Annotated in this window: 59 protein-coding genes and 1 tRNA gene (2 of these 60 only partly in view); 24 read left to right on the top strand and 36 right to left on the bottom strand. The window is 61.3% G+C overall.

The features are described from left to right. Both ACMGFL_RS13065 and ACMGFL_RS13060 read right to left on the bottom strand, forming a co-directional pair. Positions 1-414 carry the start of a hypothetical protein gene (locus ACMGFL_RS13065; protein ID WP_436935974.1) on the bottom strand. The gene continues 774 nt to the left of window position 1, outside the view, so the window shows 414 of its 1188 coding nt (coding positions 1-414); the start codon lies at positions 412-414; the stop codon falls past the left edge of the window. A gap of 135 nt (positions 415-549) precedes the next feature. Further along, positions 550-978 carry an SRPBCC family protein gene (locus ACMGFL_RS13060; protein WP_436935973.1) on the bottom strand — a complete coding sequence of 143 codons (429 nt, stop codon included), beginning with the start codon at positions 976-978 and terminating at the stop codon, positions 550-552. Positions 979-1091: 113 nt separating this feature from the next. Between ACMGFL_RS13060 and ACMGFL_RS13055 the strand changes: the two genes are divergently transcribed. After that, entirely contained in the window at positions 1092-1730 is a 639-nt protein-coding gene (locus tag ACMGFL_RS13055) for a helix-turn-helix domain-containing protein (RefSeq protein ID WP_436935972.1), read from the top strand. Between the two features lie 29 nt (positions 1731-1759). On the opposite strand, the gene ACMGFL_RS13050 is transcribed toward ACMGFL_RS13055, so the two are convergent. From ACMGFL_RS13050 to ACMGFL_RS13030, 5 genes are all read right to left on the bottom strand, one after another. After that, on the bottom strand, positions 1760-2440 hold the full coding sequence (locus ACMGFL_RS13050; protein ID WP_436935971.1) for a hypothetical protein: 681 nt from the start codon (positions 2438-2440) through the stop codon (positions 1760-1762). A 21-nt stretch (positions 2441-2461) separates the two neighbouring features. Continuing rightward, positions 2462-4189 carry a cytochrome c oxidase subunit I gene (locus ACMGFL_RS13045; protein ID WP_436935970.1) on the bottom strand — a complete coding sequence of 576 codons (1728 nt, stop codon included), beginning with the start codon at positions 4187-4189 and terminating at the stop codon, positions 2462-2464. A 4-nt stretch (positions 4190-4193) separates the two neighbouring features. After that, on the bottom strand, positions 4194-4733 hold the full coding sequence (locus ACMGFL_RS13040; protein ID WP_436935969.1) for a cupredoxin domain-containing protein: 540 nt from the start codon (positions 4731-4733) through the stop codon (positions 4194-4196). Positions 4734-4738: 5 nt separating this feature from the next. After that, positions 4739-4891, bottom strand: coding sequence for a hypothetical protein (locus ACMGFL_RS13035; RefSeq protein WP_436935968.1), 153 nt, complete (start codon positions 4889-4891; stop codon positions 4739-4741). 128 nt (positions 4892-5019) lie between these two features. Beyond that, positions 5020-6390, bottom strand: a complete 1371-nt coding sequence (locus tag ACMGFL_RS13030; protein WP_436935967.1) for a heme o synthase — start codon at positions 6388-6390, stop codon at positions 5020-5022. Positions 6391-6578: 188 nt separating this feature from the next. Between ACMGFL_RS13030 and nirK the strand changes: the two genes are divergently transcribed. Both nirK and ACMGFL_RS13020 read left to right on the top strand, forming a co-directional pair. Then, the gene (nirK, locus tag ACMGFL_RS13025; protein WP_436935966.1) at positions 6579-7676 is read left to right on the top strand and encodes a copper-containing nitrite reductase; all 1098 of its coding nucleotides are present in this window, start codon (positions 6579-6581) and stop codon (positions 7674-7676) included. A gap of 111 nt (positions 7677-7787) precedes the next feature. Then, the gene (locus tag ACMGFL_RS13020; protein ID WP_436935965.1) at positions 7788-10238 is read left to right on the top strand and encodes a heavy metal translocating P-type ATPase; all 2451 of its coding nucleotides are present in this window, start codon (positions 7788-7790) and stop codon (positions 10236-10238) included. Positions 10239-10250: 12 nt separating this feature from the next. Here ACMGFL_RS13020 and ACMGFL_RS13015 read toward each other — a convergent pair whose 3' ends face one another. Continuing rightward, on the bottom strand, positions 10251-10745 hold the full coding sequence (locus ACMGFL_RS13015) for a dihydrofolate reductase (RefSeq protein WP_436935964.1): 495 nt from the start codon (positions 10743-10745) through the stop codon (positions 10251-10253). A 59-nt stretch (positions 10746-10804) separates the two neighbouring features. Between ACMGFL_RS13015 and ACMGFL_RS13010 the strand changes: the two genes are divergently transcribed. Next, on the top strand, positions 10805-12790 hold the full coding sequence (locus ACMGFL_RS13010) for a hydantoinase/oxoprolinase family protein (RefSeq protein WP_436935963.1): 1986 nt from the start codon (positions 10805-10807) through the stop codon (positions 12788-12790). After that, positions 12787-14361 (top strand): hydantoinase B/oxoprolinase family protein, encoded by a 1575-nt coding sequence (locus tag ACMGFL_RS13005; RefSeq protein WP_436935962.1) that lies wholly within the window; start codon positions 12787-12789, stop codon positions 14359-14361. Before ACMGFL_RS13010 ends, ACMGFL_RS13005 begins: the two co-directional genes overlap by 4 nt. A gap of 36 nt (positions 14362-14397) precedes the next feature. Here ACMGFL_RS13005 and ACMGFL_RS13000 read toward each other — a convergent pair whose 3' ends face one another. Together ACMGFL_RS13000 and thiC are read right to left on the bottom strand one after the other, a co-directional pair. Beyond that, positions 14398-14538, bottom strand: a complete 141-nt coding sequence (locus ACMGFL_RS13000) for a rubrerythrin-like domain-containing protein (RefSeq protein ID WP_436935961.1) — start codon at positions 14536-14538, stop codon at positions 14398-14400. A 93-nt stretch (positions 14539-14631) separates the two neighbouring features. Then, a complete protein-coding gene (gene thiC, locus ACMGFL_RS12995; protein ID WP_436935960.1) occupies positions 14632-16068 on the bottom strand; it encodes a phosphomethylpyrimidine synthase ThiC in 1437 nt (478 codons plus the stop codon). A gap of 172 nt (positions 16069-16240) precedes the next feature. Here thiC and ACMGFL_RS12990 point away from each other — a divergent pair. After that, positions 16241-16325 (top strand) — tRNA-Ser (locus ACMGFL_RS12990). A gap of 326 nt (positions 16326-16651) precedes the next feature. Here the strand turns inward: ACMGFL_RS12990 and ACMGFL_RS12985 are convergent. The 3 genes from ACMGFL_RS12985 to ggt all read right to left on the bottom strand — a co-directional run bounded on the left by ACMGFL_RS12985 (position 16652) and on the right by ggt (position 20930). Beyond that, a complete protein-coding gene (locus ACMGFL_RS12985; RefSeq protein WP_436935959.1) occupies positions 16652-18523 on the bottom strand; it encodes a DUF2070 family protein in 1872 nt (623 codons plus the stop codon). A gap of 155 nt (positions 18524-18678) precedes the next feature. Further along, entirely contained in the window at positions 18679-19233 is a 555-nt protein-coding gene (locus ACMGFL_RS12980; protein WP_436935958.1) for a GMP synthase subunit A, read from the bottom strand. Positions 19234-19310: 77 nt separating this feature from the next. Further along, positions 19311-20930, bottom strand: coding sequence for a gamma-glutamyltransferase (ggt, locus tag ACMGFL_RS12975; protein WP_436935957.1), 1620 nt, complete (start codon positions 20928-20930; stop codon positions 19311-19313). Positions 20931-21120: 190 nt separating this feature from the next. Here ggt and ACMGFL_RS12970 point away from each other — a divergent pair, with 190 nt between their 5' ends. After that, positions 21121-22191, top strand: a complete 1071-nt coding sequence (locus tag ACMGFL_RS12970) for a sensor histidine kinase (RefSeq protein WP_436935956.1) — start codon at positions 21121-21123, stop codon at positions 22189-22191. A gap of 4 nt (positions 22192-22195) precedes the next feature. Here ACMGFL_RS12970 and ACMGFL_RS12965 read toward each other — a convergent pair whose 3' ends face one another. After that, complete coding sequence (locus ACMGFL_RS12965; RefSeq protein ID WP_436935955.1) at positions 22196-22639, bottom strand: VOC family protein; 444 nt, start codon at positions 22637-22639, stop codon at positions 22196-22198. A gap of 60 nt (positions 22640-22699) precedes the next feature. Beyond that, entirely contained in the window at positions 22700-23305 is a 606-nt protein-coding gene (locus ACMGFL_RS12960) for a DUF7097 family protein (RefSeq protein WP_436935954.1), read from the bottom strand. A gap of 72 nt (positions 23306-23377) precedes the next feature. On the opposite strand from ACMGFL_RS12960, the gene ACMGFL_RS12955 reads away from it, so the two are divergent. Further along, entirely contained in the window at positions 23378-24454 is a 1077-nt protein-coding gene (locus ACMGFL_RS12955) for an ATP-binding protein (RefSeq protein WP_436935953.1), read from the top strand. 94 nt (positions 24455-24548) lie between these two features. Beyond that, positions 24549-24974: a DUF192 domain-containing protein gene (locus tag ACMGFL_RS12950; protein WP_436935952.1), complete on the top strand. Its 426-nt coding sequence runs from the start codon at positions 24549-24551 to the stop codon at positions 24972-24974. Position 24975: 1 nt separating this feature from the next. Here the strand turns inward: ACMGFL_RS12950 and ACMGFL_RS12945 are convergent, their stop codons facing one another. Both ACMGFL_RS12945 and ACMGFL_RS12940 read right to left on the bottom strand, forming a co-directional pair. Continuing rightward, positions 24976-25482 carry a PIN domain-containing protein gene (locus ACMGFL_RS12945; RefSeq protein WP_436935951.1) on the bottom strand — a complete coding sequence of 169 codons (507 nt, stop codon included), beginning with the start codon at positions 25480-25482 and terminating at the stop codon, positions 24976-24978. 2 nt (positions 25483-25484) lie between these two features. Beyond that, positions 25485-25787 carry a DUF6290 family protein gene (locus ACMGFL_RS12940; protein WP_436935950.1) on the bottom strand — a complete coding sequence of 101 codons (303 nt, stop codon included), beginning with the start codon at positions 25785-25787 and terminating at the stop codon, positions 25485-25487. A 116-nt stretch (positions 25788-25903) separates the two neighbouring features. Here ACMGFL_RS12940 and ACMGFL_RS12935 point away from each other — a divergent pair, with 116 nt between their 5' ends. Together ACMGFL_RS12935 and ACMGFL_RS12930 are read left to right on the top strand one after the other, a co-directional pair. Next, entirely contained in the window at positions 25904-26557 is a 654-nt protein-coding gene (locus ACMGFL_RS12935; protein ID WP_436935949.1) for a CPBP family intramembrane glutamic endopeptidase, read from the top strand. A 64-nt stretch (positions 26558-26621) separates the two neighbouring features. After that, positions 26622-27620 (top strand): NOG1 family protein, encoded by a 999-nt coding sequence (locus tag ACMGFL_RS12930; protein WP_436935948.1) that lies wholly within the window; start codon positions 26622-26624, stop codon positions 27618-27620. Between the two features lie 7 nt (positions 27621-27627). Here ACMGFL_RS12930 and ACMGFL_RS12925 read toward each other — a convergent pair whose 3' ends face one another. From ACMGFL_RS12925 to ACMGFL_RS12915, 3 genes are all read right to left on the bottom strand, one after another. Continuing rightward, on the bottom strand, positions 27628-28920 hold the full coding sequence (locus ACMGFL_RS12925; protein WP_436936454.1) for a TIGR00341 family protein: 1293 nt from the start codon (positions 28918-28920) through the stop codon (positions 27628-27630). A 222-nt stretch (positions 28921-29142) separates the two neighbouring features. Next, positions 29143-29433, bottom strand: a complete 291-nt coding sequence (locus tag ACMGFL_RS12920) for a DUF424 domain-containing protein (RefSeq protein ID WP_436936453.1) — start codon at positions 29431-29433, stop codon at positions 29143-29145. Positions 29434-29441: 8 nt separating this feature from the next. Then, positions 29442-30275 (bottom strand): tetratricopeptide repeat protein, encoded by an 834-nt coding sequence (locus ACMGFL_RS12915; protein ID WP_436935947.1) that lies wholly within the window; start codon positions 30273-30275, stop codon positions 29442-29444. Between the two features lie 52 nt (positions 30276-30327). Here ACMGFL_RS12915 and thpR point away from each other — a divergent pair, with 52 nt between their 5' ends. Continuing rightward, a complete protein-coding gene (thpR, locus tag ACMGFL_RS12910; protein WP_436935946.1) occupies positions 30328-30879 on the top strand; it encodes an RNA 2',3'-cyclic phosphodiesterase in 552 nt (183 codons plus the stop codon). Positions 30880-30909: 30 nt separating this feature from the next. Here thpR and ACMGFL_RS12905 read toward each other — a convergent pair whose 3' ends face one another. Then, positions 30910-31416: a hypothetical protein gene (locus ACMGFL_RS12905; protein WP_436935945.1), complete on the bottom strand. Its 507-nt coding sequence runs from the start codon at positions 31414-31416 to the stop codon at positions 30910-30912. 134 nt (positions 31417-31550) lie between these two features. Between ACMGFL_RS12905 and heR the strand changes: the two genes are divergently transcribed. The 5 genes from heR (at position 31551) to ACMGFL_RS12880 (ending at position 34629) form a co-directional block, all read left to right on the top strand. Beyond that, positions 31551-32378: a heliorhodopsin HeR gene (heR, locus tag ACMGFL_RS12900; RefSeq protein ID WP_436935944.1), complete on the top strand. Its 828-nt coding sequence runs from the start codon at positions 31551-31553 to the stop codon at positions 32376-32378. 131 nt (positions 32379-32509) lie between these two features. Beyond that, positions 32510-32662, top strand: coding sequence for a 50S ribosomal protein L39e (locus ACMGFL_RS12895; protein WP_436935943.1), 153 nt, complete (start codon positions 32510-32512; stop codon positions 32660-32662). Continuing rightward, positions 32659-32937 (top strand): 50S ribosomal protein L31e, encoded by a 279-nt coding sequence (locus tag ACMGFL_RS12890; protein ID WP_436935942.1) that lies wholly within the window; start codon positions 32659-32661, stop codon positions 32935-32937. The genes ACMGFL_RS12895 and ACMGFL_RS12890 overlap by 4 nt, the downstream gene beginning before the upstream one ends. Before the next feature lie 2 nt (positions 32938-32939). Then, complete coding sequence (locus ACMGFL_RS12885) at positions 32940-33608, top strand: translation initiation factor IF-6 (RefSeq protein ID WP_436935941.1); 669 nt, start codon at positions 32940-32942, stop codon at positions 33606-33608. Between the two features lie 73 nt (positions 33609-33681). Next, positions 33682-34629: a phytoene/squalene synthase family protein gene (locus tag ACMGFL_RS12880; protein WP_436935940.1), complete on the top strand. Its 948-nt coding sequence runs from the start codon at positions 33682-33684 to the stop codon at positions 34627-34629. Positions 34630-34670: 41 nt separating this feature from the next. Here ACMGFL_RS12880 and cruF read toward each other — a convergent pair whose 3' ends face one another. From cruF to ACMGFL_RS12855, 5 genes are all read right to left on the bottom strand, one after another. Further along, the gene (cruF, locus tag ACMGFL_RS12875; protein ID WP_436935939.1) at positions 34671-35549 is read right to left on the bottom strand and encodes a bisanhydrobacterioruberin hydratase; all 879 of its coding nucleotides are present in this window, start codon (positions 35547-35549) and stop codon (positions 34671-34673) included. Positions 35550-35597: 48 nt separating this feature from the next. Further along, on the bottom strand, positions 35598-36482 hold the full coding sequence (locus tag ACMGFL_RS12870; protein WP_436935938.1) for a prenyltransferase: 885 nt from the start codon (positions 36480-36482) through the stop codon (positions 35598-35600). Positions 36483-36557: 75 nt separating this feature from the next. Beyond that, positions 36558-38054: a bifunctional phytoene desaturase/3,4-desaturase gene (gene crtID / locus ACMGFL_RS12865; RefSeq protein WP_436935937.1), complete on the bottom strand. Its 1497-nt coding sequence runs from the start codon at positions 38052-38054 to the stop codon at positions 36558-36560. A gap of 78 nt (positions 38055-38132) precedes the next feature. Next, positions 38133-38285, bottom strand: coding sequence for a DUF7837 family putative zinc-binding protein (locus ACMGFL_RS12860; RefSeq protein ID WP_436935936.1), 153 nt, complete (start codon positions 38283-38285; stop codon positions 38133-38135). Between the two features lie 99 nt (positions 38286-38384). After that, the gene (locus tag ACMGFL_RS12855; protein WP_436935935.1) at positions 38385-38756 is read right to left on the bottom strand and encodes a cupin domain-containing protein; all 372 of its coding nucleotides are present in this window, start codon (positions 38754-38756) and stop codon (positions 38385-38387) included. A 115-nt stretch (positions 38757-38871) separates the two neighbouring features. Here ACMGFL_RS12855 and ACMGFL_RS12850 point away from each other — a divergent pair, with 115 nt between their 5' ends. The 5 genes from ACMGFL_RS12850 (at position 38872) to ACMGFL_RS12830 (ending at position 43355) form a co-directional block, all read left to right on the top strand. Then, entirely contained in the window at positions 38872-40023 is a 1152-nt protein-coding gene (locus ACMGFL_RS12850; protein ID WP_436935934.1) for an MBL fold metallo-hydrolase, read from the top strand. Positions 40024-40072: 49 nt separating this feature from the next. Continuing rightward, entirely contained in the window at positions 40073-40963 is an 891-nt protein-coding gene (locus ACMGFL_RS12845; RefSeq protein ID WP_436935933.1) for a 1,4-dihydroxy-2-naphthoyl-CoA synthase, read from the top strand. A 59-nt stretch (positions 40964-41022) separates the two neighbouring features. Next, a complete protein-coding gene (locus tag ACMGFL_RS12840; RefSeq protein ID WP_436935932.1) occupies positions 41023-41559 on the top strand; it encodes a hypothetical protein in 537 nt (178 codons plus the stop codon). Further along, positions 41559-42566 (top strand): tyrosine-type recombinase/integrase, encoded by a 1008-nt coding sequence (locus tag ACMGFL_RS12835; RefSeq protein WP_436935931.1) that lies wholly within the window; start codon positions 41559-41561, stop codon positions 42564-42566. Before ACMGFL_RS12840 ends, ACMGFL_RS12835 begins: the two co-directional genes overlap by 1 nt. 471 nt (positions 42567-43037) lie before the next feature. Next, positions 43038-43355 (top strand): hypothetical protein, encoded by a 318-nt coding sequence (locus ACMGFL_RS12830; protein ID WP_436935930.1) that lies wholly within the window; start codon positions 43038-43040, stop codon positions 43353-43355. Positions 43356-43469: 114 nt separating this feature from the next. Here ACMGFL_RS12830 and ACMGFL_RS12825 read toward each other — a convergent pair whose 3' ends face one another. Both ACMGFL_RS12825 and ACMGFL_RS12820 read right to left on the bottom strand, forming a co-directional pair. Then, positions 43470-44219 carry a hypothetical protein gene (locus ACMGFL_RS12825; protein ID WP_436935929.1) on the bottom strand — a complete coding sequence of 250 codons (750 nt, stop codon included), beginning with the start codon at positions 44217-44219 and terminating at the stop codon, positions 43470-43472. 1103 nt (positions 44220-45322) lie between these two features. Continuing rightward, positions 45323-45553 (bottom strand): hypothetical protein, encoded by a 231-nt coding sequence (locus ACMGFL_RS12820; protein WP_436935928.1) that lies wholly within the window; start codon positions 45551-45553, stop codon positions 45323-45325. 210 nt (positions 45554-45763) lie between these two features. Between ACMGFL_RS12820 and ACMGFL_RS12815 the strand changes: the two genes are divergently transcribed. After that, a complete protein-coding gene (locus ACMGFL_RS12815; RefSeq protein WP_436935927.1) occupies positions 45764-46276 on the top strand; it encodes a hypothetical protein in 513 nt (170 codons plus the stop codon). Positions 46277-46312: 36 nt separating this feature from the next. Here ACMGFL_RS12815 and ACMGFL_RS12810 read toward each other — a convergent pair whose 3' ends face one another. The 5 genes from ACMGFL_RS12810 to ACMGFL_RS12790 form a co-directional block, all read right to left on the bottom strand. Further along, complete coding sequence (locus tag ACMGFL_RS12810; protein WP_436935926.1) at positions 46313-46534, bottom strand: HalOD1 output domain-containing protein; 222 nt, start codon at positions 46532-46534, stop codon at positions 46313-46315. Positions 46535-46804: 270 nt separating this feature from the next. After that, positions 46805-47242 carry a hypothetical protein gene (locus ACMGFL_RS12805; protein WP_436935925.1) on the bottom strand — a complete coding sequence of 146 codons (438 nt, stop codon included), beginning with the start codon at positions 47240-47242 and terminating at the stop codon, positions 46805-46807. A 434-nt stretch (positions 47243-47676) separates the two neighbouring features. Then, complete coding sequence (locus ACMGFL_RS12800; RefSeq protein WP_436935924.1) at positions 47677-48279, bottom strand: winged helix-turn-helix transcriptional regulator; 603 nt, start codon at positions 48277-48279, stop codon at positions 47677-47679. 165 nt (positions 48280-48444) lie between these two features. Continuing rightward, positions 48445-51555 carry a PAS domain S-box protein gene (locus ACMGFL_RS12795; protein WP_436935923.1) on the bottom strand — a complete coding sequence of 1037 codons (3111 nt, stop codon included), beginning with the start codon at positions 51553-51555 and terminating at the stop codon, positions 48445-48447. A 354-nt stretch (positions 51556-51909) separates the two neighbouring features. Beyond that, positions 51910-53040, bottom strand: coding sequence for an SPFH domain-containing protein (locus ACMGFL_RS12790; RefSeq protein WP_436935922.1), 1131 nt, complete (start codon positions 53038-53040; stop codon positions 51910-51912). Between the two features lie 159 nt (positions 53041-53199). On the opposite strand from ACMGFL_RS12790, the gene ACMGFL_RS12785 reads away from it, so the two are divergent. After that, positions 53200-54375 (top strand): ABC transporter substrate-binding protein, encoded by a 1176-nt coding sequence (locus ACMGFL_RS12785; protein ID WP_436935921.1) that lies wholly within the window; start codon positions 53200-53202, stop codon positions 54373-54375. Positions 54376-54378: 3 nt separating this feature from the next. On the opposite strand, the gene ACMGFL_RS12780 is transcribed toward ACMGFL_RS12785, so the two are convergent. The 3 genes from ACMGFL_RS12780 to ACMGFL_RS12770 all read right to left on the bottom strand — a co-directional run. Further along, the gene (locus ACMGFL_RS12780; RefSeq protein ID WP_436935920.1) at positions 54379-54609 is read right to left on the bottom strand and encodes a DUF8106 domain-containing protein; all 231 of its coding nucleotides are present in this window, start codon (positions 54607-54609) and stop codon (positions 54379-54381) included. 81 nt (positions 54610-54690) lie between these two features. Further along, positions 54691-55083, bottom strand: a complete 393-nt coding sequence (locus tag ACMGFL_RS12775) for a universal stress protein (RefSeq protein WP_436935919.1) — start codon at positions 55081-55083, stop codon at positions 54691-54693. A 164-nt stretch (positions 55084-55247) separates the two neighbouring features. Beyond that, a protein-coding gene (locus ACMGFL_RS12770; RefSeq protein ID WP_436935918.1) for an eIF2B alpha/beta/delta subunit family protein crosses the window boundary here: on the bottom strand, positions 55248-55878 show its 3' portion. Its footprint extends 620 nt past the window's final position; 631 of the gene's 1251 nt are visible here — the last part of the coding sequence; the start codon falls outside the window, past its right edge; the stop codon is at positions 55248-55250.

Here is a 55878-nt window from a genome sequence, read left to right as displayed (position 1 = left end):
GTGCTCGCCGGTTCCGGTCTCGGTGCCCGTCAGGTTTCCCCGGACTGACAGGGCCAGTCCGCCGACGAAGACGACGACGCCGCCGAACCAGAGGAGTGCGCCCGCGTTCGTGAGCGGTCCCGTCGCGCCCTCTGTTATCGACGCGGCAGCGAGCGCGACTGTCCCGCCGACCGACAGGGGAAACTGGACCATCGGGAGCCACGGCGGTTCGAGGTCGCGGTCGAAGTACGTCGGGACGAGCGCGTACCCTTTGCCGAAGATCATGTGAAAGACGAATCCAAAGAGGCCAACCACGATCTGACTGTTCCGCGAGATGTCGGCAATCGTTCCGACCCCCCACAGCAGCGCGAAGGCGACGCTCACGACCGTGAACCGCTTCGACCAGCGCGAGACCTGCGCTGCTGCCGTACTCATCTGTCGGCGCTTGCTGTTTGTCTCATTAGTCGATCCACTCGGTCCGTCTCATCGGTCGATCCGTCCGGTTTGTCTCATCAGTCGATCCACTCGGTCCGTCTCGTCAATCAGCATTTGTCCGAAGACGTTCGCCACTCACTCGGTGGCGTTCGCTTCGGCGGCGACCTCCTCCAGATAGTCGAACTGCCGCGTCAACTCCTTCTTTCGCTGTCGTGCGATGATCGTCGCATCGAGAATCGGACCGACGATGCTCGCGTCGAGTTCGAACTCGGTCGTGGCCGTGACTGTCGTCGTCTCCTCGCCTTCTTCGAGCGTGTACCGCGTCTCCATCGACTCGAAGATCCCGTCGATCTGCTCGTAGGCGAGGTCCGCGTCCCGGTCGACGAGTTGCAGGTCGAGGCTGATCGACAACAGTCCGACGTTGTTCTCGATCGTGAACTGGTCGCTGTCCACGGTGACAGTGTCGAACCCCGCGCTCTTCATGAACGGTTCGAGGTCGTGCATCGCCTCGTGCAGCGGTGCCGTCGGCCCGGGGATCGCCCGACTGATCGAGACACTCTCCATACCTAGACGTGTGTGTTTGCCTGTTTCAACATTTGGGCCAGTCCCGATAACCGAACACGACACCGAATATGTTCGCATCAGTGCTTTTCCGACCGGGGCCGATCAGCTAGTGTATGCCGGAGACGCGACTCGAACTGACGATCCCCGGGGACGTCTGGATCGGGGACCTGTCGCGACAGTATCCCGACGCAACCTTTCGGATCCTCGCGGCGGTCTCCGACGAGCGTTCTGGGGTCGGTCTCGCCGAGATCGAAAGCGAAGATCTATCCGAACTCCTCCAGGAGATGGCTGGCTACGAGGACGTGAGCAAAGTGCAGGTGCTGAACGAGCCAGAAGACCGGGGACTCGTCCAGTTCGAGACGACGCTTCCTCTACTCTTGCTTCCGGCGCGTGACTCTGGGGTTCCACTGGAGATGCCCTTCGAGCTTTCGGATGGCGCTGCAGTCTGGGAACTGACCGCACCGAGCGACAGCATCTCCCAGTTAGGCGAACAACTCAGACAGTTCGACATCTCCTTTACGATCGATTATCTGCAACAGCACGTCGGCGAGGAACATCTGCTGACCGATTCGCAGGCGGAGATCGTCCAGACCGCAATCGAGCAGGGGTACTACGACACCCCCCGGACCTGCTCGCTAACCGAACTCGCAGCGGAAGTCGGGCGTGCGAAATCGACCGTCAGCGAAACGCTCCACCGCGCCGAGGGGAAGATCATCAAGCAGTTTTTCGAGAGTCCGCAGTCGGGCCGATAGACCGGCCGCTGTTCACACCCGGCGCGTACCTATCCCGGAACGATTCTGACGAACCGTCGAACCCGGTCGCCGTTTTCGTCCTGGAGCGACACCCGGTACTCTCTACCCGTCCGTGTCTCGACGAGCACGTCCTGCTCGAACTCGAAGGTGTAGGGTGGTTCGTCGACGGTCACGATAGTCTCGCCGCCGGACGTGACGACCACCCTGTCGAATCCGCTTGGGTCCGTTATCTCGCAGGTGACGACTGTCTCGCCCACCTCACACGAGAGGTCACCGGTGACGTCGGTGCCGCCGTCGCTGGAGAGGGAGAATTCGAGCAACATGAACCCGGGCGTGACCGTCCCGAGAACCACCACTAGCGCGAAGAAGATGGTGAGATTGATCGTCCCGGAGTTACGCGAGAACGCGCGCGTGACGGGATGATCGGCCGTTCGTCGGAGTCGGATCGTCAGCGGGACGACGACGAAGTGGGTGAACGGTCCCCAGGCGACGACCAGCATCCCGTAGGCCATCACGTAGTGCAGGAACGTCCACCCGGGCTGGACCGAGAGCAGGACCGACCCGCCCATCCAGGCGAAAAAGCCCAGGAAGACGAGTGCAGCACTTTTCAGCCAGCGCCAGACGGGCGTGTTCGCGTAGTAGACGCTCAACAGGTCCCGCCAGTACTGTCGACCAACGCGACCGAGCGTCGAGAGTGGATTCGATGACATTAGTTTGCTGAATGCTGCGACTCAGACACCGATCTCCCACAGTTGCGTGAGCAGGAACCAGTTCAACACGTAGAGCGCGACGAACGTCGCCATGAAGACCAGACAGAGGACGAAGGTGCCGCGCATCTCCACGGCGTGTACCGACTCGCCGCCGTCGGTTCGGAGGCCGCCGCTCGGGAGCATCCCGCCGTCGTCGCCAGCGTCGAGTCGGCTCCCGCCGAGCAGCGACCCGACGGCGACGACCACGAAGAAGACCCCCGCGAGGATGGCGAGCACGGCGAAGATGCCGAATGGGATGAACAGCGGTTCGGCAGCCGAGAGGCTGAAGTTCGCACCGGGGATGTTCGAGACGACTTCGGAGGTCCGGCGCGGCACACCATAGAGGATGCCGACGTACATCATCATCAGGGTCACGAGGCCCATCGCCCCGGCGTAGAAGTAGGGGACGAGCGTCGCTAGCGTCCCCGAGATGAAGTCCCGGCGGAACATCGTCTTGATGAGGAAAAAGACCAGTCCCATGAACGCGAGCGTCGTCCCGACGGCGACGGTGCCGTGGAAGTGCCCGACCGTCGCGAAGGTGTTGTGCCAGGTCATGTTGAGCTGGAGCTGTCCCATCAACACGCCCGTGATGCCCCCGACGAAGCCAAAGAGGATAATGCTGAATATCGTCGCCGAGAACGCGGGGTTCTTCCAGGGCGCGGAGGTGAGCCAGCCGAAGAGGCCGCCGCCCTGGCCGCGCTGTCGCCGCCCCGCTTCGAGTCCCGCCGGGATGGCGAAGGCGTGGATCATGCTCGCGAAGGCCGCCCCGTAGAACGCATACGAGGTGTTGAAGATTCGCCAGCCGACCGACGCGCCCGGATCGACCATCAGGTGGTGGGCCGCACCGAGGTTGATGAAGAAGATGTAGAGGATAAACGCCGACCGCGACACCTTCTCCGAGACGACCTTCGCGCCGCCCACGAAGTGCGTCAGGAAGTACCACACGGTGATCATCGCGAGCAGGTTTATCTGCTGTGAACCGTGGCCGATGATCCAGTACAGTTGCCGGTAGATCCCGGCGTCGATCGTCTCGATGAACCCTTCCGTCCAGGCGAGGGCGTATCCGAAGGCCGCAAGCCCGCCAAGAATCGCCTGCACGGCGATGACGCCGGTGGCGAAGGCCCCGAAGGTGATAAGCGGCAGCGTCGTGTTCGTGGCCTCCCGCTTTTCGAGCCACAGGGACACGAAAAACGGCAGCGCAGCGACCGTCGCGCCGAGCAGGAAGACGATCGCAAAGGCATAGAACGCACTCGGAATGTCGAGCGGGACGTACGCGGTCAACAGGGGTGCCACCTCGGTTCCCGACACTGTCCAGATGGACCAGTTGACCCCGAGCGCGCCGACCAGCATGACCACCCAGCCTCCGGTCGCGAGTCGCTTCAGTGGGAGCCGCCGACCGAGCACCATCGGCCCGCCTACGTAGAGGATGGCAATCTCCATGAAGACCATCCAGAAGATGAGCAGGTTCCACGCGTGCATGCTGAGATGCTTGTAGTAGTTTTGCTCGCCGATCAGCCCGACCACTTCCCACCGCGTGAGCGCAACCGAGAACGCGAACAGGCCACCGACCACGAGCGCGACGACTGCCGTCAGGCCGTAGAGCTTGACGTGGCGTTCGACCGACCGATGGATGTCGAGGCCGGTCACCGAACACTCCCGGAAGCCGTCGTCGTCGTAGTCGTTGTCGAAGAGGCGTGTGATTGCGTTCATCGTATCACTCCACGAAGAATTTCCCGTGCATGCCGTTGTGGCCGTTGCCACAGAACTCGTTGCAGATGACGTGATACGTGCCGGGTTCGTCGAACGTCATCGGAACGATCCACTCGGTGTCGGGGAATATCTGCAGGTTGATCTGCTTGCTGAGGTTCCCCTCCGGCCGAACCGAAAAGCCGTGTTGTACGTCGTAGGAGCCGAGGTGGAACTCGTACTCTGTGCCCGCTTCGAGCACCGCCGGTAGACCATCCCAGTTGAAGCGGATGCCGCCGATGTACACCTGGTCGTCCGGCGGGATGAGGTATCCCTCCTCGGTCTGCTCCGCTCGCTCCTTGTACGCCTGCACTTTCTCCAGATACTCCTGCGGTTCGACCTCGTAGGTCTCCCCGATCGGGTTCTGCTCACCAAATCGGGTGAAGCCGCTCATCCAGCCGAAGATGGCAAGTGACCACGCCCCGGCGATGCCGAGCCAGATCGTCTCGCGGCGGTTTACTGGTTGGTCCCACCAGTTTCCTTCCGGCGGTTCTGTTGGGTCGGACATCTGGATCACCTCGGCCCCGCTGGGAGCGTCAACGCGTCGAACAGCCCCCAGCCGACATACACGACGATGAAAAAGACCATCGCCAACGCCGCGATGAGCCAGATGCGGTCGTACAGCCGTTGCATAACGGGAACGTCGTCTGTCGAATGCGAACTCATGGCGCGCTCACAGTGACAGGTTCTCCGACTGCCTCCCTCAGAATTGTCGCGCACATGTTCGCATCCATATAAACTCCCCCAGAAGGACGGGACGGTCGTTCCCGTGGGGCACCCCGACGTGTTCCCGTTCACAGTACCATCGTTTCGACGAGAATGGACAGAAGGACGGTTCCCAGAAACGCGTTCGAGGCGTGAAAGCTCCGGTAGGTGACAGCCTCGGTGTCGATCCGATACTGCTGGACGACAGTCCAGAGAAAGGCACCACCGACGAGTGTCGCTGCGCCGATGTAGAGTCGACCGAAGCCGACGACAGCCCCGAGCACGGCGGTGGCGACGAGCGTCGTCCCCAGCCAGTAGCAAATCCGCCGTCTCGTCGCGGCGACGCCGTTCACGACCGGTAACATCGGATAGCCCCCGGCGGCGTACTCCTCCCGGTAGACGATGGCGAGATTGTAGAAGTGCGCTGGCGTCCAGCAGAACACGACGGCGGCGAGCACCAGCGCCGGAAGACCGACCCGTCCGGTCACGGCGGCCCAGCCGATGACTGCAGGCAGCGCCCCCGCGCCGCCACCGATGACCGTGTTGTATGTCGTCGTGGGCTTGAGCAAAACAGTGTAGACGACCGCGTAGTAGACTGCGGCGACGAGCGTCAACAGCGCCGCGAGTGTGTTCACGAACAGGAGCAGCGTCCCCATCGACCCGACGAGCAGCGCCGCGCCGAACGTCAGCGCTCGCGCTGGCTCGACCGTCTGGGTGGCGACGGGCCGGTCAGCCGTTCGCTCCATCTGACTGTCGCGCTCGCGCTCGTAGACGTGATTGAACGTCGCGCTCGCGCCGATGGCGAGGACACCGCCCGCAAGCGTCGCCACGACTGTCACGCCCGACAGCGCCGCACCCGTCGTCGTGGCCAGCCCCATCCCGCCGAGTGCGAGCAGGCAGAGCAACCACATCAAGCGTGGCTTCGTGAGCGAGACGTAGGCTGTCACCCGGGCGCGAAGCCGCCCGACTTTTGACGAATCGCTCTCCTGTGGTCTGTTGGTCCCTGCTGGTGTCGCGTCAGTTTGCTGTCTGCCGTCACTGGTCGGTTGTTCGTTTGCCGCCGTGGGCGATAGCTCGTCGGCGTTCGCGTTCTCCGTGGCGTACTCGCATTCGAGGTGGCGAACGAGCGTGAGCAAGAGCACGCCGAAGACGACGACGCCGCCGGGCAGATGGAGTCGCTGGACGAACGCCGCATTTCCTCCAAAGCCTGCCATCCCGACCAACGCCTGCGAGAGATACAATAGTGTTGCCGCTCCCAGCCCCGCCTGGACGAACGCGTCTCTCTGGGTCCGGAGTGCCTGTATTGTGACGCCGACGACCACTCCCCCGACGACCACCGCGACGGCGTAATGGCCCAGCGCGAACGACGCCGCTCCCGTCGCCGCCGTCGTCGCGCCGAGGCCAAAGAGGAGATACGTCCCGACGACGCCCGCGACCAGCGAGTGGGTGAACCGACTCATCTCGTGGACGTACTGACGCCGCGTGCCCGATACTTTCGCCGAAGATATTCGGCCCCGCTGAACTGCTGTCCAGCCCCGAACTCCTATATAAATATTCCGCTGAACATGTTCAACCAGTTTTCTTATGCTTCGGGAAGGCACTCGCCGGTCTATATATGTCTATCACAAACTCACGCCTGTGAAAGCAAATGACTGACTCCAACACTCGACGACGGACGGTCCTCAAAGGGGCAGCAGCGAGTAGCGTGGCCGCACTGGCGGGATGTCTCGGCGGCGGTTCCAGCAACGACGGGCAGGAGAGTCCCGCACCGACTCAGACCCAGCAGGCACAGGACGGACTCGACGAGGCGAAGGAGGTCGACACCGACCGCATCGCCGCAGACCCGACGGACATCCCGGACCCGGTCGACTGGGACGAACCGAAACACCACGACATCGAACTGGTGACAACCGAGGAGACTGCGGAGATCGAACCCGGCGTCACGTTCGACTACATGACCTTCGGCGGGCAGGTTCCGGGTCCGATGATCCGCGTCCGCCGCGGCGACACGATCAATCTCACCCTCACGAACGAGGAGGGCAACTCCAAGCCGCACAACATCGACTTCCACGCGGTGTACGGGCCGGGCGGCGGCGCGGAGGACACGATGGTCGCTCCGGGCGAGAGCGCAACCATCGAGTTCCGGGCGATGTACCCCGGCGTCCACATCTATCACTGTGCGGTGCCGAACCTGGACCAGCACATCAGCGCCGGGATGTTCGGGTCCATCCTAGTCGAACCCGAGGAGGGACTGCCGGAGGTCGACCGCGAACTCTACTTCGGCCAGCACGAGATATACACGAAGGGCGAACCGGGCGAGCAGGGCCACCACGCCTTCGACTACGAGGCGATGGCGAACGAGGAGCCGACCTACGTGGTCGCCAACGGTGAGGCCTACGGGTTCACCCCCGACGGGCCGTACGACCCCATCAATATCCAACAGAGCGAGCGCGTTCGGGTCTTCTTCACGAACGGCGGCCCGAACCTCACGTGCTCCTGGCACGCCATCGGCAACAACTGGACGAAACTCTACCGCGACGGAGACGTGGTCTCCCCGCCCGCGCGGTACGTCGAGACCACGCCGGTCGCACCCGGGACGGTCACCGCCGCGGAGATGGACACGCCGGTTCCCGGCCCGATCAAACTGGTCGACCACGCACTCAGCCGAGTCGCCCGCCGTGGCCGGATGGCGGTGCTCAACGTCCAGGGCGAACCGAACACCGACGTCTTCAACCCGGACCCGTAGCTGAGACGACCCGCCTCCTGTTGCTTTCGGCGATTGTGAGATACCACTCGGAGACGTTCACGAACATGTTCGCGGGCACGGTTTCGGGTCGCGGGCGCAAACGATCGACTGATGAGCACGTGCCATCTCTGTGACCTCCCGACGCCTGACCCGCCAGTCACAGACGAGAGCGTCGCGGGCATCTTCTGCTGTCGGGGCTGTCTGGAGGTGGCGCGGACGCTCGACGACACCGACGAGGTCGATTCGCTCGACCCCGACCGCTCGATCGATCGGGAAATTCCCGACGGTGCGGCAGAGACGTACGTCGCCGTCGAGGGGATGCACTGTACGACCTGCGAGACGTTCCTGGGCATTCGCGGCGAGGAAGTCGCGGGCGTCAACGCCGTCGAGGCAAACTACGCGATGGAGACTGCCCGCGTCGTCTACGACCCCGACGCGATTTCCGAGACTGCACTCCCCGAGGCACTCTCCGGCCGGGGCTACGAGGTTCGGCTCCGCGATGTCGATGCAACGACGGGGCTGGACAGCGATGGCCGGTCACAAGCGGACAGGACCGTCGAGCGTCTGGTCGTCGGCGGCTTCTTTTCGATGCTCGTGATGCCGTGGTACTTCTTCTATCTCTATCCCGGTTACGTCGGTCTCGACACGGGACTGCTCGACGCCAGTTCGACGAGTTCTGTTGGGTTCTACCTCCCGATGGCGGTCGTCGGCGTCTTTGCGGCCGTCGTCGTCTTCTACGCGGGGTATCCCGTTCTCCGGGGTGCGTGGGTGAGCGTCAGGACGCGCCAGCCGAACATGGATCTGCTCATCACGGTCGCGGCGCTCGCAGCCTACGGGTACAGCACAGTCGCGCTCGCGACGGGAAGCACCCACCTCTACTACGACGTGAGCGTCGCTGTCATCATGGTCGTCACGCTCGGGCGCTACTACGAGGGACAGATCCGCTCGCAGGCGACCGAACGGCTCTCAGCGATCACCGCCGCGAGCGTCAGCGAAGCCACCGTCGAAACCGAGAACGGCCACGAGACGGTCGCAGTCGGGAATCTTCAGCCCGGCGACAGGGTGGTCGTCTCGCCCGGCGAGCGCGTCCCGCTCGACGGAACCGTCGTGGATGGCGTCGCGGCCGTGGACGAGTCCGTGCTCACCGGCGAGTCGCTGCCAGTGACGAAAGCACCCGGTGACGAGGTCGTCGGCGGGTCGGTCGTGACCGACGACGCGCTGGTCGTGGCGGTCGGTCCTGAAGCCGAGAGTACCGCAGACCGGATCGCGACTGCGCTGTGGGAGATCCAGACCAGTTCCGCCGGAATCCAGCGACTCGCTGACGGGCTGGCAACCGTGTTCGTCCCGCTCGTGTTGACACTCGGGGTCCTCGTGGCCCTGTGGCAGTTCGTCGCCGGGGCCGCGGTCGGTACCGCACTGCTCGCGGGACTCGTGGTGCTGGTCGTGTCCTGTCCCTGTTCGCTCGGGCTGGCGACGCCGCTTGCCATCTCAGCGGGGTTGCGCGACGCGCTCGCTCGCGGCGTCGTCGTCGCGAACGAGTCCGTCTTCGAGGTTGCTCCAGAGGCAGACGTGGTCGTCTTCGACAAGACGGGCACGCTCACGACCGGCGAGATGGCACTCGAGGACGTGACCGGCCACGACGACACGCTCGAACTCGCCGCCGCGGTCGAACGACTCGCCAGCCACCCGGTCGCGGACGCGGTCGTCGACGCCGCAATCGACGGACCCGACGGGACGGAACTCACCACGGACGGCGGCGTGAGAAGCGACGGATGCGCCACGCAGGCGTCGGACGACGCCCCGACGGAGTCACCTGCTTCGCGACACCTGCCCACTGTCCAGGACTTCACGAGACATCCCGGACAGGGCGTTTCGGGGACCATCGAGGGCACTCGAGTCGTCGTCGGGACGCCGCAACTGGTCACCGAACACTTCGGCGACCTTCCGGAACCGCTCGCACGGCGAGCCGAAACCGTCGACGAGCGCGGGGGGTTGCCGGTCGTCGTCGGGTGGGAGGGCAAAGCCCGGGGCGTGATCACAGTTGCCGACACCGAGCGCGCGGAGTGGGAGACGGCAATCGAGGCCTTCGCGGATCGGGAGGTGGCGGTGCTCACTGGCGACGAGAGCGCGAGCGCCGACCGGTTTCGCGACCACGAGGCGGTCGATTCGGTGTTCGCTGGCGTCCCGCCCGAGGGCAAGGTGGAGACGGTTCGTCGACTCGCTGACTCGGGGACGACCGTGATGGTCGGTGACGGAACCAACGATGCGCCCGCGCTGGCGGCGGCTGATCTCGGCATCGCGATGGGCGATTGCACCGCTCGCGCCGCCGACGCCGCCGACGTCGTCATCACCGACGCCGACCTGACCGCCGTCCCGGACGTGTTCGATCTGGCCGCGAACACGCGACGGCGGATCCGCGAGAACGTCGGCTGGGCGTTTTGCTACAACGGCGTCGCGGTGCCGCTTGCCGTGGCTGGCCTGATCAACCCCCTCTTTGCGGCACTCGCGATGGCCGCGAGCAGTCTCATCGTCGTCACGAACTCGCGACGAGCAGTTCTGTAGAGCCGTCTCGACTCACTCCGCTCTGACCCACTCCTGGAGCGTGTACTCGTCGTACTCCGTTTCCGATTCGAGCGTCCACTCGGATTCGTCGAACTCGGGGTAGTGGGCGTCCCCCTCGTACTCGCCGGGGACGCGCGAGAGGACCATCCGGTCGAGATGGGGTTGAAACAGGTCGTAGACGACGCTGCCGCCGATGACGTAGCCCCGGTCTGCGTCGAGCGATTCGAGAATTTCGATGGCCTCCTCGACGCTTCCGGCCCGATACGCGGTCGGTTCCTCGAATGCAGCCTTCGAGCGACTGAGGACGATCTGAACCCGGCCCGGCAGGTCGTCGCGCATCGACTCGAACGTGCGTCGACCGAGTAGCACCGGGTCGTCGGCGATGCGCGCGCGATACTGCCGTCTGTCCGCGGGGATGCTGGGCCATGGGAGTTCTCCGTCCTCGCCGATGACCCAGTTGTCAGCGACTGCCGCGACGGAGACGAGTTCGACCGACCGGTCGTTCATTCTGTTCTGTCTATTCGTGCACCGACGGCTTTTATTTTCCTCCTGCGCGTTCGGTCGGTATGGAGACGGGCGAGGTTCGGATCGGCGTCGACGTCGGGGGCACGTTCACCGACGTCGTGTTGCTCGCGGGCGAGACGTTGACGACGGCGAAGGTGTCGACGACCGACGACCAGAGCGTCGGCGTCATCGAGGGGATCGAGACCGCCTGTGACCACGCTGGCGTCGACCCGGACAACGTCGACGAGTTCAGACACGCGATGACCGTCGCAACCAACGCCCTGCTCGAAGAAACTGGGGCGACGACTGCGCTCGTCACGACCGCAGGCTTCGAGGACGTTCTCGAAATCGGCCGACAGGACCGACCGAACCTGTACGACCCCTCGGTTCGGGGTCCCGACCCGCTGGTTCCGAGCGAGCGCCGCTACGGGGTCGAGGAACGGGCGACGCCCGAGGGCGTCGAACGGGCCGTCGACACCGACGAGATACGGGCGCTCGCAGAGCGTCTCGACGACGACATCGAGGCGGTCGCGGTGTCGCTGTTGCACGCCTACGCCGTGCCCGACACCGAAAAACAGGTGGCTGCCACCCTCCGCGCGGAACTCGACGCGACGGTGGTCGCCTCCCACGAGACACTCCCGACGTTTCGGGAGTACGAGCGTACGGCGACGACGGTTGCAGAGGCGTTCGTGACCCCGCTGATCGGGCGCTATCTCGGCCGACTGTCAGACCGCGCGAGCGAGCGCGGGTTGCCCGAACCGCGCGTGATGCAGTCGAACGGCGGGATCACGGACGTGAGCGTCCTCCGCGATGGCGCAGTCGAGACGGCACTGTCCGGCCCCGCCGCGGGCGTCGTCGGGGCCGCGCTGTTCGAGGACGACCACGAGGGCGTCATTTCCTTCGACATGGGCGGCACCTCCTCCGACGTGGGACTCGTCCGGGACGGCGAGGTGGAACGAACCACCACCGCCTCGGTCGGAGGGCACCCGGTTCACGTCCCGATGGTCGACATCGAGACGGTCGGTGCTGGCGGCGGGTCCATCACGTGGGTCGACGCTGGCGGCGCACTCAGAGTCGGTCCCGAATCCGCTGGCGCACAACCGGGACCGGTCTGCTACGGTCGAGGCGGAACCCGGCCGACGGTCACCGACGCGAACCTCGTCGCGGGCTATCTCGGTGCGGAACTCGGCAACAGCCTCGAACTCGACGCCGAGGCGGCACACGACGCGCTCTCCGACCTCGCGGCCGAGGCAGACCTCGACGATGCGACGGCGGCGGCACGCGGCGTCATCGACGTCGCGAACGAGCGGATGGCACGAGCGATCCGAACAGTGACGGTCGAACGCGGACACGACCCCCGGGAGTTTGCGCTCGTCGCCTTCGGCGGCGCTGGTCCGATGCACGCCGCCTCGCTGGCCGACAGCCTCGACATCGACACCATCCTCGTTCCGCGCGCGAACGGCGTCCTCTCGGCGCTTGGATTGCTCACTGCTGACGAGCGACACGACGCGGTGCAGACCCACCGCGCCCTCCTGTCGACGCTCGCCACCGAGACAGTCATGCGGCGCTACGACACCCTCTCCGAGCGAGTTCTCGAGGACCTGACGACTCCAGACCGGGCGAGGATTTCCAGAGAGGCGGCGCTTCGTTATCGGGGACAGAGCCACGAACTGACTGTCGCGGCCCCCGACCCCTTCGAGCGCGGTGCCGTCGCCGAACGGTTCCACGCCGCACACGAACGCGAACGCGGCTACCGACTCGACGATCCGGTCGAACTCGTCACACTCCGCGTCACTGCGACCGTTCCCGGGCGCGATCCGACTCTTTCCCACGAAGGAACTACTTCCGATCCGGTCGAGCACCGCGAGGCGTACTTCGACGGGGCGTTTCGCGACACGCCGGTGTACGACCGCGACCGACTTCCGGTCGGGGCGGAGTTTGTCGGGCCAGTGGTCTTCGAGGGCGGGGAGAGTACGGTGGTGGTTCCGCCAGCGTGGCGCGTCGATGTCGACGACCAGGGGACGCTTCGCGTGGAGGTGGACCGATGACTGAGGACGCACAACCGACCGATACGGACGGCGAGTTCGACGCCGTCGAACTGGAGATCATCCGCAACCAACTCGAAAGCGTCGCAGAGGAGATGGGGCAGGTGCTGATCCGGGGCGCGTACTCGCCGAACATCACGGAGCGCCGTGACTGCTCGACGGCGCTCTTTGATGCCCGTGGTCGCATGGTCGCACAGGCCGAACACATCCCGGTGCATCTCGGCGCGATGCCCGAGGCTGTCGATGCGGTTCTGGCGTGTGACCCTCACCCCGGCGATGTGTTTATTCTCAACGACCCGTTCCGCGGTGGGACGCACCTCCCCGACATCACGCTCGTGGCGCCAGTCGCTATCGACGGTGACATCGCTGGCTACGCCGTCTCCCGCGCACATCACGCCGATGTCGGGGGGATGGCACCGGGAAGCATGCCCGCGGGAGCGACCGAAATCCAGCAGGAGGGCGTCCGGATCCCGCCGACTCGACTCGTCTCCGAGGGGGAGTCGGTCGAGGACGTGGAGTCGCTGATCCTCGCGAACGTTCGCAACCGGGCCGAACGAGAGGCTGATCTGCGCGCCCAGCGCGGCGCAAACGAACGGGGACGGCGGCGTCTCGACGAACTGCACGACGAGCACGGCGACCGCTTGTTCGACGCGTTCGACGCCGTCATCGAGTACTCGCGAGAGCGCTTTCGCGCACAGATCGAATCGATCCCGGATGGCGAGTACCACGCGCGGGACGTACTGGAAGGCGACGGCGTCACAGACGAGGATATCCCAATCGAGACGACAGTCAGCATCGACGGCGGCGAGATTACCGTCGACTTCTCGGGGACCGCACCACAGGTTTCGGGCAACGTCAACGCCCCACTTGCCGTCGCAAAGAGCGCGGTGTACTTCGTCTTGCGCTGTGTCACCGACCCCGATATCCCGCCAAACGAGGGCTGTTATCAGCCAGTGACAGTGCATGCCCCCGAGGGATCGCTGTTGAATCCGCGGCCGCCCGCTGCCGTCGTCGGCGGTAATGTCGAGACGAGTCAACGGGTCACCGATGTCGTCTTCGGGGCACTCTCCGATGCCGCGCCTGAGCGCGTTCCGGCACAGGGACAGGGGACGATGAACAACCTCGTCATCGGATCGGACGCGTTCACGTACTACGAGACCATCGGCGGCGGCGCTGGCGCGAATCCTGACTCGGACGGCCGGTCGGCAGCGCAGGTCGGGATGACCAACACCCGAAACACCCCCGTCGAAGCGCTCGAACGCGAGTACCCACTCCGCGTTGAGGCGTACTCGATCCGACGCGGAAGTGGCGGTGACGGCCGCTTCCGCGGTGGCGACGGGCTCGTTCGCTCCATAACGCTCGAAACCGACGCGACCGTCTCGCTGTTGACCGAACGCCGTCGTCATCCGCCCAGCGGCGTCGCTGGCGGGTCGGACGGAACGGTCGGGGAGAACTGGATCGACGACGAATCTGTTCCTTCGAAGGTAACAAGGGCTGTGACCGCCAGGACGACGGTGACTATCGAAACGCCCGGTGGCGGGGGCTACGGTGAACCGAACGAGGACGAAGAGTGACGGCGTTTCTCGCTCGAACGACTGCCGCGTCCGTACTCACAGGTCACGCGAGCGACTGAGGTTGATGAGTTCGCTCCCACACTCATCACAGACTGCCGTCTCGGGGTCCTCGATCCGACCACCGCATTCTGGACATTCGTACAATTCTACGCCTGTCTCGTTGTTGTTTGGTCTCACAGTATCCAATTGCGAAGGATACAGATAAGCTTGCGCCTAAAACACATTAAATGATATAGTTTCAAGGATACCGCAGGGACCGCACAGCTCGGTTCAGTCGTCGCTGTTCGCGTGTTCCGCGTCCGGGTCGGTCCGTGCAGGCTGGTCCGGATCGGAATCGTGCGTTCCGACCGGCGGTCGGTTCACCTCGGCTGCCGCCGTGGTTTCGATATCGGTTTCGTCTGCGATCTCGTTCATCTCGCCGCCGTCGCGCGCGTCCTGGTCGATGCGCATCGAACAGAATTCCGCACCGCACATCGAACAGAAGCGCGCTTCTTTGTAGTTGTCTCCGGGAAGCGTCTGGTCGTGGTACTCCCGTGCCCGTTCGGGGTCGAGCGCGAGTTCGAACTGCTCTGTCCAGTCGAAGGCGTATCGCGCTTCCGAGAGCGCGTTGTCCCAGTTGCGTGCGCCCTCGCGGCCGTTTCCGACGTCGGCGGCGTGGGCGGCGATTCGGTAGGCGGCAAGCCCATCTCGAACGTCCTCGCGCTCGGGCAACCCGAGATGTTCTTTCGGGGTCACGTAACACAGCATGGCCGCCCCGGCCTGTGCCGCAAGCGCCGCCCCGATTGCCGAGGTGATGTGGTCGTACCCCGGCGCGATGTCGGTCACGAGCGGTCCCAGCACGTAGAACGGTGCGCCGTCACAGACATCCTGCTGTCGGCGGACGTTCTCGGCAACCTTGTCCATCGGAACGTGGCCGGGGCCTTCGACCATCACCTGCACGCCCTGACGTTGCCCGACGTCGGTCAATTCCCCAAGTGTGTCCAGTTCCGCGTACTGGGCTTCGTCGCAGGCGTCGGCCAGCGACCCCGGACGCAGCGAATCGCCCAGCGAGACGGTGACGTCGTGTTCGGCGAATATCTCACAGATCCGGTCGAACTCGGTGTACAGCGGATTCTGCTCGCCGTGTTCTTCCATCCACTGCGCGAGGATCGATCCGCCCCGGGAGACGATGCCCGTCTTCCGGCCATCGGTCAGCGGGAGGTGTTCGAGCAGGATGCCCGCGTGGATGGTCATGTAGTCGACGCCCTGCTCGGCTTGCTTTTCGATCACATCGAGCAACAGTTCCGGGGTAAGATCCGCGACAGCATCGACTTGCTTGCGCGCCTCGTAGATTGGCACCGTTCCGACCGGAACCGGAGAGTGGTTAATGTTGGCCTGTCGGATCTCGTCTAGGTCGCCGCCACCTGTCGACAGGTCCATCACTGTGTCAGCGCCGTAGTGAACCGCAGTGTGGAGTTTCTCCAGTTCCTCGTCGATGTCACTCGTCGTCTCGCTCGCTCCGATGTTGGCGTTGACCTTCGTCGAGAACTCCCGGCCGATGATCATCTGGTCGAGCCGGTCGTGACTGTGATTCGCCGGGATCACTGCTTGTCCCGCTGCGACCTGCTCGCGGACGAAGTCGGGATCGACGTTCTCGCGCTCTGCCACGCGCTCCATCGCCTCCGTCACCTGTCCGTCGCGTGCTCGTTGTAGTTGTGTTTCCGACATAATAACTAGGTTGTATAACTAGATTATAAACGTTCCGTCCCGGACAGTGCGTGCGCAGTTTGGACTGGCGGTGGGACGCTCTGACGCCGGCTCTCGGGGCAACGTTTCAGCGCACGCTCGGTGGGTTGCGATCCGAAACGGATAAACGCGGCACCGCGGTACGCACGTATGAGCCGAGGTAGCCTAGCCTGGCCAAGGCGCCTGCCTCGAGAGCAGGTGTCCGAGAGGACTCGTGAGTTCAAATCTCACCCTCGGCGCTTCTCACGAACAGATCGGGAGCGACCGCTGTGCGTGTCGCTCCACTCGTGAGTGAGAACGCCATCGAGATTTGAATGAGAGGAGTCGCAGCCGAGAGCGAAGCGAGCGGATCGTCTTGACGTAGTTCAAATCTCACCCTCGGCGCTTCTGCCCGAACGAGAGTGAGGGCTGTACGTAGAACGTGAATTTGAACGAGACAAGACGCACGCTCGATCAACGGGAGAGACCGTCTCCGCGTAGTTCAAATCTCACCCTCGGCACTTCTGCCCGAACGAGAGTGAGGGCTGTACTCTCTTTCTTGAGAGTCTGAGGAATCGACGCAGATTCAGATGAGCTGTGCCGCGATGATGAACACGAGGACACTCACCAGCAGGACGGCGAGCGTGAAGGTGAGCGCCAGCGCGGTTCCCATCGAGACCAGGGCGTTGGCGTGACTCGCGAGCGTCTCAGTTCGGTCGTTTCCGAACACGGTCACTTCGGTCAGCGTCGACCCGCTGCCGACGTCGACCGGTTCGAGGTCGTCGATCGCTTCGTCGACGAGTTCTCTGATGAGGTCGATGCACTCGTGGGCCGGTATCGCCTCGCCGACCTTGTTCTCGGCATCCACCGTGTTGACGACGTGGGTGTCCGTCGTCATCACTTCGACCAGGTCGACGCGCTCGACGGCTTCGATGATTCGCTCGCGCAGGCCACCCTGGAGGTTGTTGCCGTCGATGAGGATGTACGCGGTGCGGTGGTCGCCGCTCTCGAACACCGCGACGCGAATGCCGAGCGAGCCAAAGCCCTCTTCGATCCCCCAGGGCGTCTCGTCTTCGGCGATACCTAAGGAGAGTTGCTGTTGGTCGGCTTCGGCCAGTCTCGTCCCGAGTTTGCCCGCCCCTTCGATGAGGTCGAACGAGGCCTGGCTTCCGGGTTCGACCAGCCCGATCTCTGCCCTGTCGTACCCGTTGTTGCAGTTGTGCGCGTCGGCCACGAGCACGTCTTCGAGCCCGGCACTGCTCGCTTCCGACCGCGCCGAGAGTCCGACCGAGTACTCGATGTCGTCCGCGCTGTGGGGCGCGTAGGAGTTGACGACCAGCCCCGTCTCGCCGAAGGCAATTCCCGTGAGCGTCGCAGAGCCTTCCAGTTCGCGGATCCCCCGCGTTGCTGTATCAGCGTAGGTTATCTGCTCTTGGACGCTGTTGACGGCGTCACAGATGACGTCGGTCTGTCGCTCGGTGACCGGATTGAAATCGTGACTCGCCGTCGCGTGGGGCGTGAACGCGAGCCCTTCTGTCTGTTCGGCCAGCCGTTCCGGCAGTGCGCCGCCGCCGATTTCACCCATCGGACCAGGGTGAACCATCGGCAGCACGAACTGTGCCTTCTCGGCTCCGTCCTGTGTCTGAAAGGAGACGACGTCGATCGGAACGAGCGCGTCTTCGCCGAGTTTCTCGAAGAACTGTTCGAGCTTCGCCGTATCCTCGGTGAGATGTCCGATGAACCCCCCGATAAAGCTCAACAGCGAGACGCCCATCCCTCGCCGCCAGGGCTGGTCGATACTGCGGATGAACGCGAGCACAGCCACCGCATGGATCACACAGAGGATAGCGAGCAACACGAAGTCAAAGGGGAAGATGCTGTTTCTGAGTTCCGGCGCGGCCGTCTCCGGCCGGGCCAGATACGTCTGGATGAGCGGGCCACCGACTTCCAGATAGTACAGCGTCCCGCTGTAGACAAACAGCATGAACGCCGTCGCCACCGTCTGGACGCTGGCGGGGATGATCGCTCGAACGAGCGACTGCTGTGAGACGGCGAGCAGGACCAGCAACCTGAAGCCGAAAATCGTCGCGAGCGCGATGAGCAACGCGTCGAAGATCAACTGCTGGGTCAGTCCGAACAGAAGCCCCACGATGTTCGCGCCGACCAGCAAGACGATGATGAATATCTCACAGGAGAGCGCGAGCAGTGAGGACCGGTCGCGGGTGAACTGCCCGCCGAGGCGCTGGTCGAGATAGGGGGTGAGAAAGGCGGCAGCGACAGTTGGAATACCGATGTAGAACACGCCCCGATACAGGTCGTCCAGCAGGAACGACGAGTCGAACACGAAGATGCCAGCAAACGCCGCAAATACCAGTGACAGCGTATCGCTCGCGTACCAGCGCGGGGTCACGAAGATGAACCGTGAGAGCCCTGCAAGGGTGCTCCGAGTTGCTGTCATCTATCAAAAGAATACAGTGACCGATATTAAAGATACCCGATCCTCCTTCCCGTCCACGTCTATCGATTCGAATCCAGATCGGAGATATTCGTCTCTCAGTTTGGGTCCGAGACTGGGCATCGCGTTGATCGTTTGATCGTTGAAAGAAGCCGAATTCAGTGCGCGTTGCAGTATTCGATGAAGTTCTCGAACACTTCCTCACCCTCCTCCGTGTGGGCGACTTCGGGGTGCCACTGAACGCCGAACAGGGCACGGTCAGTGTCGCTCATCGCCTCGACGCCACAGACGTCGCTGCGCGCCGTTCGGGTAAAGCCCGAGGGGACTTCCTTGACTTCGTCGGCGTGGCTGGCCCACACGCGGGTTTCGGGTGCGAGCGACCCCACGAGTGGGTCTGTCTCGTCAGTTATCTGGACGGTAACGTCGGCATATCCGCCGTACTCGCCCGGGCCGACTCGCCCGTCGAGTTCCGCTGCGATGATCTGCATCCCGAGACAGATCCCGAAGACGGGGATGTCCAGATCGAGATACGCGGGGCAGTTGCCGATATCCGAAATGTCCGGGCCCCCGGAGAGGACGAGTCCGTCGGCGTCGATGTCGCCAGGCGGCGTCTCGTTGTCGATCAGTTCGACGTCCACGCCCATGTCCCGCAGCGCCCGCTGCTCCAGATGGGTGAACTGGCCGTGGTTGTCCACCACGTCGATGTGTGTCATTAGCCGCTGTATGCGATCCGGAGGTAAATGCTCCCCGTTCTTCGGCAACTGGTCGTGCTCGACGACTCACTCGGTGGTCAGTAGCCCGAGACCTGTCCATCCTTCCGGGGTTCGGTCGCCCCCGAGAGCGTTCCGCCGTCGTTTCGGACTGCCTGCGCGCCGCCGAACTGCGGTGGCGGGTCGATCCGGATGTCGTGGCCCCGGCGCGCGAGTTTCGAGGCGATTCCGTCGGGCATCCGCTCTTCGACTGCGAGCATGCCGCTCTCCCGGTATCGCCACCGCGGTGCGTCGAGCGCGGCCTGTAGCGGCATGTCGTAATCGACGAGATTCGAGATGACTTGCACGTGGCCCTGTGGCTGCATGTACCCGCCCATGACGCCGAAGGCCATCCAGTCGTCCGGGCCGAAGCGCGCAAGCGCCGGGACGAGCGTGTGGAAGGGGCGCTTTTCCGGTTCCAGCCGGTTTGGTCGGTCCGGGTCGAGCGAGAACGACGAGCCGCGACTCTGGAGAGCAATCCCGGTGTCGCCAGCCACGACCCCGCTCCCGAAGCCGGTAAACCGGGAGTTGATAAAGGAGACGAGATTCCCCGCGTCGTCGGCGACTGTCAACAGCACGGTGTCCGCGTCTTCGCCGACCGCTCCCGGCGTCCCGACGGAGACGTCCTGCAGCGGTTCCTCGCCGACCAATTCGGCGCGCTCGCGTGCGTACGGTTTCGTGTGGAGCTTCCTGACCGGTTCTGCTTCGGGGTCGGTGATGTAGTAGTGCCCGTCGACGAAGGCGAGTTTCATCGCCTCAGCGAAGGCGTGGACGCGCTCGGGCGAGTCGTATGGATGCGACCCGGCGTCGATCGCTTCGGCGATGTTGAGTGCTTCGAGAGCGATCTGCCCCTGATTGTTCGGACCGAGCTCGAATATCTTACAGCCGTTGTACGTCGTCGAGAGCGGGTCGACCCACTCGACTTCGAGCTTTTGCAGGTCGTCGACCGTCAGAAATCCGCCCTGCTCTTGCACTTCGGTTGCGATTGCTTCGGCGATGTCGCCCTCGTAGACCACGTCAGCGCCGTCCTCGGCGATGCGGGTGAGCGATTCTCCGAGTTGGGGGAGTCGAACCGTCTCACCGACGCGGGGTGAACGTCCGTCGAACAGGTACGCCTCACGAGCGTTGTCATCGGTGAACAGATCCTCCCCGTGTGTCCACTGGTCAGCGACGACTTCCGTGACGGGATAGCCCTCGGTGGCGTACTCGATTGCCGGTTCGAGCACCGCCGCGAGCGTGAGTCGGCCATGTTTCTCGACGGTCGCTTCCCAGCCTCGCGCGGTACCCGGGACGGTCACGGTGTGCGGGCCTGCTTCCGGCATCGAGACGTCCTCGGGCGCGGCGTCTCGTTCACTCGCGACTGCGTCTCTGACGCGCTCTCTCGTCGCGCCCTTCGGCGAGTGGCCCGTCGCACGCATCGCTCCGACGTCGCCATCTGCTGTCCGATAGCAGGCGAAGGCGTCGCCGCCGATTCCGGTGCTCGTCGGTTCGACGACGTTGAGTGCGGCGGCGGTTGCAACGGCAGCGTCGAAGGCGTTGCCGCCCGCCCGCAGGATAGAAACGCCCGCCTGCGCGGCGAGTGGTTGACTCGTCGCGACAGCGCCGTTCGGCGCGTACACAGTCGACCGGCGTGAACTGAATCTGTCGAGGTCTGGGTCCATAGCCCCCCTTGGATGGACTTGCTCAAACAATTTGCCCCACGTGACAACCTGACGAAAATGTGCTCAGCGTTCACTCTATTCTTCGTAACTATCTCTCGTGTGGCGATTACGCTATGTTTTCTCCGATATCAGATCCGATACTTCGGCCACAACCTCTAAATCAACGATGGGATCAGTATTAGCTGTGGAGATGAGTCTGCGACGGTCTACCTGGAACTCGCTCTCGAAGCGAACGTTGGGTGAGGGATATCTGCTGGTTCTTATCGTCACCATGTTTGTAATTCTTGCAGGGCTGGTTACGCTGGAGGGGCCGTCTTTTGCACTGTGGACACTCCCCGGATTTCTCGCCATTATGGTCCTCTGTGCGGTCGTCTATTTGCTTCGAAGGAGCGAACTCGACAGCAATCAGGTCTGGCGGATCGCTCAGTACGGGGCGGTCGGAACTGGTCTCGTAACGCTCGTTCTCGTTGGTGGACACCTCACGGCTGAACTGTTTCTCCCGTCGCCGGAACTGACCGTCGCGCTGATCGTGATTATTGCTGCAACGACCGGCGCGGGTGCGCTCGTCGGCCTGACCTACGAACTCCACCGGACGACCGAGCGACTCCGCCTCCGCAAGTCAGTGCTCTACCGGGTGCTTCAGCACAACCTCCGAAACGATATGACTGTCGTGCTTGCGCATCTCGACAACGTGCGCGACAGCGTCGACGACCCACAGCGAGCGGAACTCGACAAGGCCGAACAGAAGATACAGGCGCTCGTCGACCTCACCGAGAAGGTCCGTCGGATCAACATCGCCGCGGAGGCGCGCGATTCACAGGCGACGCCGACCGATCTCGTCCCGGTGATCGAAGAACGGATCGAACTGCTCCGCTCGCGGTATCCGGACATCGACGTCACCGTCTCGCTCCCCGACGCCGCGTGGGTGTACGCCGACAGGCAGTTCGGCATCGTCATCGACAACATCGTCGAGAGCGCGCTCATGTACAGCAGAGCGTCGCCGACGCTCCGCGTCGAGGTGACTGCCGAGGACGACACCGTCTGTGTCTGTGTCGTCGATCAGAACCAGACGATTCCGAACGCCGACCTCTCTGCGCTCGAACAGCGAACTGAGGACGTGTTCAACCACGGCTACGGCGTCGAACTCTGGCTTGTGTACTGGCTGACCGAACAGAATGGTGGAACGGTATCGATCGAAGACGATCACGAGACGCGCGCACTCGAAATCGACTTGGACCGTGCGGAGTCGGTCCCCAGATAGCGGTTCACGCACGGGGGTCGAACGGTGCGTTGGTCCCGTCCCACTCGTGGATGTCGTTTTCCGCTCTGGTGTCGAGATACACTTCGAGACCGTTCCCGCTCGGGTCGTCGAAGTACAGCGCCTTGCTGATCCCGTGGTCGACTGGCGAGACAGCCACGTCTCGATCCTGCAGTCGGTCGTAGGTTCGCTCCAGCGCCATCTCGTCTGGAACCTCGAAGGCGGCGTGATAGAGGCCCACACCCGGGCCCGGGTCGGGCGCCGAATCGGGGACGGCCTGCAGCGCAACGTCGTGGTGGTGGTCGCCGTAGGTCAGAAAGGCAAAGGACCCAATCCGCTCCTCGACGGCGAGTCCGAGCACGTCCGTGTAGAACGCAATCGACCGGTCGAGACCCTTGACTTTCAGGTGGACGTGCCCGAGATCAGTCGGATGATTCGTCTCCTGAGACATACCGTTGATCGGTGCTGCCAGCAAAAGGATGTTCGTATCTCACAGACGGTGTTTGCGTTCTCAGCGGTCAGCGCTCCGCTGTGACGCCGACTCGAAGCCCAGTTCCCGCTGTTCCTGGGACCGACGCTGCTCGCGTTCGGCGATTGCCTCCGCATCTGGCGTGGCGTCGTCGTCGATCCGTGCCCACGAATCGTGGACCTTCGCGTGACACCACCGACAGAGATAGACGGTTATCTCGTGGTCGGTGTCGCCCGACCCCTGCGATGATCTGTCCGCATACGAGAGATGGTGCTCCTCTAACAGCGGGCGTGTCTCCTCGTGTGCCAGTCGTACCTCTTCGAGGCCACAGCGCCGACACGCTCGTTCGCGGTTCCGACACCGAAAGTGCGGACAGTCGGCCCACTCCCACGGCCCGGTCGGCCCCGTCTCGTCCGGGTCGCCCGCGACCGGACAGCGAAACTCCTCGGCGCGGCGCTCGTTCGCGAACTGTGGGTCGCGGTCGCTGTGTTCGACCGCGAAGCGACAGCGGCCGTCGTCGGTGAGAAAGTCACACGTCTCGACGACGCTGTATGGGTCCTCGACGCCGACCGAACGCGGGGTGTCTGTCCCCGAACTCGTGGATCTGTCCCCATCTGATCCCGAGCCTGACCCGTCCGACTCGTCCATACGTCCTCTTCGCCCGGACTGACCTTCAGTCTGGCCCCACCTTCAAATACGAGGGCGTGTCCATCCCGGGCCATGACCTTCGTCATCGGTCGTGCGACCGACGACGACCGCCCGACGGGACTGCTCGGGACCTACCGCGCGCTCGACGGCAGCGAGGGCGCACCGCTACGGGTCGACCTCGACGGTCCGCACGCGGTCTGTGTGGTCGGAAAGCGCGGCTACGGCAAGTCCTACACGATCGGCGTCATCGCCGAGGAACTCGCCCGAACCGACGGCGTCGCGCCCGTCGTCGTCGACCCGATGGGTATCTTCGACACGCTCACCGAACCCGCCGAGGGTGATCCCGTTCCCGCTGACGTGATCGACGACCCCTGGGTCACTCCCGACACGCTCGACCCGCGGTCGTGGTGTGACCTGCTCGGACTCTCTCCCGAAAGCGGGCCCGGGAGTCTGCTCTGGCAGGCCACAGCGGAGGCCTCGACGCTGTCGACCATGCGCGCACACGTCGAGGCTGCCGACGCACCCGAAACACACAGTCGTGGCGCGCTCAATCACATCCAACTGGCCGACTCGTGGAACGTATTTGACAAGGATGGACTCGACGCTTCGGCGCTCGCGACCGACCGCATCACTGTTCTCGACCTGTCTGGCCTCGACAGCGCGCCGATGAACGCTGTCTGCAGAGCCGTCGGGGAGACGCTGTACCGCGCTCGTGTGACCGGAGCAGTCGACCGCCTGCCGTGGCTGCTCGTCGACGAAGCGCACACGTTTTTCGCTGGCGTTGCCCAGCACGCGCTCGAACGGATCCTGACTCGCGGGCGCGCCCCGGGTGTCAGTCTCGTCGTGGCCACGCAACAACCCAGTGCGATCCCTCCGGTCGGAGTCGCCCAGTCGGACATTCTCGTCTCGCATCGCCTGACCGCACGCGCCGACATCACGGCGCTTCGCGAGGCCCGACCGACCTACGCACGCCGTTCACTCGACGAACGGATGCCGGAGCGTCCGGGGGCTGCATCGGTCGTCGACGACGCGACCGAGACGGTTCACGCCGTGCAGATCCGCACCAGGGACACTCCTCACGGTGGCGGGAGTCCGAGCGTGAGCGTCGACAGGTGTGCGGACTCCTCGGCTGGAGACGAACGAATCTGACCGAACATCGGCGCGGCGTTCCGTTGGAGCGCTGACGACTTCGGCAGCGCCGTCTGGCAAACAGACTTTTGCCGATGCTCTGCGAGATGGAGGTATGGCAGAGTTGCGCATCGTTCACGAGCAAGACGACACGATCGGGGACTCGACGCCGAACCGTGAGATACTCGCACGAAACGTCGACGTGGCCGAATCGTCTCTCTCACAGGCCAAGGGGCTGATGGGTCGGTCGTCGCTTCCCGACGACTACGCGCTGGTGCTCGAGGTCGGTGGCGGGGATAGCTGGCTCCCCTTCACGGGTGGCCCGTCCCGACAGATCGTTCACATGCTGTTCGTTCGCGTTCCGATCGACGTCATCTGGCTTGCCGACGACGAGGTGACAAAGACCGCCCGCATGCATCCCTGGCGGAGCATCGCCGTCGGCAAAGCGGACCGCATTCTCGAACTCCCGGCTGGCGCTGCCGAGAACGTCTCTCGCGGTGACCGGGTTCGACTCGACGACGCCGACGAGACGGACGAATAACTCACCCGTCGACTTCGCCGACCGCTCGCTCGCGGAGTCGACCGGTCATCTGCAGGCCGTGGTGGTCGGTTCGGCGGATCACGCGCTTTGCCTGTGTCGTCGGGAAGTACTTGTCCTCCATCGACGCCCGAACGACGACCCCGAACGTGCCCGTGACAGTCGCGCCAAGCCCGTCAGCGACCGCTCGAAGCCGCCGGTCGTCTGAGACGAAGGCCACCTGTTTCTCTCGGTCGCGAGCGGCCAGCAGTCCCGCGACGAGGGAGCTGTCGCTCGTCCCCGATTCCCCGAGCAACTGCTCGGCCTGTTCGACGAACTCGTCGGTATCCGGGTCGGTCTCGACTGGCTTTTCGTCGAGAAACCGGTCGAGGTTCGTCGCGGCTGGCTCGACTGTGATTTCGTCAGCGACTGCCGATGGAACCACCAGATCACCATCGAACGCTTCGAGCAACCCGAGTTCGCCCACCTGTCCGAGGTTGTACAGCACCGTCGCGTCGACGTAGCTGTCCATCGTCACAGCTCCCGCGCCCGGTCGGCGTCGAAGGTGAGGTCCGATTCGGAAAGCTGCGTCGTCAGCCCCCGCTCGCCCGCGAGTTCGAGCCACTCGGCGATGGAGACGCCCGCAAGCCGTGCGGCCTCGTTGACCGACACGTCCCCGCTCTGATATCGCTCGACGGCGTGGCGGGTCCGGAGCGTCTCGACGCCCTCGCTGAGCGCCTGCCGCATCGTCGTACTCCTGTCCTGTTCGAGCAACTCCGCGACGTGGTCGAGTTGCGCTTTCTCCTCCTCGGCTAACCGAACGCTCACTGTCGGCATATACGTTGCATTCAAATGCATACGCCTTAATCGTCGGGGGTATGGCTCACTCGTATCGACAGCGGTGATCAGATTCAAACCTGCCACACACGTACTGACAGCTATCCCCTGACTGTATGCTGCCTCGTATTCATTCATACCTCGGCTGGCGTACGCTCGCCAGGTCACGATTTGCGCTCGTCGCGCTTGCGACCATCCCGGTCGTCGCGGTCGGATGGACGGCGTGGCCGCCGCCGTATCAACTCGACGAGCGCGTGCTCCGGGACGCGACACTGTATCTACTCGTTCCGGGCGTGTTGCTAGTGCTTGCACCGCGCAGAGTCGGCTTCACTGTCGACCGGGACACCCTCTGGGCGACCGCTCTTCTCACGCTCGTAGTAGCTCCGCTGTACGTCGTCGCGGCCTCGATCCCCTCGGTGCGAGCGATCTATCCGCTCTGGGACACCTCACTTGCAGTGCCTGACTTTCTGGTGCACACCCTCGGAATCGTCGCCGTCGTCACCGCCGTCGAGACGTACTTTCGGGGGGTGCTCTGTGTCGGCGTTCGACAGTTCGGCCCGGCCAGTGTGCTCGTTCACCTCCCGCTGTACGTGTACGTCCACCTCCCACACGGTCTCCTCGAAACGGCCGTCTCGGCACTCACAGGGCTGTTTTTCGGCACCGTCGCGTACCGGACGAACTCGGTCGTGCCGACGATAACGGCACACGCCGTCGGCCTGGCGACGCTCGACCTGTTCGTGTTGCTCCCGCCCGTCGTTCCGTGGCTGTGAGACGCGTTCACCAGCCTGAGCGCCAACGGACGGCCTTTTAGGGGCTGACCGTCTACGACCGCTAATGAGCCATCCGTTCGAGGAGTTGCCGAACACGCCGTTCGGTGACGAACTCATCGACCAGGCGTTCTCGCGGGCGGCCCGCGCCGGACGCGCCAAGTCCGGGATCGACGCCCAGCAGTCGATGCTTTTGACCGCGGCAAACATCATCTCCGACAACCTCGAAAACGTCGTGACTGGCTGGCCGGATTTCGACGCCCTCGACCCGTTCTATCGTGACCTCGCTGACGCCATCGTCAGCGTCGACGAGATGCGAAAGCACCTCAACGAGATTAGCTGGGCGAGCGAGAAGGCCACCGACATCCGCCACGAGTACGAGGGGCGACTGTACGACAGCGACACCGATACCGCGCGAAAGCTCCGCAAGCAGGCGTTTGCCCGCCTCGCTGATGTCGTCGAGGAGGTCGAATCGGACCTCGAAGCGGTCATGGACGCCCGCCAGGAACTCCGGGACCTGCCCGATATCCGCCCGGACGAACCCACAATCGTCGTCGCTGGCTACCCCAACGTCGGCAAGTCCTCATTCGTCAACAGCGTCACTCGCGCGACGAACGAGGAAGCCTCATATCCGTTCACCACGACCGGGATACAGATCGGTCACATAACCCACGAACACATCCGCTATCAACTGGTCGATACGCCGGGGCTACTCGACCGCCCGCCGGAAGACCGCTCTGAGATCGAAGCACAGGCCGTCAGCGCACTCACTCACGCCGCCGATGCGGTGCTTGTCGTGCTCGACCCGACCGGTGAGTGTGGCTATCCGCTCGATGTACAGCGCGAACTCCGCGACGACATCGAAGGCCGGTTCGACGCTCCTGTCATCACCGTCTACAACAAACTGGACCGCTTCGCAGAGACTCCGTCGGTCGACCGCTCGGACGTCGACGCCGACGCTGACTTCCTGATGAGCGTCGTCGAGGGCGAACATGTCGACGAAGTCTTGCAGGCCGCCATCGACGCCGTTGGCTACGAGCCGGAACTTCCGATCGACGATAGATAATGTCCGGTCAACTCCGCTCGGTCTGGACGTACTCGACGCGCGTTTCTACGTCGGCACCGATCCGATCGCTGACGTTTTGACGTATTTCGGTCGCCAGCCCGGAGACTGTCTCGCCGGGCGGAACGCCGACTGTGACGACGACCAGTTCCGGATCCTGGAACGGCGTCGCCCCCGGATAGTCGACGGTCACACCGAGCAACCGCAGGTCGTGTTCTTCCTCGAAGTCCTCGATGGTCGCGGCGGCCTCCTCCTGAATGCGTTCCTCGGTTGTCGCGCGCTGGAACGAATCCAGCGTGACGCCGCCGAGAAACGCCGACAGAACGGCAATCGAGACGATGAGGATGCCGACGCGCTTTATCGTCGCACGGCGAGCATCATCTTCCCGGAACCAGTGTTCTGGCCGGTAGCCGCTGTACCACAGGGCGATCAGCGCCGACAGATTGATCGAGAGGACGTTCACGAGCAGCAACACCGCGGAGCCGAAACTCACGAATGGCTGGCCCCACGCGAGACCGATCCCAACCGTCGCCGCTGGCGGGATGAGCGCAACGGCGATCATGACGCCCACGAGCGCGGCCGAGACGCCGGTCATGAGGCTGACGATGCCAGCGACACCTGCGCCGACGGCGATGATGAGCGAGAGAAAATCAGGCGAGACGCGCTCGCGTATCTCGGGTATCGTCGTGACATCGGCGAGTGGTGGCACGAGATGGATATGTCTGACGACAAATGCAAAGAGAAATGCAGCCCCGACAGCCAGCAACAGACCGAGCACCTGGAGTCGGACCCCCCGACGGAACATCTCCCGTTCGTTGACCACCGTTCCGACGCTCGCGGCCATCGCCGGACCCACAAGCGGCGCGATGACCATCGACCCGACGACGACCGCTGGCGAATCGAGGAGCAGACCGGCGGTGGCGACCACCGCGCTCACGACAGTCATGATCACGTAGGTTCGCGTCGAAGGGGCAAGATCGGCGGCGGCCGCGGTCAGTTCGTCGCGGGCGATTCGGTCCTCGTCTCGCTCTTCGGCGTAGCGGTCCTCGAGTGCTTCGAACCGCCGAGAGATGACGGTGTTCGCTTCGAGGACGACAGTGAAGGTGTCGTCGTCCAGTCCGACTTCTCGCAGGCGGTCGAGGGTCGGTTCGACCGCGTTCGTCGGGAGCGGGACGTACACGACCGCCGATGTCTCGCGATTGCTCGTCTCGTCGGTGACGACGTAGTCTATCTCCTCGTCGTCGAGTGCGCTGAGAATCGTCTCTCGCTTTCCCGAGGGAATGGTGATCTGGACGAGGCGCACGTCTGTGCCCTCGCCGCGAACGGTCAAATAGACCGGGGATTTGCGTGATGTCCGAAAACGAGTTACTGGATGGTCAGCGACTTCGTCGTGTCGACGGTGCTCTCCCCGTCGGACGCAGCGAGTGAGACAACGTACGCACCGCTGATGTCCGGGCGATTGGTCGTGGTTAGTTTGAGTATTGTGCCAGCGAGCGAAACAACGCAGCACTAGCCGGGTCTTCGTTCACAGCCAGAGCAACTGGGCGTGGCGTGTCCCGTCGAATTCGAGGACGTTCTCCTCGTCGACGAAGCCGTGTTCGATGGCGATGCCGACGGCTCGGGTGCCGACGATGTTGGCGACGCTGCAGCGTGCGAGACTCTCGACGACGCCCGCCTCGTCGACCTCCTCGCCGTCGTAGAAGTCGGCGTCGACCGACAGCGACACTTCGCCGTCCTCGAACTGCTCACCGACGACGTCGGCGTCACAGACCGAGACGAGCCGTCCCTTGTCGGTTTCGCGTTCGTTGAGCAACAGCGCGGGCATCACTCTCTGAGTCGGTCGTCGTCAGCCAGACCGGGTCCATCGGCGGCCCCCTGCTGGCTGTCGACGAGTTCCTGCTCGTTCTCCGAGCGGAGCTGTTCGGCCTCCTCGGCGACCTCCTCGGCGCGTTCGTCTTCACCGAGCTGTTCGAGCGCGATGGCCTTCTCTTCGAGCAGGTCGGCACTCCGATAGCCGAGTCGGATGGCGTTGTCGAATGCGTTGACGGCGTCCTCGGGGAGGCCGCGTTCGTTGAGGAAAAAGCCCCGGTTGTACCACGCCTGGCCGAAGCGCGGGTCGAGTTCGACGGCGCGCTCTGCGTGTTCGAGCGCCTCCTCGGTGCGGCCGAACTCCCAGAGGGCGTAGGCGAGGTTGGTCTCTGCCGTGGCGGCGTGCTCGGAGTCCCCGTCGACGTCGAGTGCCTCCTGATACGCGCCGATTGCAGCGTCGTACTCTTCGAGTTCGGCGTGCGCAAGGCCCTTGTTCACCCACGCCTCCTGTGCGATGGAGTCGTCGTCGGCGTAGCGAGCGACGCGTTCGAGTGCGCCCGTCGCCTGCTCGTGGCGGTTGATCCGGATGTATTCGAGACCGACCTCGAGCAGTTGCTCCGTGTCGACCTCCTCGGGGGTGATCTGACTGTCGTCGAGGCTGTCAGTGAGCACCCGCGAGTCGACCGGGTCGACGGTCGTCGGGTCGGCGTCGAACTCCTGGTCTTCGAGGTCGAAGGGGTCGTAGGGGTCGCCAAAGCCCTGTCCCTCCGAGAACTGGTGCCTGCGAGCGCCCGACGACCGCGAATCGTCGTCCTCCGAGAACTGGTGATCCTCGGGTTCGTCGTCCATACCTCCGTTTGGCGGGGAAGGGCATTAAGGCCTGCGTCACCGATCTGTGGCTATGCGGCTGTTCGTGAGCGTCGACCCCGATGGGCTCGAATCGGAGATCGAGGCGGTACAGGAACTGCTGTCGGACGCTGGGGGGATCCGACTGACCGACCCAGAACAGGTTCACGTCACGCTGAAGTTCCTCGGCGAGACCGACCCCGACCGACTGTCGGAACTCCGCGAGGCGCTCGCCGGGGCCGTCGAAGAAAGCGGCGTCGAGCCATTCGAGGTCGAGTTTGGCGGGTTGGGTGTCTTCCCGCATCTCGATTACATCAGCGTCGTCTGGCTCGGGGCCCGCGAAGGCGGTGACGAATTGACCCGGCTCCATGAGGCAATCGAGCGACAGACCGTCGAACTGGGATTCGAGCCGGAGGAACACGACTTCACGCCGCATGCGACCGTCGCCCGGATGGACCACGCCGGGGGCAAGGAACTCGTGCAAGACGTCGTGACCGAGCGCGACCCGGACGTCGGCCGGATGCGAGTCGAGCAGATCCGTCTGACGAAAAGTGAGTTGACCCCGGACGGACCAGCGTACTCGACCGTCGAACGGTTTCCCCTATAGTGGTTCGACGCAGCCTCTCGATGTCGCTGTTCAGAGAAACGATGTTTCGACGATTTCCAGGTTGACTGTCGCCCGCAGCGTGTCGTCGTGTTCGTCGACGGTGGGGCCGAGACCGTAGTTCGAGTAATCGACGACGAAGTAGTGGGTCTCCTCGATGGTCACGTCCATGCGACCGCCGCCCTGTGGGACGGTCGCTTCGTAGATCCCACGCTGCTCGTCGGACACCGCGATACCGCTGAGGTCTGGGTGTCCCTCGGGCTGATTCTCCGGCATCTCGCCCTGACGAAACTGTTCGTACTGGTCGTAATCGGACTGATTGTGGAAATAAAACACCTGAAACCGCTGGTTCTCCGACCGGACGGTGTAGGATATCTCGCCGGTCCCGCCGACCGACTCGATCTGTTCGACCCAGCCCTGCTGTGGCTCGACCCGGATCGTCTTCCCGTTTATTTCCTGTAAGACCGTCTCACCGAGACAGCCACTGACCGTGGCTGTCCCGACAGTACCGACCGTTGCCAGAAACGACCGCCGTCTCATTACATCGATGATCCGATCAGACCGTATAGAAACCACCGGCCCAGCTATCACGGTCGATAATATCGTGCGGCGGAATCCACCAGCATCGGGGCGCACCCATAGGCTATTACTGAATGATTGCATATCACAACTGAATGTCCAAAATAGACGCCAATTCGGCTGAATCGTCATCCGGAGACACGACGCCCGTTCACGAGCGCCCAGCGTATCTCCGCCTCCGCCGGTGGAACGCCGTCATGGCGGTACTCCATGGCGTGCAGGCGGTGTTGATGATACTGCTCGCGGAGAGCGTCCGCTGGCCGCTGACCCGGACGCGATACGAGTTCTACCCGGATACCGAGACGATCGCCCCCGTGACCGTCTCGTGGGTCGACCTCGAACTCCCACTGCTCGTCGCGGGGTTTCTGTTGCTCTCAGCGCTTGCACACACCGTCGTTGCCACCGTGCGCTACAAGCAGTACGTTCGGTATCTCGAACGTGGGATGAACCCATACCGGTGGTACGAGTACGCGGTCAGTGCCTCGCTGATGATCGTCGTAATCGGCATGCTCGCGGGGGTCTGGGACGGAGGAACGTTGCTCGCGCTGTTTGCGCTGGTCGCCGTGATGAACCTCAGTGGCCTGTTGATGGAACAGCGAAACGAGGGAGCCGAACGGATCGACTGGACGCCGTACTATGTCGGAACATTCGCTGGAATCATTCCGTGGGCGGTCATCGCGATTACCTTTATCGGGTCTGTGACCGCAAGCGGCGGTGACTTCCCCGAGTTCGTGATCTACATCTACGTCTCGATTTTCGTCTTTTTCAACCTCTTTGCGATCAATATGATCCTCCAGTACCGCGAGTGGTGGCGCTGGACGGACTACCTCTTCGGGGAGCGCGTCTACATCCTGTTGAGTCTCGTGGCGAAGTCCCTACTCGCCTGGCAGGTGTATTTCGGAACGCTGAACTCGCCCATCTGAGTCCGAACGCTGAACGCACGTCTCTGAGACGGGACGGTGAACAAACTGCTCTGAGACCGTCGCTGGCAGGACACACGTGATTCGGGGAAAGGGACACACATTTAAGCGCCGACAGGGAAGACGGATGTACTATGAGCAAGAAGACGAAGTCGAAGAAAAAGCGGCTGGGAAAGCTCAACGACCAGAATAGCCGGGTTCCGGCGTGGGTCATCGTCAAGACCGACCGCGAGACGATCCGTAACCCGAAGCGGCGCAACTGGCGACGGAGTGACACCGACGAATGAGTTCCAGTGACTTCGAAGAGCGGGTCGTTACCGTCCCGCTCCGCGACGCCAAGGCCGAAGCGAAGGGCAAACGAGCAGACAAGGCGCTGTCGATCATCCGAACCCATCTGGCGACGAACTTCTCGGTGCCCGAGGACGCGGTTCGACTCGACCCGTCGATCAACGAGGCAATCTGGTCGAACGGGCGAGCGAACCCGCCGAGCAAGATCCGGATCCGTGCGGCCCGGTTCGAGGAAGAGGGCGAGGGTATCGTCGAAGCGGAAACGGCTGAATAACGGTGCTCCGCGCGGCTCTCTCCGGTTCGCCGTATATCGGTATCTTCGCCCGGGCGACCGACCAGTGTCTTCTCATTCGCCCGGACATCGAGAGTGATCTGCGCGATGCCTGCGGTGCAGAACTCGACGTTCCGGTCGTCCCGACGACAGTCGGCGGGTCCGGAACTGTCGGCGCACTCGCGGTCGGGAACTCGAACGGCCTACTCGTCACCAGTCGGATCCGCGAGCGCGAACGCAACCAGATCACCGACGAAATCGACCTGCCGGTGGCGGAGTTGCCGGGTCGGATCAACGCCGCTGGCAACGTCGTGCTCGCGAACGACACGGGCGCGTACGTCCACCCGGACCTGTCTCGCGAGGCCGTTCAGGCGGTCGCTGACTGTCTGGACGTGCCGGTCGAGCGGGGCGAACTGGGCAGCGTGCAGACGGTGGGAACCGCGGGCGTCGCGACCAATCGCGGCGTGCTCTGTCACCCGAAATCGACCGACGAACAGCTCGACCGACTCGAAGACGTACTCGGCGTTCCGGCCGATATCGGGACGATCAACTACGGCGGCCCGCTGGTCGGCTCCGGACTGATCGCAAACGACACCGGATACATCGTCGGTGAACGGACGACCGGGCCGGAACTGGGCCGGATCGACTCGGCGCTTGGCTATGCGGCCGACTGACGCGAGCGATCGCTGACCGACACCTACATAGTAAACCTCTGGTTTTAATGTGAAACCACCACGATATAGTGGTGTGAACGAGTCTCATACCGATCGGGGGAAGGCCATCCATCGGGAGACTGGACAGACCTTCTACTACGCGACCCGCTTGCTACCCGAGCGCATCCGCGAGCAGACCTACGTTCTCTATGGCTTTTTCCGAATCGCAGACGAGGTGGTCGACGGTGACCACGACCGCTCGCCCGAGACACAGCGACAGGAGTTAGAGGCGATCCGAGCGGCCGCACTGGGCGAGCGCGCGGCCGAGGAACCAGTCGTCGAGGCCTTTGACGAGATTCGAGCGCGCGCGGGGATACCGGACGAGGAGATCGACGCATTCATCGACGCGATGGTCGCCGACATCGACACCGAGGAGTACGAGACCTACGAGGACCTGGAAGGCTACATGCGCGGGTCCGCGGCGGCGGTGGGGAACATGATGCTCGCGGTGATGGACCCTGACCGTCACGAGCGGGCACGACCGCACGCCATGGCGCTCGGAAACGCCTTCCAACTCACTAACTTCATCCGGGACGTGCGCGAGGACATCCGTGACCTCGACCGGGTGTATCTCCCGCAGGAGACGCTCGACCGATACGACGTCACGGTCGACCAACTCAGGCGCGAGGAGTGTACGCCAGAGCTGCGACAGGCGGTCCGGTTCGAGGTCCGCCGCGCCGAACAGCTGTATCGAACCGGCGTCCGCGGGATCGAGTACCTCCCGAAAGACTGTCAGTTCGCGGTGGTTCTGGCCGCGGTGCTGTACGCGGAGCATCACCGACTCATCCGCGACCGGGAGTTCGACGTGCTGACAGCGCCGCCGGAACTCTCACGGACACGAAAGGTCTGGGTCGTCGCCAAGACGTGGTACAACTGGCAGCGGTTCAAGGACCCAGTATCGGTGTTCCGTCACGCGAGCGCCGTCCCGAGCGAAGAGCGGACGACAGAGGAGCGGGACCACTCGCTCGTGACCACGGACTGAGGACGGGAGTAAACACGGACAGAGAGCGAACGCGTCTCGGTCTACCGAGCGAGCGAGAACGGAACGGAGAGCGGAAAGTCGAACCGGTCGACGAAGACGAGCGCACCAGCGAAGAGGGCGGCGATGACGACCGGAATCCACGCCCCGTATGCGGCGTTGATAACACCCCACAGCAGGACGAAACTCACCATGTCGTCGAGGATGTACGGACAGCCCCCGAGGCGTTCGAGGAGGGCAGTTCGCGAGAAGGCGCTGTCGATGAGGAGCGTCGCGACTGTCGCGCTCAGCGCCCAGCCAGCGTAGTTCAGCCACGGCACGCCGTAGTATCCGGACGCGGTGTACTCCCAGAAGCCAAGTGCGACGGCGGCCGGGTCGAGTACCAGATCCACCGCGACCACCGTCGCAGCGACCACAGGAACGCGAACGAACACCGACCGCGACCGCTCGCCGAGCGCGAGCAGACAGAGCAGGTAGCTGTTGAGTACGAGCGGGATAAAGAAGAGTGGCAGCGCGAGCGGAATCGTCTCGCGGATCATCGGCCCGAGCGACACGCCGTACTCGAACTCCCCGTAGGGGAGTCCGGTCGTCGCGCCGACGTACTCGACGGCGTAGGTGTACGCAGTCAGCCCTGCGAGCGCGAGTCCGGCACGCCGGTCGACGAGCGGTGCGAGTCCGGAGACGAGCGGGAGTCGCATGACTGCGACGCCAAAGAGGACGAACCACGGATTAAACGCGAGCGGGTCCGGAAGTAGCCCTTCGGCGCTCGCAAGAAGTGTGACCGCACCGACCAGCGGGAAGACGATTGCGATAGTGACGCGGTTGTCCCTGACGATGCCATCGAGCGTGAGTTCCGCCGCTCGGCGGTCCGAGAGGATCCGCCGGACGGTCTCGCGGTCGGGAACGGGGGTGCCATCAGCCATGATGGACCACCTGCTGTCTCGCAACAGATCCAGATAGCGCGCTTCGAGTCATCCAAAGCGCACCTCCCAGATTCCACCCATCGTCAGGATGGCACCGACGAGCGTGTTGAGTATCGGGAACCACCAGTACGCGCGAGCCACGTCGACGTCGGTGGATGCGACCACACCGATAAAGAGCGGATAGACTGCGAGCGGAGCGCCGAGCAGTGGATGGACCACGGCAAGGCAGGCGGCGGCGAGGAGCCAACAGCCCGCACAGTAGGTGAGTGTCGCGCGCTCCCTGAGGATGGTTGCCGTCGTCTGAATCCCGGCCTCGCGGTCCGGTTCGATGTCGGGAATCGCCGAGAACGTGTGCATCCCCATCGACCAGACCCAGCCACCAGCGACCGCAAGCAGGGGCGGTGCCGCCCCCGAAAGCGCGGCGTAGCCAACGACGCCGGGCAGGATGTACAGCCCGTTTGAGAACGAGTCCAGAAACGGCGTCGTCTTCAGGCGAAGCGGCGGGGCGCTGTAAGCAGTCCCGAGCAGATAGAAGCCACCGAAGGCGAGAAGCGCCGGTCTCGACAGGGCAGGCACGAACACGAGGCCAGCGGCGGCGGCCACGACGACGGCGGCTATCACCGGCCGGTCGCCGGTGAATCGGACCTCCCTGCCGTCCTCTGCCTTCTTGGGATTGAGACTGTCGATGTCGGCGTCGAAGATGTCGTTGACGCCGTACAGAAAGACGTTCGCCGGGATCAGAAAGTACGCGAACAGTGAGACGGTAAGTGGCGTCACGAAGTCCGCGACCGAACTCGCGCCGTAGACGACGCCCACAACGAGCGGGCCAGCGAGATAGAGCCAGAACCGGGGACGCGAGAGCCAGAACAGATACCCTACGAACGTCTGGTCGGATGGGAGTATCGACGCCAGACCTGCGCGCAGTTCCGACACGTTCGATCGTATTCGTTCATTCCTCTTACTTCATGTGCTTGGCGTCGTCGACATCCACAGGCCCGATGGAGTTCTCTATCGGTGGTTACGCTGGTCCTCGATGAGTGCGTTCGCAGTGTGTTCGCCGCTTATCAGACACATCGGAACGCCGATGCCGGGCGTGGTGAACCCGCCGGTGAAGTACAGGCCGTCGACGGCCGAGGACCGGTTCGAGGGGCGCAACAGCGCGGTCTGTCGGAGCGTGTGCGCGAGGCCGCCCAGCGCGTTCCCCTTCGTAGCGTTGTACCGACTGGCGAAATCTGAGACCGAGAACTGCTCCTCGACGACGATGCGGTCCCGCAGGTCGACGCCGGTGTGTTCGGCGATGTCGGCGAGGATCTTCTCGCGATACGAGTCACGGAGTTCGTCCCCGTCGGCCAGTCCCGGCGCAATAGGAACGAGCGCAAAGAGATTGCTGTGGCCCTCGGGCGCGACGCTATCGTCAGTTTTCGAGGGGACACAGAGGTAGTACGCGGGGTCGTCGGGCCAGGCAGGGGAGTCGAATATCTGCTCGAAGTGTGGGTCCCAGTCGGTGGGGAGTACGAGCGTGTGGTGAGCGAGCGGTTCCACGTCACCCTCGACGCCGAGATACAGGAGATACGCCGACGGCGAGTAGGTTCGCGAGTCCCAGTAGTCGTCGTCGTACTGGCGCTCGTGGTCGGGCAACAGGTCCCGTTCGACATGTGCGTAGTCGGCGTTCGCGACGACCGTATCCGGGCGGTACTGCTCGGCGTCGGTTTCGACCAGAAATCCATCGCGCGTTCGAGTGATGCCTGTCACCTCGCGGTCTGTCTCGTAGGTGACACCGAGTTCCGCGCCGAGGTCGACCACGCCGTCGACGACGGCACCGAGTCCGCCTTCGGGGTAGTAGACACCGAGGTTGAAATCGACGTGACTCATGATGTTGTACAGCGCTGGCGTGTTGTGTGGCGCGCCGCCGAGAAAGACCAGCGAGTACTGCATGATCTGCTGGAGTTTGGGGTGGTCGAAGTACTTGCCGACGTGGCGGTCCATCGACCCGACAAGTCGCATCCCGATGGGCGCGGCGGTCATCACGTCAGTGTCGACCCAGTCGCGCAGGCGGGAGCGGTCCTCGTAGACGAACTTCTCCATCGCCGTCTCGTAGTGGCGCTGACTCGTTTCGAGATAGGCGTCGAACTGCTCGCCTGCGCCAGTCTCGTAGGACTCGAACACCGCTCGCATCTGCTCGTGGTCGCCGCTGGTGTCGACCTGGTCGCCGTCCTTGAAGAAGATGCGATAGTGCGGGTCCAGCCGCTGGAGATCGTAGTACTCTGACGGCGTTCGGTCGAAGTGGCCGAAAAACCGCTCGAAGACATCGGGCATCAGATACCACGACGGTCCCATGTCGAAGCGAAACCCGTCGCGTTCGAGGCGACTTGCCCGCCCGCCCATCTGGTCGTTTTTCTCCAGTACGCGCACGTCAGCCCCGCTGTCGGCGAGATGGCACGCGGCGGAGAGTCCGCCGAAGCCGCCGCCGACGACGGTCACCGTCTGTCCGGACAGCGCTGTCATCGACGGATCATTTGGCCGAACGGGTATAAACTGCTGGACTGTCCCGATGGGAAGCAGAACGCGAACAGAACCGAGTCGTCATTCGGTAGAGACGATCACACGACAGTTCGGGCAGGTGGCGAAGGTGGCGCGCTCGCCGTCGGGTGCGACGTAATCCACGAAGAGTTCCTCAGCCGGGACTGCACAGTCACAGCGCGGGCACCGGCCGAGTTCTGAATCGTGAACCTTCATCGCGGTTGGGTCTGTTGTCGGAGTGTCAGCATTCCAGCCACTAAACGGTTGGTCAGACGGGCGTCAGACGGGATGGCTGAACCGCCCGCGGATGCGCCGCTATCCCTGCACACCCTCGGGAACCCAGTTCGAGGTGTCGCTCTCGGCGTCTTCGGGCGCGCTGACGAGCACGAAGGAACTCTCGCCGTCCGCATTTCGGATCTGTCGCGTCGCGTCCGGGGGGATCCAGACTGCGTCGCCGCTTTCCATCTCGACGTCCTCGCCGTCGATGCGGACGGTCGCCTCGCCGGAGACGAGGATGTACACTTCCTCGTGTCCGTCGTCGGTGTGGTCGTGAGGTCTGCCCTTCCAGCCCGGTTCGCAGCGCGCCATCGTCACGCCGACCTGTCGACACTCCAGTGGCTCCCCGAGAAAGTGCATCGCGTCGGAGACCTGCTCGACGTCGTCGACGTTCACTTTCGTGTGAGTCATAGCATCCTCTACACTCCTCGGGATAATAATCACCCGTGTTCGGACCGCCAAGCAGAATTGTTCAGATACCAAACTGCCGTACAATATATTGGTCCCCATCCCGTACTGTCACGATATGGTCGAAACGATCACCGCAACACAGCTCCGGGACTGGATCGACGGCGATCGGTCGTTCGCGCTGCTCGATACCCGCCCCGAGGAGAGTTACGACTCCTGGCACATCGAGGGGGCGATCCAGTACACTTACAAGCCAGCCTTCGCGTTCGACGCCGCGGACTTTCGGGCACAGACCGGCCTCGCTCCCGACGACGATATCGTCACGATCTGTGCGAAAGGCGTCTCCTCGTTCGACATCGCGAAGCAACTTCAGGACGCCGAATACGAGAACGTGACCGTCGTCGAAGACGGGATGGAGGGCTGGAGTGAGGTGTACGACATCGTCGAGGTTCCGACAGTGAGTGACGTCGATATCGTCCAGTTGCAGCGCCGCGCGAAGGGCTGTTTGAGCTATCTGGTCGCCGATCCCGAACGCGAGGTGGCTGCGGTCGTCGACCCGACACGACACGTCGAGCGGTTCGCGTCGCTCGCCTCCGACCGCGGCTACTCGATCGAGTTCGTCCTCGATACGCACGTTCACGCAGACCACATCTCCGGCGGCCGCGAACTCGCCGGACACGTCGGAGCGACGTACTGTCTCAGCGCCGACGCGGCCGACCGCGGCGTTACTGAGGACTATCGCGCCCTCGACCGAAACGAGGTCGTCTCGGTCGGCGAGGTCGACGTCAAGGCCGTGCCGACGCCGGGACACACCTCTGAAATCGTGAGCTATCTCGTCGATAGAGAGGCGGTGCTGACCGGCGACACACTGTTTGTCGACTCCGTGGGGCGCACGGAACTGCAGTTCGGCGACGGTGAGGCCGACGCCGGGGCAGAACTGCTCTACGAATCGCTCCATCGGACGCTGCTTGCCGAACCTGACGCGGTGACGGTGCTCCCGGGACACTTTTCGGTCGGCGCTGACGGGACGACGGACGTGATTCCCGGCGAACCCGTCCAGACGACGGTCGGAGCGGCGCGCACTGGGCTGGACTTGCTGACCGTCGACCGGGAGGCGTTCGTCCGACGGCTGACCGAATCACTGCCCGAAAAGCCAGCCAACTACGAGACGATCATCGCGATCAACGCCGGGCGTGAGTCACCCGACGACGAGGAGACGTCGACCGAACTCGAACTCGGCCCCAACAACTGCGCTGCGACGAGTGACTGACCGCGGGCGTGGAGCGAATTCTTTTCACGAGTCCGGCCGGAGCGGATACATGGTCTCTGAACTGTTCGACGAGACGGAGTGGGAGCCCGTCGACGGGTTCGACTTCACGGATCTGACCTACCATCGCGGGACGGACGTTCCGGCGGTCAGAATCGCCTTCGACAGACCCGAAGTGCGAAACGCCTTCCGCCCCGAGACGATAGACGAACTCTACACCGCACTCGACCACGCCCGCAGACAGGTCGACGTGGGCTGTGTCATCCTGACCGGAAACGGCCCGTCACCGAAAGACGGCGGCTGGGCGTTCTGCGCTGGCGGCGACCAGCAGAGTCGCGGCGAGTCGGGCTACGAGTACGAAGACGACGCGGCGGAGGCGGCCGAGCAGGGCGTCGGTCGGCTTCACATTCTGGAGGTGCAGCGACTCATTCGCTTCATGCCGAAGCCGGTCATCTGTGCCGTTCCGGGCTGGGCGGTCGGCGGCGGGCACTCGCTGCACGTCATCTGTGACCTGACGGTCGCAAGCGAGAACGCGACGTTCAAACAGACCGACGCCGACGTGGCCTCCTTCGACGCTGGCTTTGGCTCTGCGTATCTGGCCAAACAGGTCGGACAGAAGAAGGCACGCGAGATTTTCTTCCTCGGGAAGGACTACGATGCCGACGCGGCCGCGGAGATGGGGATGGTGAACGAAGTCACCGACCACGAGAATCTGGAGACGGTCGCGCTGGAGTGGGCCGACGCCATCACGCGCAAGTCACCGATGGCTATCCGGATGCTCAAGTACGCCTTCAATCTCACCGACGACGGGATGGTCGGCCAGCAGGTGTTCGCGGGCGAGGCGACCCGACTCGGCTACATGACCGAGGAAGCCTCTGAGGGGCGGGACGCGTTCAACGAGAACCGCGACCCCAACTTCCAGCAGTTTCCGTGGCACTATTAGTTTGAGTATAAACAACGCAAACACTAAGTGCGTGGCATAGAGTTTTCAAAGAGAGAGAGATGGAAGAAACGACAACTGTAGCATTCCGAGTTGATGCGTCGGTTAAAGAGGAATGGGAAGAAGCCGCCGAGGGGCCAGAGTATGACAGTCTGAGCCACTTGATACGGTTATCCGTTCAACGAGAAATAACCGATGCAGAAAGAGCGGATAATCCACCGCAGGCGGAGAATAATCTGGATAGTAACGGAGAGGTGATGAAATCAATAACACGGATTGAGAGGTCGATGGAGAGGCTATCTGATGAGGTGGAAGCTATTGGACGAGAAAATAGAGATGAAGAGCTATATGATCTTGAGCAAGTATTGCTCGAAATCTTGCCAGAATATAACCCAAGCAAACATGATTTAGAAAATCCGATAGAGGCCGATATAGAGGCCCTCACAGCGGAAGAGGCCGCCGCTAAAATCGGTGCGGACGAAGAAAAAGTATCAAATGCTCTTCTCCGGTTATCTGAGAATACAGGACAAGTCAAAAGGTTAGATCCGGGGCCGGATTCGGTTTCTGAGAGTCCGTCACGCTATACGAAGGTGAAATAATGGACTCAGACACCATTATCACCGAATTTCGAGGGCGACAGGAAACAAAAAAGAGTGACGCAACAGCCAAGAGTTACGAACAAGCGATTATTGCACTCTCAAGCTGGCTACAGAATCCCGGAAGTGCTGGATACGACCCAAACGAACGGGATCGTGACAGTAAGGAACTGTGGGAAGCTACAACAGCCGACTTACGAACTCACCTTCGCCACCTCTTGAGTAACGGAGATTATGCAGGCGGAACGGTCAATAATCGAGTTATTGCATTTAATGTATTCTATCAGGAACTCAAAGAAATGGCGGAGGAAGGATACAAAATTCCCAATATAGAGAATCCCACAGAAGATTTAGATGTTTCTGGTTGGTCACAGCTTAAAAATGATACACGGAAAGAGCAAGAACTGAAAGAACTTCACTATTTGAAACCAGAGGAGGTGAAAACATTAGCCAATAATGTGACATCTCCCACACTCCGTAATGAACTTATTATTAGGTTATTATACCAAACGGGACTTCGGCGTGAAGAATTAGCAGAAACCCGAGTCAAAGATGTGGATACTGACAAAAGGACGATCAAAGTTCGAGCAACTAAAACACACCTCAATAGAACTGTTCGGTATCAATCTTCTCTTGATACTCTAATGTCACGCTGGATCAGAGTAGAACGGTCTGCCTTAGCTACCGCAGGTAGCGAATATCTGTTTCCAACCAGCCATTCTGAGCGTATTGGCTCAAATTACGTGACACAGATAGTGAAAGACGCCGCAAGTGCCGCTGGTCTACAAGAAACGGTCTTCACCGACGCAGGTGGACGACAACGCGCCAAAGTTACCGCTCACACTCTACGCCACAGCTACGCCGTACAGTCACTCAAAAATGGGATGGATACCCGAACACTCCAGAAACTCATGGGTCACGCACAAATCGAGACAACCGAAAAATATCTCCGTCTCTCGAAAGATGACGTTTTGGAAGCCGCCCGTAAGTACGGAGCGGGGACAGAATAGCCGGTTAGACACGAGAGAACACGTCTTTCGACCGCTACCGCCTCAAGTCCTTTCCAGCCACCTCCACGTTCCGGCTCGCTTCGCTCGCGGGCTTTCGCCACCGCAACCGCATATTATCTGGCCTGCTATTTCTAATACAGGTTGCCTTTCGAGAAGGGCGGCAGACAGCAACCAGACCGCAACCGCTCGGTTGAGCCAAATAGTACACACCAAATATGTTAAAGAAATTGTGTATTGGGCTACATTTACCACCGGAGACTGGCTAAATAATGTTCGGTAGTATTATATGTTTGGGCTAAGATAGATGAATTAGAGATTTAATGGAAAGTAAATCTACACAAAAACTCGCTATCGCAAGTGTGGCACTTACAACTATCTCCCTATTTTTACCATATTGGACATCTAACGAGGCTGTATTCTGGATTGCTGGGGAGTGGCAAACCAACTGTCCCCGGATACGAGGTAGACGGCGTGGCTCTGGTTTTTGGGCCGGTTCTTGTGGGTGGGATTATCGCATTAATTTATACATGGAACAAGATCAGCATAGCTATTGTTGGTCTATCTGGGATATGGACTCTGTTAACCACTTTTGAGAGTATTAATAATCCACTGGATGGGAACTCAATAATAACCGGATATAGAGTGAGAATCTCAGCGGGAGAGGCCGTGGATCCCGGATTTGGTTTGTTTTTGTTACTAATTGCCAGTTTGTTGCTACTTGCGGCTACGTACAGAGGATATGAACAATTCTCAGGCCAAAAGGGGAAGCAACAAATAAAAAGTAATTGATAAAATTTACGATTATTACCTGTTAATCGGATAGACAGTTGAGTGGGGCTACAATAGTATTATACATCCCACATTTGAGATGGATGTGGGAGTTAGCGCATACGTGGTCTTAGGTCAGACAGGGAATCCCTCACCTGTCCGTAGCCAGTTATACGGACTGGCCCACGCAAGCGCCGCGCCCTCGAACAGCGTTTTTGGTGGATTCTCCCGTTCAGTCTCGTAATAATCTCGAACTGGGAGGTGCGCCAGTTGAGATGCGAGATACTGCGCTCCAGTAGTACTCGGCCTGTTGGGAGTCTCATCTTCCAGTATGTCCATGAGTTTCTCAGGTTTGTCACCGATAAGGGGCGGGGAGTGATAGACTGTGATAGCTCCGTCTGTCCCATCAGGTCGGTGTCTATGATGCTTCCGGTACGCGTTGTCACAATAGTTCAAGTGTTTTTCAAGTGCAGGCTTCAGATGATCTACGGTGAACTCGTTCTCTGGGTCGTCTACCCATAGGTAGATGTGTTCATGAGGCGTTCCAGTACTTCGAGTTGGAGCTGTTACCGCTACCCAGACAAACTCAAACTCACCGAGATGGTACCTCAGCGCACGGTTCACCGATCTATGAATTTGTCCACCGTGGAGCATTTCGTTACACTCCCATGGTGTCATCCAATTGTCTCTTTCGTCCGTAGGAGACAACCGCCGTGTCAGCATGGCCGTGGTTAGATTGCCAGCGTACCGCTCCTGTAGCAATCGGTCGGCCTTATGGATTCGAGGATACGTCTCGAACCTGTGTCGTTCGTACTTCGATGGGTCGTCTCTCTCCTTCCAGTTGTGCCATTGCGTTCTCAAGTACGTCTCTATGGCGTCAGCCACAGTTACCACTCGCCCCTCTGAGACGAGCGGATCAGGTAATGGCTCTGTTTTTACTGAATCTGGGGCAAGAGGTAGATTACGACGAGCGGCATCGTCGCAATTACTTGGATCAGCAGGTTCGGTATCGTTAGAAGCGGCAAATCTATCAGGTATTGTGTGAGATGGCGCATAGTCGTCTTGGGTTCCGCTCATGAGTCCGGTCGGAGTACCGGGAAACCATCCACTTGAACAGGTTGAGGGTTCTGTCCGTGGTATCTGGTATGATTCTCCCGTGAGAGCGCATCAATAAATCTCGGTGCATCCACTTTCAGTATCGGGATTTCGTGATGAGCATCCCGTTTATGAATTTTCTCACCATATTCAGCGTATGCGGTCAAGCGTGAGACATTAACAGACTGTCCACTCTCCGGATCCTTCAGGAAATACCGCCCATCCTGCTGAAAATGGGGTTTAAGAGGTTTAGCTGATTGATTAGAACAATCAGATTTCTCAGAATTGTTAGATTTACTATTCTCTCTATCGAGGTTTGAAATGTCTATAGACATAAGAATTGAAATGATCGAGGAACCGCACCGCAATTGATTGGTAATCGCTACGCTACACGTCGAGTGTTGTTTCTACAAGTTGCGATATTACTTCGCCATATGGGACTTCCGTAGTCCCGCAGAGTTCTTCAGCCGCTTCGTCTAATTGCCGTTTCTCCTCGTAACTGACGCTAATTGTCGTTGTTCGAGACATGAGTGGTTCATCAAGAATGGAGCGGCATTCTTCGCCGTCCCCCGCACTACAATGAAAGGTATCGCCCTTATATACCGTGGGGGGTGGGGTCGTTATATCTCCCCCACAGTATAATGAAAGGACACGCCTTAATATAGGTATGGGGGCGGGGGCCGACAAACAGGAGTTAGAGCGCCTATAGCGGCATAATTCCCGATCATTAATTCCTATGAGGGAATGAAATTTTTGCCGGTTCTTTCAGGAGAACCACCGAGACACAACGAAAATTGGCCTAAAAATCAGGCTGAGACGACTCTATCACGCGATGGGGGTTACTAAAGTCATGTAGATTTTTTAACACTTATGTTCCAACCGGGTTGGAAAACTCAGTTGTCTGGGATCCACCAAACTGTATTTCGACCGCCAATATCTTTGCCCGTTAATTCTCCGTCATCACGAAGTGCCGATAAGCGTTTGTAGGTCGCAGATCTCTTGATCGGTAGTTGATTTGTCACTTCCGCAGTTGAAAGGACTGGATCATCAGTATCTCGAAAGAGTTGCAGAATTTCGTCATCCGTTACTCGTGGTTTTCGTCCGGTTGTTGTATCATTTCCCATGTGTAATGTCTCAATTTCTACGATGTTAAGTTTTTACCTTAGAAGTTACTAACTGCTGTTGGTGTACGTATATAGGCATTTCCGGTAGTTTTATTACTTTACCGTCTAAGGTAGAAATACGAAGGTCGTCGCCTCTCGGGGCTCTGATTCAGAGAAAGCCTGAGTGTTCCAGCACTCAGGCGATGGCCTTCGTTTGGAGTCGGAAAGGCCATGCAAACCAACGATTCGGCGGCACTTGAATATGCCGTCACGGACGACAGTATAGACCTTCAGAAACGAGACGTAAGCGCACTCACGGAGTACATGACGGTTCTTTCACTCGGGGGAGAGGTCTACTCTGTAACCACAGAAAGCGGCTCTGAGTACCGTGTGGACGTTCTCAAAGGCCGCTGTACCTGTCCCGACAAACAGTATAATCTCGAAGACAGCGAGTTGTGCAAACACGAAAGACGCGTTCGATTCGCCACAGGCGAGTGGACAATCCCCGGATGGGCCGACACCGATGCAGTTGATTCCCAACTCGGAGAACACGTTACTGGCTCACCACAGATAGCCACGACAGACGGGGGCTTAATGGAAGATACTGTCGATAGGGAAGGAGAGAAACAACGGCCCGATGATTGTCTCTGTGGGGATGGGAATCAAAGATCAGAGCTTCCCTGTTGGCCCTGCTATCGTAACAACTTCAAAAACCCGAATCGAGAAGGGGGTGTTAACGAATAGTCAGTTAGGAATCAAGAATAGATTTTCTCCCGGTTTTTATTCAACGGATATACTATTATTCTCCAGAACAGTCACCACATGATTCGGAGTCTCAAACTGAAGTTCCCATGAATTATTCTCCTGCTCTGCTAAGGCCTGTATTGCATCTGTGTCGATATGATTGTGAAGGGACATCTCAAGATCTTCTGGTTCAACCCCTTCTACATCGGCAATATGCCCGATAATCCGCTCAAGAAGACTCAAATCTCTCTTTTCCACAGCAAATATAGATGCTCAACACGGAAAGGCTTGTTTATAACTCGAAAAGATACACAATATGTTTCGAGAGGGAAAGACAAGTTGTGCTTTCTATGACACGCTCTTCATAGAATTATCTACTCCTATTCTTGACGGGGCAAAGCAGTGTGTATAATATATTCAAAGATACAGCACATACGCCGCCCCAACCAGAAATATTAGTAGGAGAATCGCCACAATCCAATCTGGCAAGTCTACTTCATCAGGGATTGAATCAGGTTCATTCGACATTCACATCCACCCCTCGAAGGCTGGATGGGTCTGTGAAGATCGTGACTTCTGTGCTGGTTCAGAGTAGCTATTCCCACCCTTCCAAAACTGCATGAAATGCACGCTTGGGTATGAGTCAATCATGTGTTCCCACCGACTGTGTACGTCGCCGAAGACAGCTACAATCACCGTGTCAAACCCACTAATGTAACGGTCAATCTGTCCATTTAGCCGGTCAATTTCATTTGCACTTGGTGAGTGTTTGAGTTCAATTCCTACCTGATTGCCCACAGCAATATCAATCTGTAACTTACCTTCTGTTTTTATCTGATAGCCTGTTGAGGGCAAAGTGCGTTTCAGATATTCAGCCATTGAATCATGAAACGTACTTTCTTTCTGGAATCTCGTCTCTGGCTCCCAAGCTTCTAACCGATCCAGTACGAGTTTGCTTGCATGCATACCTTCTACTTGGAAGTCATCTATTATAATATTGGTTGTAGAAATATATAGGATGTACTGGATAAACTCTATCAACTGATTAGAAATCCCGCTAACTACAGTTTTCCCGATGCGGAGTCAATTATTGCTCCTTTTATTCGACCCCTGACAGAGCTTGGATAGAGAGGAATTGGCATGTTTTCTAAGACACACTCGAACAGGTAAGACGACAACACTAATAATATTACTGTTATGCATACCGCCCAAACGCCCCGTTCGTAAATAGCAGAGAAGTTGTTTAAAATTGCGACATAGGTAACTTTGAGTAAGCATAGTAGTAGATACTGTTATACGTTGTTTATACTGCAAAATTGTGTTTCCGTGGCACTACTGACGGCAGTTTGGGAACAGGCGCGAAGGAGAGTGGTCACTCTGGGCCGTAGCTGACAGGGGAATTATTCGGGGTCGTAGCTGACCAACTCGGGCGCGCGCTCTGCGAAGGCCGCGGCGTCGTCGCCGAAGGATTCGGCGTACCGGACGAGCAAGAACAACACCGTCTCGGGGCGTTCGAGCGCGTAGCCGTTCGTGCGCGAGAGCAGGCCAGCCTCCTCCAGTTGCGCGGCGTACTTGCTCACGGTCGGTCGCGAGACGTCGAGTTCGCGCGCGAGCGCACCGGCGGTGGGGTCTATCCCATCGAGCAAGGCGATACACATCCCGCGCGGGGTGTCGCGCCGGAGATAGCCAAGCGCCACCTGCTCGAACTCCGTGAACAGCCCTGCGGGGAAGTATCGCCGGTAGTCCCCGTCCTTGCGACTCTCGACAATTCCCTCCGATTCGAGCTGTCGGAGGTGGTGCTGTGTCTCGCCGGTGCCGAGTTTGAGGTCGTCTCGAATCTTCGAGAAGTGCGCTCCGGGTGTGGTGGTCAGATAGCCCGCGAGCGCATCGGGTGCTTCGCTCTCGCTCGCGCTCGCGAACTGTACGAGCTGGCTCGCGGCACCGAGCGCGGCAAAGCGTCGCAAAGTCGCACGTTTTGATTGATCAACCCCGTCCCCACTCATTACACAGAATGAATGCAGTTAGGACATAAAACCGCTTCGCTCGACACGACCCGTCATAGTGTTTGTTGCGGTAATTTTCGTGACCACGTCACAGATATCGGTGTTTCACGCCGTGTAAGTGATGTCTTGTTGCACGACAGCGGTAAAGACTCGCAACAAACACTATCAGTCCGTGAACTCGACGTTCGTAATCTCGAATCGCGCCCCACCCTCCGTGCCAGCGGTCACACGAATATCCCAGCCGTGTGCAGTGGCCACTTCGTCGACGATACTCAGTCCGAATCCGGTACCGCCTTCGGCGGTCGAGTAGCCCGCCTCGAAAACCTCGTCACGCTCTGCTTCGGGGATGCCTGGCCCGTCGTCTTCGACGTAGAACCCATGAGCCAGGTTCCCGACGGTGACCGTCGCGTTCTGGCCAGCGTGGTCGACAGCGTTCCGGATCAGATTCTCGAACAGTTGCGCGAGTCGGCTTCGGTTCGCCTGGATCGACTGATCGACACGGATATCGATTGTCGCGTCGGCTGTCTCGACGTTTCGCCAGCAGCTCTGGACGAGGTCTGGGAGGGCGACAGCCTCCACATCGCTGACCTGATTACCTTCACGTGCGAGCGTCAGCAGGTCGTCGATCAGCGCGTTCATCCGGTCGTGTGCCTCTGCGATGCTCTCCAGATGCGGGCTATCACACTCCTCGGCGGCCAGTTCGAGTCGAAGGTCGGCGACGTTGAGCGGATTCCGCAGGTCGTGACTGATCACGCTGGCGAACGCTTCGAGCCGTTCGTTCTGTCGTTCGAGTCGTCGCTCTGTCGCTTTCTGGTCCGTGATATCAATATAGATGCCGAAGTACTCCTCTGTCTCGTCGGAACTGCTGATCGGAACCGACCGGAACAGAAAGTCGCCGGTTCCGTCTGCCGTCTGTCGGCGAACCTCCTGAGTGAGGATCCCGTCCGTGCGAACCTGCTCGTCGATAGTTTCGGCCTCATCTTGCCGGTCGGGCGGGACGATCAGGTCGTTTGACGACGCCCCGATGACGTCGTCGATACGCGCACCGAAGGTGTCCTCGAAGGCCGTGTTGGCTCCGACAAGAATGGGCTCGTCGTTCTCGAACCGGACGTGTGTGATCGGGTCTGGCACCATCTCGAACAGCGCGTTCAACCGGTCACGCTCGGTTTGCACGCGCTGTTCACGATCACGGAGACGTGTTTCACGGTCGACCCGTTCGAGGGCCGCCGTGAGTGCCGTCGCCAGAATATCGAGAAGGGTTTTGTCAGTCGTGTCGAACGCCGCCGGTTCGGTTGCCGAGGCGATAAACACGCCGTACTCCCCGAGCGGATGAACGACCCCACTTCGCACTGGTGTGACTTCGGCTAGACGGCCGTGGTCACGCGTATCGTCGATGGCGAGTGGTTCACCGCTCTCGAAGACACCCCAGACGATCTGTGACCGCGGATCGGACGCTGCAGCCCGGTCGTAGACCGGGGCGTCACCGAGACCGTCTGGCGTCGTGTCGAGAAACGCAACTGAGTCGAGTGTCTGCTGTGAGTCTGCCAACAGGTGGACCCCGCTCAGCGGCGAATCGAGTATCTCTCGGGCCGCATCGACCGCAATCTGGGCGGTTTCCTCCTTCGTGGTCGTATGCATCAGGGCGTGTGTCCGTTGCTGGAGCGCTTCCAGAGCGTCCTCACGCGTCTTCCGCGCTGTAATATCCTGTGAGACTGCCATCACGTGGTCACCGTCCTCGACTGGCAGGGTTTGGATGCGATAGGACCGTCCCTTGTAGGTCTGCTCGAAGACGCTCGATTCGCCCTCGAGGGCGTGCTGTAGCTTCGCTTCCAGTTCCGCCGCAATCGCTTTCGGGTACCGGTCACTGGGTCGCTTACCGATGACATCGTCACTCGACAAGCCCGCATCGGAGAGCCCCTGTCCCCCAGCGAGAACACACGTGAGATCCGAATTATAGAGGAAGACGGCGCCAGCCGGGAAGTGGTCGACGAGTGTTCGATATCGATCTGTCGTCGTTCGGATGTCTGCCTCACGCGCGATGCGGTCGAGCACTGTCGTCGCGTGGGCAGAAAGCGTCTGCGCAAGCGAGAGGTCTGTTTCACCGAACGCGTCGGTCTCGCTGGACCCGATCAGGAGAACGCCGTGCTCTCCGAGGGGGAGAATGATCTCGCTTTTGAGCGCAGTATCCGGATCGAGTCGACCGGATGCCGTCGAGACGTCGTCGTAGACCTGTGAGTCTCCGGTCTCGAACACGTCCCACGCCAGGCTTTCGCCGGGATGGAGTGTCGGTATCGTGCCGACAAGCTCCGCACAGGCATCCGTCCACGCGACGGGAGCTAACCCATCCGCTGTGTCGTCGTAGAGATGGATGGCATTAGCTGGCATATCGAGAACAGACCGGATCGACTCGACGGTGATTTCGCTGACTTCCTGCGGCGTTTCGGCCTGTACGAGTTCACGCGCGGTGCCGTGGAGGTCTTCGATGAGCTGCTCGTGTGTCTTGCGCTCCGTGATATCTCGCGTGTAGATGACGATCCCATCGACGGTGTCAGTGTTCAGTAGATTACGGCCCCGGGCCTCTGCCCAGATCCAGGTGCCGTCGGGTCGTTCGTACCGAAACTCTGTCGAGCGACGGCCGCCGGGGTCTTCGGCTAACTCCGCGAACACCGACATCACGTACTCCTGATCGTCTGGATGGATGGGGGCGAATCCACTCGTCCCGACGAGTTCTTCGGGGGTTCGCACTAGGATCGATTCGGCGGACGGGGTCGCGTACTGAATTGTCGCGTCCGTACCGACAACGAGGATGACGTCAGTCGCCTCCTCGACGAGAACGCGATTGCGCTGCTGGGCCTGTTCGGCCCGAAACTTCTCGACGAGGTTGACGATGCGGTTTGCGAGTACGGCATACTGGTCAGTCCCGCCTTGCTTTTGCAGATAATCGGACACGCCAGCCGAGATCGCGTCACTGGCAATCGCTTCGGAACCCTTCCCGGTGAACAGAATGAACGGGAGGTCCGGGTCGGTCGTTCGGACAGCCTCGAGAAACTCGATGCCGTTCTGCTCGGGCATATCGTAATCTGAGACGATACAGTCGAAGGGTTCAGACGAGAGGCGGTCGAGCGCCTCGCTTGTGCGTGTCGCGGTTTCGACCACGATTCGGTCGTCGGCGCGTTCGAGAAGCGTTGCAGCCACGTCTTGGAAGTCTGGACCATCATCGACGTGGAGCACTCGAATCACCTCGGGTTGGTCGTGATTCGGCAGTGTGGCATTCATTCGTGCGGCCCCTCGATGGGTGGTTGGAGACATCGACACTCATCGGTCGTAACGGCACCGCCGCCGACGTCGAGAGAAAATCGGCATGTGAAGGCGGTCTGTGCAACGACGGTGACAGACAGCGTGGGTTCGGTATCGAAAATTCGAGTCGGATGTTCGGATGCCATGAGTGTGCGATAGGTTCGACGAGTTTCGGAGCCAGTTCGACGGTACCGGGAAGACCGACGGACGTGAACTCGACCGGGAGAGTCAGGTGCGCCGTCGAACGTGTGAGAGTACGCCTGCACGTATTCAGTGAGTCACGCAATAAAAAGATTGGTGAGAGTGCTACGACCGAGCGCCGTATCGTTCGCGTCAGTTTTCGCCGTCGTTGAACTCCGCGCCCGCGGCGTCGTCGATAATCTCGTCCGGGTCCTTGATGTCGGCACGGCTCTCGCCTTCCTTGACCGCCTGTGCCTCCTCTTCCATCTTCTCGAAGTCGACGACCTCCTCCTCGTCGTCGAGTTCGCCGAGAATCTCCTCGATGTCGTCGAGACCGAGCATCTCGCGGGTCTCCTGGTCGAAATCGAGCCCTTCGAGGACGTGACCATCCTCCTTGGTGTCACTGCCCTGCAGGTGTTTGCCGTAGCGACCGACGAGCGAGGTAAGTTCCTGTGGCAACACGAACTTCGTGGACTCGCCTTTGCCGATCTCTTCGAGGGTCTCCATGCCGCGCTCGATGACCGCGCGTTCACCCATCGACTCGGCGGATTTCGCACGCAGCACCGTCGAGATGGCGTCACCCTGCGCTTCGAGGATCTGGCTCTGCTTTTCACCCTGTGCGCGGATGATGTTCGACTGCTTGTCACCCTGTGCCTCCTCGATTGCGCTCCGTCGCTCACCCTGCGCTTCGAGGATCATGGCACGGCGGCGGCGTTCGGCGGAGGTCTGTTGCTCCATGGCCTGCTGGACGTCCTTGGAGGGGTTGACCTCGCGGACCTCGACGGACTCGACGCGGATCCCCCACTCGTCGGTTGGTTCGTCGAGTTCGCGGCGGATCTTCGCGTTTATCTCCTGGCGCTTGTTGAGCGTGTCGTCGAGTTCCATGTCACCGAGTACGGCACGCAGCGTGGTCTGTGCGAGATTCGAGACGGCCTTCTTGTAGTCGTCGACTTCGAGGAAGGCCTTCTCGGCGTCCATCACCTTGATGTAGACGACCGCGTCTGCAGTCACCGGCGAGTTGTCCCGCGTGATCGCTTCCTGCCGGGGCACGTCGAGCGTCTGCGTTCGCATGTCGAACGTGTAGGTTCGTGTCACAAAGGGCAAGACGATGCTCGGCCCGGGTTCGAGCAGACCACGATACTCACCGAACCGGGTGTATGCCCGCTTCTCGTATGCGCGGACGATGACGATGCTCTGATAGGCGGTCACCACCGCGATGAGAAACAGGATGACGGCGACGATCGACCCCACCGGTACGGTTGCTGATGAGAGTGCGATATCCATTACATGCGCCCTTTGGAGCCTCCAGTAAAAAGTGTTTGTCTGCAAACACGGATGCGAGACGAGTGTCCAAGCGCGAAAAAAACGTGCCCGCGTGGGTATCAAATCTCGAAATCGGGCCGAACGCTTAACCTTAGAACACGTGCAACCGGGTGCATAGAGATGCAACACGACAGTCAGCGAGCGAGACGTAACGTCGAACTCGCGCATCACTACGTCGGCGGGGACGGGGCGAGCGCACTCGCGGCACTGCTCGATGGGTACGAGGGAAGCGCCGATTTCACCGTGGACGAAACTCAGTACGACAACCTGCGACTCCAGGTCAAAAGTCGAATTCTGATGGAGGACCCGCCGGACATCTGGACGGGGTTCCCGGGCGGCGAGACCAGACGATACGACGAGGCCGGGGTCGTCGCTGACATCGACGATATCTGGGCGCAGTCGGGGCTGGAGAGTGCCTACCTCCCCGAAGTCGCCGACACGGCACGCATCGACGGGACCTACCGTGCAGTTCCGGTCACAGTACAGCGTCTCAACAACCTCTTTGTCAACGTCAAAACCGCCCGGGAAGGCGAGTTCGAACCCGGAACTGCGTCGGATCCGACCGAACTAGTCGAGCAGTTGCAGGCGTACGCAGACCGGACGGGAAAGCCGGGAATCCTGCTCCCGATGGCGAATCCGTTCACTGTGTTGCAGGTCTGGGAGTTGACGCTGCTCGGCCTCTCGGACGCGGCGACATTCCGGGATGTGACCGGCGGGAACGCCGACCGACATCGGAACGTGATCCAGTCAGCACTCGACCACGTCGTCGAGTTCGCCGAACTCGCGCCGGACGGTGCGCTCTACCGCGATCTGACGGACGCGAATCAGGAGTTCATGAACGGCGGCGCACCGGTGTATCCACAGGGGGACTGGGCGGCAGGCGTGTTCGTGGATACGGATGGATTCACCTACGGCGAGGACTGGACGCAGGTTCCGTTCCCCGGAACCGAAGGGGAGTACGTGATGGTGCTCGACGCCTTCATCCCGTCTGCATCTGCCGACGTCGACGCGGTCCGGCCATTTCTCGAATACGCTGGCTCCGCAGAGGGACAGCGGCGATTCAGCCGCGAGAAGGGGTCACTGCCGGTCCGAAGCGACGCCTCGATGCGCGGCTTTAGCTCCTATGGGCAGGACCAGAAGACGGCCTTCGACAGCGCAGACGAGCGCATCGAGACCATCACACACGGGCTCTCGGTCTCGCCGGAGCAACTCGTCGATTTGAAAGCCGCGATAACGAATCTGATGAACACGTGGGACACAGACGCCGTCGCAGACGAAATTGTCGCTATCTTCTGACTTTCAATCGGCGTTGCAACACTCCATCGCGCCACCGGGTTGCGTGGCCACCGCTGCGCTGTCGGGACGCGAGCTGACCGTCGTCCCGCAGTCGGGGCACTCGTAGTCGACCTGGTTCGCGCGAACGTCGACGAGCCAATCACCGTCGATCCGACTCGCGTGACCACAGTTCGGACAGTAGAGCGTCGTCTTATCGGGTGGCAGATGCTCAGTGGAGGGGGTGTTCGTGGTCATTATCTGATGTAGGGTCCGTTCGACAATAACGGTATCGTTTCTCGAATTTTTCGGTCAGAGCGGGGCTGAAATGCTGATCGATTACTCCGCAGCAGTGTGAAGCACTGGACGCTCGGCATCGAGCAGAACTTTCTGGGAGACACTCCCCAAGAGCGCCTTGCCAGCGGGTGTTCGCTTCCGGCCCGAAACGGAGATGAGATCGACGTCGAGTTCGTCGGCAAACTGGAGGATGGTTTCGGCTGGATCGCCGCTCCGTTCCCGGATTGCGACCTCGATGCCCGCATCTTCGAGAGCGTTTTTCACGGCCCGAACAGACGCGATCTGACTGGCCGATGCGCCCTCTGGATTCTCGCTGAACACGTGCAGAAGCGAGACGTGAGTGTTCTCGGTCACCTCGGACAGGTTGGTGATCGCTTCGACCTGTTTCAGCGCGCGCTGTTCGTCGGCGTCGACGGCGACGAGTATCTCGTACATCATCCCGACAACGGTGTGCCGTCCCGATAATTTTTGTGATGGGAGAGACCCGCGACTGTCGGCCCGAACGGACGACTGGCAGTATTATACTGCTGGCTGTACGTTCGTACAGATATTCGCCACCCCGGGTGGCGAATTTGTTCAAAATGGCACAGCCAGCAGTATCAGCCCCACGACGCGAACGCGGCCAGTTCCTCGGCGATAGCCGGAACCTCCCTGCCGTCCAGTACGCCGCGCTCGGTCACGATGCCGTCGATAGCGGCCGCGTCGGTCACGTCGAAGGTCGGATTCACCACCGAGATGGGCATGTTCCCATCGTACACCTCCGCCGGGTCTCGCGGTTCGAGGTCGACCGTTCCCTCCGGATCGATCTTGTCCGTCGCCGCGACGGCGTACACGTCGATATCCTCGCGCGTGGCGACTGTCGCCGCCGCCCGGGTTCCGACCTTGTTCACGACCGACCCGTCGGGGAGAATGCTGTCTGCGCCGACGAGAAGCGTCGAGACAGATTCGGTGGCGAGTTCGTAGCCGAAGGCGGCGTCCGTGGTGAGCGTGACCGTCGTCTGGTCTGCGAACGTCTCCGCGACGCCGAGGCCTTCTCGCCCCGGCCGAGATTCGGCGACCAGCAGCGACTCTGGTGTGGCTTCGGTCAGTACCTGCCTGACCGTCCCCGAGCGCGACAGCGTCGCGACAGCCGTTCCGTCGATCAGTTCCGCGGCTGTGTGTGCTGCGTCCCTATCCGCGTGCCGTGCGTGGGCGAGTTGGTCCGCCGCGGCCGCCTCGACGGCGTGGGGC

Source organism: Halovenus marina (assembly GCF_051414115.1).
GTDB lineage: Archaea > Halobacteriota > Halobacteria > Halobacteriales > Haloarculaceae > Halovenus > Halovenus marina.
This window is presented reverse-complemented; position numbering and strand designations above follow the sequence as displayed.

Coding starts and splice junctions, on each gene's coding strand:
- ACMGFL_RS12955 (WP_436935953.1), top strand. CDS start 23,378: ATGACCTTCGTCATCGGTCGTGCGACCGACGACGACCGCCCGACGGGA.
- ACMGFL_RS12985 (WP_436935959.1), bottom strand. CDS start 18,523: ATGACAGCAACTCGGAGCACCCTTGCAGGGCTCTCACGGTTCATCTTC.
- ACMGFL_RS12845 (WP_436935933.1), top strand. CDS start 40,073: ATGGTCTCTGAACTGTTCGACGAGACGGAGTGGGAGCCCGTCGACGGG.
- thpR (WP_436935946.1), top strand. CDS start 30,328: ATGCGGCTGTTCGTGAGCGTCGACCCCGATGGGCTCGAATCGGAGATC.
- ACMGFL_RS13035 (WP_436935968.1), bottom strand. CDS start 4,891: ATGAGTTCGCATTCGACAGACGACGTTCCCGTTATGCAACGGCTGTAC.
- ACMGFL_RS12790 (WP_436935922.1), bottom strand. CDS start 53,040: ATGGATATCGCACTCTCATCAGCAACCGTACCGGTGGGGTCGATCGTC.
- ACMGFL_RS12805 (WP_436935925.1), bottom strand. CDS start 47,242: ATGCATGCAAGCAAACTCGTACTGGATCGGTTAGAAGCTTGGGAGCCA.
- ggt (WP_436935957.1), bottom strand. CDS start 20,930: ATGGACCCAGACCTCGACAGATTCAGTTCACGCCGGTCGACTGTGTAC.
- ACMGFL_RS13010 (WP_436935963.1), top strand. CDS start 10,805: ATGGAGACGGGCGAGGTTCGGATCGGCGTCGACGTCGGGGGCACGTTC.
- ACMGFL_RS12785 (WP_436935921.1), top strand. CDS start 53,200: ATGCAACACGACAGTCAGCGAGCGAGACGTAACGTCGAACTCGCGCAT.
- ACMGFL_RS12850 (WP_436935934.1), top strand. CDS start 38,872: ATGGTCGAAACGATCACCGCAACACAGCTCCGGGACTGGATCGACGGC.
- ACMGFL_RS13030 (WP_436935967.1), bottom strand. CDS start 6,390: ATGAGTCGGTTCACCCACTCGCTGGTCGCGGGCGTCGTCGGGACGTAT.
- nirK (WP_436935966.1), top strand. CDS start 6,579: ATGACTGACTCCAACACTCGACGACGGACGGTCCTCAAAGGGGCAGCA.
- ACMGFL_RS12840 (WP_436935932.1), top strand. CDS start 41,023: ATGGAAGAAACGACAACTGTAGCATTCCGAGTTGATGCGTCGGTTAAA.
- ACMGFL_RS12970 (WP_436935956.1), top strand. CDS start 21,121: ATGAGTCTGCGACGGTCTACCTGGAACTCGCTCTCGAAGCGAACGTTG.
- ACMGFL_RS13005 (WP_436935962.1), top strand. CDS start 12,787: ATGACTGAGGACGCACAACCGACCGATACGGACGGCGAGTTCGACGCC.
- ACMGFL_RS12935 (WP_436935949.1), top strand. CDS start 25,904: ATGCTGCCTCGTATTCATTCATACCTCGGCTGGCGTACGCTCGCCAGG.
- ACMGFL_RS12800 (WP_436935924.1), bottom strand. CDS start 48,279: ATGAGTGGGGACGGGGTTGATCAATCAAAACGTGCGACTTTGCGACGC.
- ACMGFL_RS13045 (WP_436935970.1), bottom strand. CDS start 4,189: ATGAACGCAATCACACGCCTCTTCGACAACGACTACGACGACGACGGC.
- ACMGFL_RS12780 (WP_436935920.1), bottom strand. CDS start 54,609: ATGACCACGAACACCCCCTCCACTGAGCATCTGCCACCCGATAAGACG.
- ACMGFL_RS13040 (WP_436935969.1), bottom strand. CDS start 4,733: ATGTCCGACCCAACAGAACCGCCGGAAGGAAACTGGTGGGACCAACCA.
- ACMGFL_RS12820 (WP_436935928.1), bottom strand. CDS start 45,553: ATGGGAAATGATACAACAACCGGACGAAAACCACGAGTAACGGATGAC.
- ACMGFL_RS12855 (WP_436935935.1), bottom strand. CDS start 38,756: ATGACTCACACGAAAGTGAACGTCGACGACGTCGAGCAGGTCTCCGAC.
- ACMGFL_RS13015 (WP_436935964.1), bottom strand. CDS start 10,745: ATGAACGACCGGTCGGTCGAACTCGTCTCCGTCGCGGCAGTCGCTGAC.
- ACMGFL_RS12950 (WP_436935952.1), top strand. CDS start 24,549: ATGGCAGAGTTGCGCATCGTTCACGAGCAAGACGACACGATCGGGGAC.
- ACMGFL_RS12835 (WP_436935931.1), top strand. CDS start 41,559: ATGGACTCAGACACCATTATCACCGAATTTCGAGGGCGACAGGAAACA.
- heR (WP_436935944.1), top strand. CDS start 31,551: ATGTCCAAAATAGACGCCAATTCGGCTGAATCGTCATCCGGAGACACG.
- ACMGFL_RS12960 (WP_436935954.1), bottom strand. CDS start 23,305: ATGGACGAGTCGGACGGGTCAGGCTCGGGATCAGATGGGGACAGATCC.
- thiC (WP_436935960.1), bottom strand. CDS start 16,068: ATGTCGGAAACACAACTACAACGAGCACGCGACGGACAGGTGACGGAG.
- ACMGFL_RS12945 (WP_436935951.1), bottom strand. CDS start 25,482: ATGGACAGCTACGTCGACGCGACGGTGCTGTACAACCTCGGACAGGTG.
- ACMGFL_RS13020 (WP_436935965.1), top strand. CDS start 7,788: ATGAGCACGTGCCATCTCTGTGACCTCCCGACGCCTGACCCGCCAGTC.
- ACMGFL_RS13055 (WP_436935972.1), top strand. CDS start 1,092: ATGCCGGAGACGCGACTCGAACTGACGATCCCCGGGGACGTCTGGATC.
- ACMGFL_RS12915 (WP_436935947.1), bottom strand. CDS start 30,275: ATGGACGACGAACCCGAGGATCACCAGTTCTCGGAGGACGACGATTCG.
- ACMGFL_RS13060 (WP_436935973.1), bottom strand. CDS start 978: ATGGAGAGTGTCTCGATCAGTCGGGCGATCCCCGGGCCGACGGCACCG.
- ACMGFL_RS12795 (WP_436935923.1), bottom strand. CDS start 51,555: ATGAATGCCACACTGCCGAATCACGACCAACCCGAGGTGATTCGAGTG.
- crtID (WP_436935937.1), bottom strand. CDS start 38,054: ATGACAGCGCTGTCCGGACAGACGGTGACCGTCGTCGGCGGCGGCTTC.
- ACMGFL_RS12940 (WP_436935950.1), bottom strand. CDS start 25,787: ATGCCGACAGTGAGCGTTCGGTTAGCCGAGGAGGAGAAAGCGCAACTC.
- ACMGFL_RS12860 (WP_436935936.1), bottom strand. CDS start 38,285: ATGAAGGTTCACGATTCAGAACTCGGCCGGTGCCCGCGCTGTGACTGT.
- cruF (WP_436935939.1), bottom strand. CDS start 35,549: ATGGCTGATGGCACCCCCGTTCCCGACCGCGAGACCGTCCGGCGGATC.
- ACMGFL_RS12930 (WP_436935948.1), top strand. CDS start 26,622: ATGAGCCATCCGTTCGAGGAGTTGCCGAACACGCCGTTCGGTGACGAA.
- ACMGFL_RS12890 (WP_436935942.1), top strand. CDS start 32,659: ATGAGTTCCAGTGACTTCGAAGAGCGGGTCGTTACCGTCCCGCTCCGC.
- ACMGFL_RS12895 (WP_436935943.1), top strand. CDS start 32,510: ATGAGCAAGAAGACGAAGTCGAAGAAAAAGCGGCTGGGAAAGCTCAAC.
- ACMGFL_RS12815 (WP_436935927.1), top strand. CDS start 45,764: ATGCAAACCAACGATTCGGCGGCACTTGAATATGCCGTCACGGACGAC.
- ACMGFL_RS12905 (WP_436935945.1), bottom strand. CDS start 31,416: ATGAGACGGCGGTCGTTTCTGGCAACGGTCGGTACTGTCGGGACAGCC.
- ACMGFL_RS13050 (WP_436935971.1), bottom strand. CDS start 2,440: ATGTCATCGAATCCACTCTCGACGCTCGGTCGCGTTGGTCGACAGTAC.
- ACMGFL_RS12965 (WP_436935955.1), bottom strand. CDS start 22,639: ATGTCTCAGGAGACGAATCATCCGACTGATCTCGGGCACGTCCACCTG.
- ACMGFL_RS12775 (WP_436935919.1), bottom strand. CDS start 55,083: ATGTACGAGATACTCGTCGCCGTCGACGCCGACGAACAGCGCGCGCTG.
- ACMGFL_RS12980 (WP_436935958.1), bottom strand. CDS start 19,233: ATGACACACATCGACGTGGTGGACAACCACGGCCAGTTCACCCATCTG.